Origin of the sequence: Nostoc sp. (assembly GCF_036917975.1) — a bacterium.
GTDB lineage: Bacteria > Cyanobacteriota > Cyanobacteriia > Cyanobacteriales > Nostocaceae > Nostoc.
In genome coordinates this window covers 1-57,671 of sequence record NZ_JBALEJ010000106.1, presented here as the reverse complement: position 1 = coordinate 57,671, position 57,671 = coordinate 1, and the positions used below count along the sequence as shown (strand labels likewise).

Here is a 57,671-nt window from a genome sequence, read left to right as displayed (position 1 = left end):
GGACTAATAGCAGCAAATGCTAGGCAGTGCTAAAATTAGCATTTCGACCTCAGAATTTATCAGCAGAGGAAACTAACCCTCAATTTCTCGGCAACAGCCAGATTTAGGTTACTTCCTTTTAAACAACAGGAGAATGATTCTTCAACCATGATCAAACTGCGCTTGAAACGATTCGGTAAAAAGCGGGAAGCAAGTTACCGCATTGTCGCCATTAACAACCTCGCTCGCCGCGATGGCCGTCCCTTAGAAGAATTGGGTTTTTATAACCCCAGAACTGATGAAGTGCGACTAGACGTTCCCGCCATCGTCAAGCGACTACAACAAGGCGCTCAACCCACTGACACCGTTCGTCGCATTCTAGTAAAAGCTAATGTTTTTGAGCAGGTCAGTGCAACAGCCGCATCATAATTTCGGAACAAAACTCCCAACAGCTAGCCCTAACTATGTTGAGCTAGTTCGCTTTTTGGTGCAGCCGTTTTTGGAATCTCCAGAGACTTTAAGCGTCGATTGTGAAATTTCTCAGTCCCTCAAACGGGTTTGGGTTCGCATCGCCTTTGAAAGCACAGATAAAGGGAAAGTGTTTGGTCGAGGGGGACGCAATATTCAGGCGATTCGTACAGTAATTGCCGCAGCCGCAGCCGCAGCTGGGCAATCAACATACCTGGATATCTATGGCAGCACTACTCCAGGCCGCGAGGGTATGTCTTTTGATGAAGACACAGAAGAGCGATCGCCACCGCCGACTAAGAGAGAACCGCGTACAAATGATGGGCCTAAACCCATTGTTAAACCGCGCCTCCGCTAGGTTGAAACTAGATAGTAAATCTGAGCGGTTGTTGTTACCTCCGCTCAGAATTTTTACAAAGATGGAAAGTAGCAAAAAGATTTTTGGATCTTTTTTTAAACTCTTCACTGAATTTTAGATTTTAAATTTTGGATTTTGGATTAATTCAAAATCCAAAATTGATTCACCAGTAGCATACTAGCTAGATTGTAGGGTCATACAACCGATTAAGTTGTTGCAAAAATTTTTCAAACAAAATGTTAAGTAATCAAAGCATAAATTCGCCTTTAGCGAGAAAATATTAACCTTTGTCAAAAACAGATCCTCACCAATTAAAAAATCCTATGGCAGGTGCCTTAACAATTCAACTGCCGAATATTCCTAGTGCGATCGCTCTTGCGGGAGATGGAGAAGAAAATCTCAAATTCCTATCTCGCCAAACAGGAGCCACTTTAGTGTTACGCGGACAGGAATTAGTGATTTCTGGTACTGAAGGGCAAATTGATCTGGCTTCTCGATTAGTGCGATCGCTTGAAGACCTCTGGATTAAAGGTAATACTATCTCCAGTGCCGATATTTTAACAGCCCGTCAAGCTATAGATAGCGATCGCCAAGGAGAACTGCAAGATTTACAGCGAGATGTCCTCGCCAAAAGTCGCCGGGGTGAAGAAGTCCGTGCCAAAACCTTTCGCCAGCGTCAATATATCGACGCACTCCGTAAACGCGATCTCACTTTCGGCGTTGGCCCTGCCGGTACTGGCAAAACTTATCTCGCTGTTGTTGTCGCCGTGCAAGCACTCCTTGCCAACCAAGTTGAAAAGCTAATTTTAACTCGCCCTGCTGTCGAAGCTGGTGAAAAACTCGGTTTTTTGCCTGGAGACTTACAGCAGAAAGTTAATCCCTATCTTCGCCCACTTTACGATGCTATTTATGAATTCATCGACCCAGAAAAAATACCCAGTTTAATGGAACGCGGTGTGATTGAGGTTGCACCACTCGCCTATATGCGCGGACGTACCCTTAATAACGCCTTTATAATTGTCGATGAAGCGCAAAATACTACACCCGCTCAGATGAAAATGGTTTTGACTCGTTTGGGTTTCCGTTCGCGGATGGTGATTACAGGCGACATGACACAAACTGATTTACCACTTCACCAACAATCAGGTTTAGGGGTGGCTTTACAAATTTTAAAACATGTTGAAGGCATTGCCTTTTGCGAATTTTCTCAAAAAGATGTTGTGCGCCATCCTTTAGTTCAGCGTATTGTGGCTGCTTATGAACAATATGAAAAATAGGAATTGGGGATTGGGGATCGGGGATTGGGTATTAATTAGGACTCATCGTTTAACCAACGACAAATAACAAATGACAAAGGACAAATGACAAATGACCACAACATTGAAAGAATTTTTAGCGGCTTGTGAGACTTTGGGAACTTTGCGTTTAATTGTTACTAGCAGTGCTGCTGTATTAGAAGCACGGGGCAAAATTGAAAAGTTATTTTATGCAGAACTCCCCAAAGGTAAATATGCAAATATGCACACCGAAGGCTTTGAGTTTCACTTGAATATGGATAAAATTATTCAAGTGAAATTTGAAACTGGTGAGGCAAAAAGAGGTAATTTTACTACCTATGCAATTCGCTTTTTAGATGAGAAACAAGAATCTGCTTTGAGCCTATTCTTACAATGGGGTAAACCGGGGGAATATGAACCCGGGCAGGTGGAAGCTTGGCAGACTCTAAAAGAGAAGTATGGTGAAGTTTGGGAACCTTTACCAGCAGAAATTTAATATTGATAGTTGGTAATTGTGGAAAACTAAATTTTCAATTACCAGTTATTTTATTTAACTAAGGCAAGGTCATGAAACTAAAAAATATAGGTTTTATTATATCAAAGTTTTAATTAGGTTAGCAATCTCAGGTTGCATTGATTTCCAAGCTGAAAAAATTCTAATCAATTGAATCACTTGAAGAAGAATAATTAAGCTTACAATAATTCCAACTAATAAACATAGAAAGAAGTACTCATACTTAAAAGAGTAACAGACAACAAGAATCATTGGTAAAATATATCCAACCAATACTGCTGGTAACAATCTAACCACTTTCATCTGAGAAAGGAATAAAGTTGGTGTACAAAGCCAACACCAATCTTGAAAATCATGATTTACGAAGATAACATACGGGCTTGTTTTACTTTTGGTATATGCCCAAACAAGTGATACTCGTTGTCCTTCTCTAACTTTAACATCAGCGCCAGACAACTTTATCTGAGTTTCCCTTCCATTGCCTTCTTTAAGCCAGAATTCTGTAATTATTTCGATTCTAGACGTTACACCATCACCGTCTCCAGAAACATGGGTTGTTGTGTACTTTTGAACTCCTAAAGCAGTTCCATAAATTCGCTCCCAAGAAATATTTTTTCCATTAACTTTTAGCTGGTGTAATGTTTTGTTTAGCATTGTTATTATGTCTGTGATTAAGGTTCAATCTCGACAAAGTTTCTGTCAGATTAAGCTAGATGTATTAATAAGACAATCATTATTTGACTAAATTATACACTCATAATAATTTGGTCAAATAAGCTAAATTGAGAAAAGTCTCTATAATGAAATGTTTCCAAAGCTCGGAGATTTTTAGAATGAAATGGACACTTGACGAAGCCCAAAAACAGCTACCCTCAATAATTCATGCGACTAGTCAAGAACCTCAGCTAATCTATACTGAAGAGAAATTGGTGGCCGCAATTCTAGATCCTGAGCTTTTTCGAGAATTTTTAAACTGGCGACAAAAAGCTACGAAAACATCTCTAGCTCAAGTCTTTAAAGAACTTCAGCAGTTATGTACTGAAGAAGATTATAGCTTAGAGATACCACTACGAAGCGACCGTAACAATCCTTTTATTGAAGACGAGGATGAGTAATCTTTGCGACACTAATATTATCAGTGAGTTGACTCGTCCGATTCCAAATCCAGGGGTGATAACATGGAGCGGCACTGTGACATCTATTAACTTAAGTGTTATTACAATTGAGGAAATTTATTATGGTTTAACAGCGAAGCCTAATTCTAGAATCCAAAACTGGTTTGAAAACTTTCTTACAACTCACTGTCAAATTTTCCCCATCACCTCAGAAATTGCCAAGTGTTCGGGTGAATTGAGAGGCTTTTTGAGGACTCAAGGTAAACCCCGTTCGCAAGCTGATATACTGATTGCAGCAACAGCTAAAATACATTCCATGACTCTTATTACTAGAAATATTAAGGATTTTGAGGGTTGTGATATCTATACATTGAATCCATTTCAGCTATAACAATTGTGACAATAGAATAGTCTTATTGACATTATAAGACCGCCTTGAGGCGCTCTCACTAAAATCAATAAGAGTCGATGCTATAGATTAATTTTTAATCAATAAATAATAAACGTTAAATATAAAATTGCTAATGTTTTTTATCAAAGCGATTTGGAGTTTTTGCTTAATTGCTTTTTTCCTGCTATGGAGTGGAGAAGCTGAAGCCGGAGAGTTATCTGAACGATTAGCAAATTTTCCCCAGTGGGAAAAATTAACCTCTGTGCAGCCAGCATCGGGAGATTTAGTTTACCCTGAATGGATGGCTGGTACTTGGAAAGTTAGAAGTACTTTAGTAGATTTAGCTGCGCCTTTAGCACCAGAGATTGTAACACCAGGGTTTGAAGGTAATCGCCGACAATTAAATCAGCCTGTGAGTTTTGTAGTAAGATTTGTAAAAGAACAACCATCTATTACTGGACTAAAAATATTTCCCCAGATAGATTACAAATCCCCAATTTTAGTAGCAGATAGAGCATTTAATAGCTTGAATTTGGCAAGGGCTTATTTAGGGGATGAAGCAGTGTTATTAGTCAAAGTAGATCCAGATTCACCTAATCGTCAAATTACATTCTTGCGTAGCAGTCGGCAACTAGTTTCTATTGTGACTGCACGAGGCACAGAAAATCCCCCTGATGGCAAATTTATCACCACAGAAGTGTTTCAACAACTATTTAAAGGTGGTTCACGCCCCTATTTAAACTCTGTAGAATCTACTACGGCTTATCATAAGCTGACAACATCTAATCCAATGATTGAAGCAGATCAAGTTACTGGTGTTTATCTTTCACCCCAAGATCCAGATTACTTTAAAGCCGGTTCTCGACCAGTTGCTCTCTATCGCTATCGCCTTGAATTTTTCCCTCAATAACTACCAACTACTCCCAGAGAGTGATTTGTCATCTAGCTATTGACTCATTTGTAATACGCTTGTAGTATATAAATTCCAAGTTTACGATCGCGCTCTTGGACGGTGTGCATCATGGCCAAATTTCAAGATATTGTCAATTACTTTCGCTCTGACTGGAAACTAAGTGTTTTTAGTATCACAGCATCCAGCGTTTACGAAATTATTGATTTGGTTGTTCCTTATGCGATCGGGCAGATTTTAAACATTTTGTCTGCTCAACCATTGGATAAACCACTTCAAAGTGCGATCGCAACTTTTTCTGATATCACCAATTACCCAGCCAATAAAACTCTATCTTTGAGTATATTACTGGGTTTAGTTTTCGTTGTCACTGTACTGAGAGCGCCAACACAACCTTGGCTAACCCATTGGTTTCATTGGGATATAACCTTAAGGTTGCGTCGGCAAAAAGCCCAAACAGCCATCGAAAAAATTCTCACTCTCCCACTAGAATTTTATGATGAAAATAACCCTGGAAGGATTGCGGGAAGAATAGCTAGAGGTATTTCTAACCACACTTTTACGTACCCTGAAATTGCGGGACAATTGATTCCTAAACTAGTTCGGGTGCTGGGAATTTTCGTGTTTATCTTAGTGATTGAGTGGCGAATTGCGATTTTATATCTGATTTCCTTTGCGGTGATTCTTAGCTTTACCTTGAAGGATTTAAAGCAGCTAATTTGGCACGAAACTATTCTGGATAAATATGGAGAGGATACAGAAAGTCGCAATTCCGAACTGATTACCAACATCAAAACGGTGAAGGCATTTGCTACAGAAGCTAACGAACTGAAGCGGCAAAAGCAACGTTTAGATCGTGAACTAATGGTGGTTGAGTATCGTGTTCATAAAGGTTATACGAAACTAGCTACTTGGCAAAGAACTGTAATTCAGTTCTGCGTATTTACTATCCTGGGTTTGACTCTAGCAGCAACAGCAGACGGTAGAATTTCTCTCGGTCACTTTGTGATGACCTTAACTCTTTCTAGCATGGCTTATGCCGAATTAGAACCTATTAGCAATTTGGCAGAACTTTTTGCTCGTCGTTATTCTTCCATGCTGCGGTTTCACGAATTTCTCCAAGAGCCAACTGCACCTGATTCAGCTAGTCTTTTAGAAGAGAGCAACCAGACAGAATCACCTTATAAATTTACTGGAAAAGTTGAGTTATCACACGTCAGTTTTGGATATGATGCCAACCGTCAAGTTTTACAAGATATCAACTTGTTGATTGAGCCATACCAAACAGTGGCGTTAGTAGGGCGTTCCGGTTCTGGTAAGTCTACTTTAGTGAAATTGCTGTTGCGATATTTTGAACCTCAATCAGGTCAAATTCTGATTGATGGTCAAGATATTCGCACTTTGAATGTGGGTAAATATAGACGAAGGTTAGCGATCGTTCACCAAGAAGTAGACGTTTTCAACGGTACTATATTGGATAACCTCACCTATGGTAGGACAAATGCCACCTTGGAGCAGGTTAAGGAAGCCTGTAGAATTGCCAGAGTCGATGAAGTAGTGCAGCACTTACCCCAAGGTTATTACACCGTTGTAGGAGAACGAGGTGTCAGGCTATCTGGAGGACAAAGACAGCGCTTGGGAATTGCGAGGGCGTTGCTAGTGGAACCGGACGTGCTGATTTTTGACGAAGCCACCTCTAGTTTAGATTATGAGTCTGAGCGTTCAATTCAGCTAGCGATGCGATCGATTCAGGGTACTTGCACCACCATTGTGATTGCCCACCGTTTAAGTACAGTACGAGAAGCCGATAAAATTGTAGTTCTGGAGCAAGGAGAGATTGTAGAAGTAGGTAGCCACGATGAACTCTTGCGTCACGAAGGTATTTACCGCCGCTTGCACTCCCTACAAGAAACAGGAGAACTCCTAAGTTAGGGGAGATACACATTTTGGATTTTGGATTTTGGATTTTAGATTGACTCCATGAATCAATCTGCTTGATTAAATCGACTTTATTGTATTGTCAATAAGGTCGATTTTTTCCAATTGTCTTCAACAGTGTTTTGTACAAGACTGGAAATTTTGAGCCAACAGTCATAATGTATACAATATGTGATAATAGATTTCAGATAAAAGTCAATGTCTACTGAACTCTGTCTGCCTAAGTAATGCAAGAAACAAGGCTTGCCATTTCCGTGTGCGTAAGTATATAAGTAAACTACCCACCACCATATTGCTCTTAGGAACGTGGATTAAATAAAATGCAAAACTTCATCCTGTCTCTAGCTTCCCTCTCCTTTATAAGGAGAGGGATTAAGGGTGAGGTAGTTAGGGACATAAATTGTATGTTATTTAATTCTTATTCCTTAGCAATATGGTGGGGGCGATTAATTGCCCAGAGTTTACCCGACAAGCGTGTTGAATCACTACGATTTTAAGGTCATCTCACCTACAAATACGCAGCCAGTTTGTAGCTCTGAGGTCAACGATTAAACTATATTATTTGTGACTATAACTAAAATTACTCCTGGACAAACACTTACTTCCACACAAAAAGTTGGCTTAGATTTAGTTGCTGTTTTGGGTGGGGGACGAGATGTTGTTTTGGCGATTGATTTGACAGAAAGCGTGGGATTAAATGATGAAGGTCGTATCCGCTTACGTCAAATCATTCAAGATAGCCTGAAGCCTGGAGACACTGTATACATTATTCCTTTTGCTCAAGATGTAGTTTTAAGTGAAGTTAAATTGGGTGTAAATCCGTTGGGAACACCCATCTACTTTATTAGTAATAATCAAGAAAATATTGACAAAATTTTAGCAAAAATACCTTCACCAGACCCAAAATACTACGGTACAGATATTCAGCAAGCTGAATTCACTATTTATCAAGGTCTGGCTCAGATTAATCAGAATCGCCTGCAAGAAAGCCAATATATAAAACCACAATCAGTAGTTTGGGTTACAGATGCGCCCCTATTTACCCAAGCAGGAATTCCTTCCCAAATTTGGGTAGAAACGCCTGCTAATAGCCCTTTTCGGATAGCTGAATCTCCAGAAAGTCAACAGCGACAAGCTTGGATTAAAGATTTGCCAATTCAGAAGCGATCGCTATCAATAAAAACGCAGAATAATCAACAATACAAACTCACTGTAGTCGATATTGATCCTACAGTTCAAGAATTTTGTACCCCAGCCCCAGGTAATCAAGAAACTTGTTTAGTCACACCTTATTTAATTAAAAAATTGTGGATACCTGGATTAGTTGTAATATTACTATTAGTAGGGCTAATTTTAGGTGGAGTAAAACTATATCGTCTGCAAAAAAAATGGGAGTTGATAGTTGATTTTGAAGTAACAGCAAAACCAGAAGATCAAAAATGCACTTTACCAAACAATAAACGCATTGCAATTGGTGAATATGACTCTACTTCCGTAGATTCTATTGACTGTCCAGGTGTAGAAGTTAGGGCATATTTAGAGCGCAAAGGTGAGAAGCTTTATTTAGTACCAACTAATTTGACCCCAATTTATTATAATGGTAAAGAAATTACGTCACGTACTCTCATAGATAAATCTAGGTTTCGGCTGAATTGTCCAGATTTTCGCAACCGCGACTACGAGATCATTATTAAGCTAAAAAAGTAGTATCTCTAGGGTGCATAGAATGAGTCAAACAACTACAAATGAACTTCAATATCGGGGAATAAACCGGACAATTTGTATAGGTTTAGGCGGTACTGGGCGCGATGTTTTAATGCGAATTCGGCGGTTAATTGTTGACCGTTATGGAGATTTAAGCAACCTCCCAATTGTGAGTTTTGTTCACATTGATACAGATAAAGCTGCAACACAAGTCACTGGTATTCGGACAGGAAGTACCTATCATGGCGTTGATCTCAGCTTTAAAGAGGCAGAAAAAGTCAGCGCTACAATGTCCTCCAACGAAGTTACCATGTTTGTCGAAGGATTGGAGCGGCGTTCAGAATATACTCGTCATGGCCCATACGACCATATTGCCAGGTGGTTTCCACCGCAACTATTGCGAAATATTAAAGCAGTTGAAGAAGGTGCAAAAGGCATTAGACCTGTAGGTAGGCTAGCTTTTTTCCACAATTACCAAAAGATTAAAACAGCAATTGAAAGCGCAGAAAGGCGCACAAGAGGACATGATTCCTTATTGCTGAAAGCAGGTTTAAGAGTCGAACCAGGACTGAGCATTTTTGTTGTTGGTTCTCTTTGTGGCGGGACTGGTAGCGGGATGTTTTTGGATATTGCTTATAGTCTCAGACAGCTTTATGGCGACCAAAGCGCCAAAATTTTTGGCTATTTAGTGATTAGTCCAGAATTGTATGGCAATGCTCCTAGTATGAGCGCAAATACTTACGCTGCTCTCAAAGAATTAAACTATTACAGCACACCAGGCACAAAATTTGAAGCATTTTATGACCTCCAAAATTTAGTTTTTATCCAAGAACAGCGTCCACCATTTGACTACACCTATTTAGTATCAAGTCAAACAGGAGGGGAATATTCAATTCTTGTTCAAGGTAAGCTATGTAACGTGATTGCTCATAAGATTGCTTTGGATTTTTCCAGTGAATTAGCACCAGCAATTAAAGGCAGTAGAGACAACTTTCTGCAACACATGATCCAATGTGATAAGCACCCGCGCCCCAATAGCCAGCGTTATTTAACATTCGGATTGGCGGCTATCTATTTTCCCCGTGATACTATTGTCCAAATTGCCTTAAACCGCGTTAGTTTAGAGCTAGTGAAATTTTGGCTAAACGGCAAAGGTCAAAGTCCAGATCCCCTAAAATTAATTGAACAATTTCTCATTCAATATCATTGGCACAACGACCCAGAAAATAAAGATAATTTCACTACTAAGCTAGCAGAATCAGTTCAAGAAAATAATAAGAGTTTTCGCAATACTATTAGTATTTGGAGAAATAAATTAGATCGGCAAATTTCCGAGTGTCAGAAACGCGATAATCGTAATGATATTCGCGGACAGTTGCCAAGGGAATTTAGAGAGCAATTCCGTAAAGTTCAGCCTGGTGAAACTGAAAGCACTAGAGGTATTTGGCTGACAAGACTGCTACAAATTTCTCCAAATATTACCAAGGAGCTAAAGACTAATATTGATGATTATCTGAGTCAGTTACTCACGCCAACAGATTCTACTTTTTCCATTAAAAGTGTCCGTGATTGGCTAGATGCTTTGCAACATGAATTGCATAACTATCAACTAAACTTGCAAGAAAAAATCACTGATAACGGTGGAATGAAAATCTTGGAAGATTTGGAAAGAAAATGGCGAGACACTGAACAAACAATCGAGGATATTGAACATAAAGCTGGTATTCCCCTCCTCAATAATAAAAATAGTCAATTTCAAGATGAAGCCAAAAAATCCGTACAGGAAGTCTGCAAAATTATTCAGCATAATTTTGATGTCACTGTCGTTCAAGAGTCGTTAAAAATTGTTAATAATCTGCAAAAGCACGTTCAAGAGAGAACAACTCAAGTTGCTGCCTTTAGTAGCTTAGTAGAAGATTTACAAAGTTTCTATGAAAAGCAAGATAGAGACTTAAGACAATTGAATTTTGATGAAATGAGCGGAGAAGCAATATTTGATAGTGAGGATATTGATCGCTGTTATCAAAATATTTTGCCAGAAGATGATTTACGTCGCCAGTTTGTGCTAGTAAGTTCGACAATTACAGAACAAACTGGTAGAGGACAATCTTTGGTAAGTTTTATAGACAGAGAACGCACTACTCCAGAACAGTTGCAAAAAGAAATTGACCTGAAAGTTGATAAATTATTTGCTTCTCGGAGTATTAATATTGTCAACTCTGTGATTAAGCGTTTTATGCAAAACTACTCTCTAGCAGTACGTTCAACTCGTTTAGCGCAAGTTATACAGGAAGCTGAACCTCTCTTGCGTTTAAATTTAACTGACCCCTATTTCCGGGAAGACCCTGCTAAAAGTAGTAAGCTAGTCGGTTTTAAAGATACAGATGAATTAGAAGTACGACAGTTTAAAACTTTGCTGACACAGGATATAGGAGTAGAAGTAAGTGTCTTAAAAGCAACACAAGCTGAAGACGAAATTTTAATTGTAAATGAGTATGCTGGTTTTCCTCTCAGACTAATTAGTAGTCTAGCAAGAATGAGAAACCCCTACCTGCGTGAACAACATTCTCCAACATCTTTTCTTCATAACGACTATAACGCTTCATTTCCTGACATTATTCCGCCTGATGCTAGAAAAATGGAAGAATTGGAGGATGTTTTTTATCCTTGCCTAGCATTGGGTTTATTAGAAAAAAATCAGGATAATCAACAGTTGGAATTTCAATATCATGATCCATTACGTGATATTTATACCACTGCTTCTTTAAATACAGAGTGGAGTCAAGCTTTGGAGGAACTTGCTAATCGTAAGGACATGACTGAAGCTTTACAACAGCTTTTGAATGATGAAGTTGCTGTCATAGAAGGACAACCTGAACTTTGGGACAATAACTATCTACTTAAAGTCCGGCAATTTGTCAGAGAAGTCGATGATTTACCAGAAGATAGTGCCAATTATCCCTACAAAGCAGCAGTAGTTGGAACTCCTACAAATACAGATCCTATAGCTAAAGAGGGAATTATCAATCGCTTTCGCAGAAAGATGAATGAGCGGTTTAAAAGTTCCCCAACTCTAAGTACAAATCTAGGGAAGCAAAAAGCTATTGTAGGTGAAATAGTTGTTGATTCTCCCGTAAATTCTACTGATAACCGAGCAAAACGACGCTTAGAATTGGAGCGACTAAAACAAGACTTAGCTGACGAATTGATTACTGAAGAAGAGTACGATCGCGAGAAACAAAAAATCTTTGCTAAATACCCCCTTTAATATCTTTTTGAGGTTAGATAATATCCACGTTTTTAGCAACCTTTTCCATTATCAAGGTGTTTTTGATGCCACCAGTACCAGGTTATTTAATATTTATTACTCTTGTACTCGTTGTTCTACCATCTCTAGCTACGATTTTTCTCCGCTTGGCTCTGTATCAACATCTATTATCGTTGGAAGAGAAGGTACGAAGGTTAATTAGTAGACAATCACCTGGACAACAACCAAAAATAATAGAAGAATTAGAACGAAGGTTTAGAGACGCTAGTAGAAACTTAGATCAGGTTAATACAGCAGCGTTAATCGACCAAGTTTATAGCCAAGAAAAAGTTTGGGGATTTACCTGTGAACAAATCGATTACTTTTGTCGGATTCTTCCGAATTTACTCTTAGCTTTTGGTTTACTTGGTACTTTTCTAGGCATCACGCTTAATTTAGCCGCACTCAGTCAAACAATCAATCAAACTAATAGCAGCAATGTTAGCAGTTTAGTCGCTGAATTAAAGAAACCGCTAGAAGGGATGAGTATTGCTTTCACTACCAGTTTAACCGGACTTTTCTGTAGTACTTTTTTAACAATATTTAACTGGTTTAAAAATACTAGTTTTGCCAAGTACAGACTTATTTGTACTCTTGAAGATTATCTAGATAATATTTATCATCCCCAAATACAAGGTGATACTCGCCTCGATAAAATTGTGAAGAAAATGGTATCCCAGCAAGATGAGTTTTTAACTCGCTTTGGTGATACTGTGCGGGATGCAGTGGAGAAATCTATAGGAAGTGTAGCAAAACAAATTGCTGACGCTAATAAAGAAGCTGCTGATTTAGCCAAGCAAGTTTATGAGGGCTTTTATCAAGCTGCTGGTACTATATCTGGTGCTGCTAATGAATTTGAACATGCTATTACTGAATTAAATGCAAAATCTCATATATTTAAACAGTCTGCTGAAATATTTGCTAATAGTCAGTTTCCTGAGAAGTTATCAGCAGCTACAGTCAATTTGACTACTATGCAAGAAAGATTTTCACAATCTGCTGCAAGTTTGGGACAGACAACCAAATTGATTGAAACAGCATTGATAGAAGTTGAACATTGTAGTCAAGAATTAACTAATTTGGCAGTAGATATTAAAAAGTATAATCAAACTTCAATTGAATTTTTAGAGTTACATCAAAATAATCAAAACTCCCTTGGTGAGATTATTCCTCAACTCAAACAAGGAGCTACTAGTTTTTCAAAAGCTATTAATAAACTTGATAAACTAGAGCAAAGAATTGCAAACAAAGCTGATAATTTGACGCAGTTGCTAGAAGTTGTTCAAAGCTATACAGAGCAAGTTAATTTGGCAATCGAGGCTTTAGGCGATCGCTTGATTTTAAACTTATCTCAACAAATTGGTTCTAACAACCAACAAGTTAAGGCTGTCATGGTCAATTTTGAAGAATATGCCAATCAGTTAGGTGTGAAATTTGATATGTCTAAATCAGATTTTATCGATGTTATTCAAAATAATAATGAAAACTTTAATACTGAATATAAAAATGTCAGCGCCATGATTATTAAAGGAATTATTCAGCAGACAGAAACAAATAAACAAGGATTACAAATGTTAATTAATAATATTCAAGACTTCAATAAAGATGTGAACAATATCAAGGATGAAATTTCTCAGATGAGGCAAAAAATGGAAAAGTAAATAGAAAAATTCTAGCTGATTATATTGACATTAATTTGAAATTAAAATATTAAATTATGCCTCGTCGTTCACGACATAATGACTACAAAGAAGATTTAAATATTTGGCCTGCTTTTACAGATTTAATGTCCAATGCCTTCATGATCTTACTACTATTATTATTAATAGCCAGCACTAACTATACGATATCGCAAATATCTAATCCAGGGACACCGCCAATTTTGTTGATAAAAGATGAAAACTCGAGGTTTGATCCAGGTAGCGCAGTAATTCCAACGACAATGTTAGATTTCATCACAAATAAACTCGTACCTGATATAGAAAAAACCACAAAATCTTACAATATTAATACAGTTGAAATCATTGGGCATACTGATGAACAACCGATTGGTATTATCAGTAGTAATCTAGACTCGAATTTAGAGACAGCAGCTAGCCAAGGGGGTTCAGTTAGTACACTTAAAGCAGGTTCTAACGCTGATTTAGGATTGATGCGTTCCCTTGCAGTGGTTAAAGAACTGCTGAAAATCCAGCAACAAAATAAGATGCCAGGAATTCAATTTCGCGCTTATTCTGCGGCACAGTTAATATTACCAAGTGGGGAATTTGCTCCCATTCCACAAGAAAAGCGTCAGCCAGAACCGAAGCGGCGACGCATTGAAATTCGTTTTACGCGCTTGGGTGAAGTACGAGAAGTAAAATAAATAATCTATTCCCCACTGCTGGAATACTAATTAGTAATCTTAGTTTTCTAATAACAAGAAACTAAGATTTGCTCTTATCGGCTTCTTTCTGCGCCGCCTCACTATATTTCTTATATAGTTGAGTACGAATCTTAGCTTCTTGATAACGGGTGTGGGTTTGTGGTACCGTACTCATTAAATCGGAAGCCCGTTGCCATTTAGCAGCGATCTCTAACCACTGAGTTGAGGTTGTAGCTGTTTTCCCAGATGCAGAAGCAAGATTTGCAATTCGCACGGATGTTGTAAATGGATCGTCAGGTTGTTCTGAAAGGCTATTGTTAGGAACAAGAGATGGTGTTTTGACTTTCGTCTTGTTAGTATTTGCTGTAGTTAAAGATTTGGAAGTTTCTAGTTGTATTAGGTTTTTTAGTTTATTTCCTAACTGGGCATAAACAACCCAACTGAGCAACAACAGTGAGCATAAACCAGCCGCCGCTAATATCTTTGTGTTAGGTTTATTTTTGTATTTTTCTTTGTTAATGAGTACTAAAGGACGAGAGACTTGAGTTTTCGGATAATTTGGTTTTCCTAGTTCAGCTTGAGCTTCTGTGAAATCTTTAATTAATTGCTTTATAATATTAGGCTGAATTAGTGTAATTTCCTGTGACCAAAGCAATTGGTTTTCGCGATCGCTATCTATTTCCTTTAACCACAGTAATTGTTGTTCCCGAACAATCCGACTGTTGATATTAACTCGGCGAATGTGACGCGGGGCGATGGACTCAAGAATTTGGTGAATTTGTTCTACGAGGGGAGATTGCTCAAGTTGCTCTACCCTAGCCGCCTCGCACAGGAGTTGTAAGACACCATCAGAAAAAATGGCTCTAGTTCTGACACCACACTTGGCTAGCTTTTCGTTCAATAGCTGAATAATCGCCGCAACGCTCCCTTGATGGGCTTGCCAAGCGATATCGTTGATCCGGTCTACCACGTGAAATTTAGTGATAGGTCTTCCATCATGACTGATTAACGTACTCATTAATTTAAGGACTCTTTTCTACTGACCTTGATCTTGTCTTCGATTTTACGAGTAAAAAGATGAGTTGCCAAATAATATCATAAATGTGGAACAATATAGCGTCTTCTTCTCTGTTTGGCAAGGACGCTCGATCGCGCTCAGTTAATTGAACTACTCTCACGCCTTGAAAGGGTATAATTCCTGGACTGAAATCTAGTCCTTCATGATAACGCCCATGCTCGTGGATGAGCTATCTGTTTGACATAGTACATTATGATATCTTTTCGCGTAGGCGTAGCCCGCCATAGGCATCGCCTTTAGTCAGGTTGAGTTAGGTAAATGCACTCTGCGATGGTGCGAATTACTTACGATATGCGATCGCAAATGCATGACTAGAGAGTATCAGGATCAACGTCAAGCGATCGCAAATGTTCCTTCAACCTTTCCACCTGCAATTCTGCTTGTTTTACTTGCTCTTGGGCTTGTTCCCTCGCCAATCTTTCCTGTTTCAGCGCCTCTGCCAACTCCTCTGGAATCAGCAACTTTTCTCCAGTGTCTTCTCGATAAAAACCAATTAATTGCCCCTCTATTTGCAGACGCAGCTGCAAAGGTTCACATCGACTATCTGTAATTGGCTCATACACCTCACCTCGCAGTCGATACCCTTGCAATTGCTCCTTAATCCACTCTCCCTTCGGATCAAATAACCAGTATTCTAGTACTCCCAACTGCTCATACAGCGTCTTCTTGAAACCCGTGTCCTGGTTTTTGGTACCTTCCGAGGTCATTTCAAAGATTACTACAGGTACTTGTCCCTCTTCCCATATTTTGTAATTATCGCGACCTCCAGGAGCGACATTAAAAATCACCATTACATCTGGAGCCACCCGTAACCTCGGAAAACCCTGAGCATAATAAAGAAACTGGTTACTCAAAACCGTTGCTTGCCGATCAAGCAAATATTGCCTTAATACTTCTAAAGTTGCCAGTAAAGCACATAAATGAGCATAACTTTCTGCCAAAGGTTCACCATCCGAGCTTGGATAAAAAACTTCTGTTGATTGAGAACTGGGTAAGAGGCTAGTCACGTCGCTTCGCTCCGAATTAAAAATTAAAAATTAACAATCCCCATAAATAAATTTAGTTGCTCTGTATCATGAATCTGTTTCGGTGATAATTAGCCACCTGATTGAGAAGATGGGTGGATGATTATATTATCTCAGCGACTTTCCCTGAAATTTCTAGAACTGCCGAGTAAATAAAGGGGACAGATAAGATGAGGGAGAATAACCATACCCAATCCCCAGTCCCCAAGTCCCCAATCCCCAGTCCCCAAACTTATTGTTCAAAGACCAAACAAAATAGCTATATTGGGATACTTTTGTGAATAATTCTCGCTTTTTTTGCCTTTTTACCAGAATGGTAATACTAAATAGCACAGCGATCGTTACATTAGAAGATATATAAATAAAAATCATTATTGATTTTTGCTCGTTCGCAGTTCACACAAAATCATGAGTGCAAGTACCATTATTTCCCATAATCCCTTACTCCAAGGCAATGGTTTACCTCCATTTGCAGAGATTAAACCAGAACGAGTAGTACCAGCCTTCAATCAGTTGTTGGCAGAACTTGACCAGCACCTTACCACCTTAGAAGCTAATGTACAGCCTACTTGGAGTGGTTTAGTAGAACCCTTAGAAAAGCTGACAGAACGGCTTACCTGGAGTTGGGGGACGGTAAATCATTTAATGGGTGTTAAAAATAGCCCGGAACTGCGCGAAGCCCATGAAATTGTACAGCCACTAGTCGTACAATTTATCAACAAGCTCGGTCAAAGCCAACCCATCTACAATGCTTTTAAAGCACTCCGTAGCAGTGATAGTTGGGCAACTTTAGAATTAGCCCAACAGCGGATTGTTGAAGCTGCCATTCGAGATGCAGAGCTTTCTGGTGTTGGCTTACAAGGAGAAGCAAGAGAGCGTTTCAACGCCATTCAGATGGAGTTGGCAGAACTTTCGACCAAATTCTCTAATCATGTACTTGATGCCACAAAAGCCTTTAGCTTAACCCTGACAACAAAAGCGGAAATTGACGGTTTACCACCAAGTTTGGTAAGTTTAGCTGCCCAAGTTGCTCGTGCGGCTGGAGAAGAAAAGGCCACACCAGAAAATGGCCCCTGGCGCATTACTTTAGACTTCCCCAGTTTCGGCCCTTTCATGCAGCACAGCACCCGTCGAGATTTGCGCGAAAAGCTCTACAAAGCTCATATCACCCGCGCTTCTAGTGGCGATTTAGATAATAATCCGTTAATTGTGCGTATTTTGGAGTTACGGCAAGAACTCGCAGATTTACTTGGCTTTAAGAGTTTTGCCCAGTTGAGTCTTGCCAGTAAAATGGCTCCTAATGTTGAAGCAGTGGAAGCACTATTAGAAGAACTACGCCAAGCTAGTTATGATGCTGCTGTCAAAGATTTAAAAGAACTCCAAGCTTTTGCTGCATCTTATGGAGAAGAATATCAAGATTTAAAACACTGGGATATCAGCTTTTGGGCAGAACGTCAACGAGAAGCAAAATTTGCTTTTACGGCTGAAGAATTGCGTCCCTACTTTCCCCTTCCTCAAGTGCTAGATGGCTTGTTTGGACTTGTCAAGCGCTTGTTTGGCGTGACTGTAACCCCAGCTGATGGTCAAGCTCTAGTGTGGCATGAGGATGTCCGTTATTTCCAAATAGCTGATGAAACTGGTTCTCCTATAGCCTACTTCTATTTAGACCCCTACAGCCGTCCAGCAGAAAAGCGTGGTGGTGCTTGGATGGATGTGTGCATCAATCGTGCCAAAATCACTGAAAATGGTGCATCTAGCGTTCGGTTGCCTGTGACTTATTTGATATGTAACCAAACTCCTCCAGTAGATGGTAAGCCGAGTTTGATGACTTTCTATGAAGTAGAAACTTTGTTCCACGAGTTTGGTCATGGATTGCAGCACATGCTCACCAAGGTTGATTATGTTGGAGCCGCAGGCATCAATAATGTGGAATGGGATGCAGTGGAACTACCTAGTCAGTTTATGGAAAACTGGTGTTATGAGCGACCTACTTTGTTTGGCATGGCTAAACATTACGAAACTGGGGAAGCTTTACCGGAACATTATTATCAAAAGCTGCTAGCGGCGCGTAATTATATGAGTGGTACTGCGATGTTGCGGCAAATTCACTTTAGCAGTATTGATTTAGAATTACATTACCGTTATCGTTCTGGTAGCGATGAAACTCCGGCAGATGTGCGTCATCGCATAGCTAAAACGACTACCATTTTACCACCACTTCCAGAAGACTCAATGTTATGTGCTTTCGGGCATATTTTTGAGGGTGGCTATGCAGCCGGCTACTACAGTTATAAGTGGGCTGAGGTACTGAGCGCTGATGCTTTTGCCGCTTTTGAAGAAGCTGGGCTAGAAGATGAGGAAGCTGTAAAAGCGACAGGTGGACGTTATCGAGATACGGTGCTGTCCCTCGGTGGTAGCAAACATCCAATGGAAGTGTTTAAAACTTTCCGGGGTCGTGAACCGAGTACGATCGCTTTGCTGAGGCACAATGGTTTAGTGAGTGCGGCTGCAAACTAAACAACACCTCTGTAGAGACGTTGCATTGCAACGTCTCTACATCAACATTTTGACAAATAATTCTTAGGGAATTGCAAGAAATAGGGCGGGCAAGATGCCCACCCCACAAGAGTTAATTGGAAGTCCCTTAACTGAAAATTTTTTCTGAATTTAAGGTGTCCCTGGAAGAATGGGTTCTGCTGAAACATCATCTAAGTGTATGCTGCCTAACAAATTTAACCATTCTGCTTGTAGTGCCGCATCTTGAGGATTTTTTTGACGCAGTTCCGCTAATGTCGTCAGTGCCTCGTACCATATTCCTTTTTGGGCATAGATTGCATAGCGCTTTCGAGGTTCTGTGGTTTCTAGTTCTTTGACTGTTGCTTCACTCAGGTTAACTCGTTTTATTACCCCTTCAACGTAAGTCGGGGGCGAATTTTTTTCTTTGTCACAGTTAATGGTAAAAAACCAGCGGTATTGTTTGTCTACTGCTAAAGCCGGAGTATTCGTAGGCAAAGAAACGCGGATGACTCCTGGTTTATCTGGTAGAGCGATCGCTTTTCGGTAAATCTCCTTAGAGTCCTTAGAGTCAGGATCTTCTTGCAGTACAAATTCAACTGCATAAGGCAAATCTTTGGTATATGGCACATAGAAAAACCAACTTGGGTGTTCTACTGTTGTTTGTCCCCAGACATTAACTACTGAGTCAGCTTCCTGAGTAAAAGGTACTAAAGCAGTCAGGTCAGGTTTAGTAATTTTACATCCATCCGGCCCGCGTTTCGCTCCACCACGAACCCGACCGCCAGGAGCAGGGCCAGGTGGAATTGGAGGTTGATTCAAGGTTGTGGCTTGAGCCAGGGTTGGGATTGGTTTAGCCAGTACTGGAATCAAGCTAAGTAGTAAACTTGTACAGCTAAAAGCTACTACTAAAAACAGTTTTATTGGTTGTGCATTTGAATTCATAAAAACCTTACCTCATAGGATTTTAGATTTTAGATTTTAGATTTTAAATTGGGCATTAGTTATTCTCCCCACTCCCCATTCCCTATTCCCCACTCCCCTCCTGATCTGTTTTTGAATTATAAATTGACATCAATCCCCCCATAGCTACCAGCGATAAAGCTGACGGGACAAATGGCACCCAAGCACCTGAAATTAACAGACCAAAGCAAACTACATACAAAACGCTAGAAGTAACACCAATTGCCAACGCCAACCAGGGTAATGAAAACCTGCGCCAAGCTAGGACTCCCCCTACTAAAGACCAGCCCCAAATCCAGACCACCTCAACCCAGAATGACCAAGCCCGCAATAACGGCCGCCCATCCTGGACTGCACTGAGGATCTGGCTGACCATGTGAGCTTGTACTAACACTCCTGGCATTTGCTCATCTAAAGGAACGCCATAGGGTGTTGGCCAGGTATCTGGAGAATCCCCCTTTGCCACTACACCAATGAGAACAATCCGGTCTTTAATGGCGCTGGGGTTAATCGGACTAGATAAAAATTGCGTTAGCTTCACCTGTTCGGCTATCTCTTTTGATGAACGATAGTTAAGTAAGATTTGACCACCATTAGCATCAATATTTTGATAGCCGCCAGTATGAGGCTTCAGATTCGGAAAAATAGTTTTACCTAGCTGTAAATTCCCTTTTGGGGTGAACTTTGTTTGAATTCCTAAAGGGTGCAGATAGAGGGAGGCTAGTTGTAAACTGAAGGCATAAGGAGCAGAACACAAGGATGTTGTCTCCTGATTCATAAACAGAAGTTGCCGACGAATCACGCCATCGCGATCGTGAATAAAGTCACTGAATCCCAAATTTTCTGGGGGGATTTCTGGGGGTGGCTTAATGCCTTTGATATTTCCTGTGCTATCACTCCCCTTGCATACACCAATCAAGTTTTGAGTTTGTTGGAGACGAGTAATTAAATCTGGTTCTTTGGCAGGAAAATCACGGTAGATATCTAAGCCGATCGCACGGGGTTGGTATTGATTCAGTTTTGCCAGGAGTTTATTGAGAGATTTTTCAGAAATAGAAGCTCCGATCAAGGATTCGTTATTTTGTCTTTGAATTGCCAGATCGTCATCGTCAATTGTGATTATCAGCAATCGGGAATCGATACCTTCCGCAGGGCGCGATCGCATCATTAAGTCAAAGGTTTGAATCTCTTGATTTTCTAAAAATCCCAACCATCTCATGCCACAAACCAAGACTGTAATTGCCAAACTGGGTAACAAAATTGTCCGAAATCTGCGTTTGGTAGGTAAAGGTAAATTCGGTTTATCTTCTTCAGTTTTTACAGACCTTAATTCATCCCAAGTAGGTGGCATCTGGGCTGGATTTTGGCAAATCACTGGTAGCCAAGTCGCACAAGGAAATCGATCCTCAAGTCCTTGCAAGCGTTCTCGTGCTTGGCGTACCGCTTGATATAAAGACTCACCACCAGCAAAGCCTTCGAGAAAATACTTTAAAAATTCCTTAGCAACCTGGTCTGGTACAGGTTCGCGCATGACGATTATTTGAGGAATTTGCAAATCAGCCAATTCTCGTGCCAAACCCAAGCCATCACAGGAGTTGAATATCGCTAATTGCAAGCCGTTTTCAATGGCCTTCTTGAGAGCATACTTTAACTCGCCAATGGTCAGACTATCAGTTTTATTCAGGTAAATTCGTCCGCTTTCTCCATTTTTATTACTAGAACTGTGTCCAGCAAAGAAGAGAATATCCCAGTTTTTTCCCCAGAGATGGTCAGTTAATTCTTTACGCGGCGGTTCTACCAAAAAACTAACCTCTGCATTACTACACTGTTGCAGTAAAGCTTGATCGGCTTGGGTGTCAATTCCCTTACTGTTGCCCACAATTGCCAAAATGTTGACTGATTGATTGGGAGTGCGTGGCTTGTGAATGCGATCGTAAGATGGTGAAGAAAGGGCAATTTCAGCCTTGGGATAGCGTTCTAACAATTCCCACAGATGCCAGGGTAATAGCTGTAATTGGCTATTTTCAGTTTGCAAAATTACCCGTACTTCGTCCGTAGGCGACAATCTTTCTAACCATTTTTCTCTCAAAGGGCGAAACTCTTCCGCTCGCAGCCAGGTATTAAAGCGTGCCCGCAAAATATGAGAAGTGTTTTCGCAGTCTTGAATCATCGATACATTAGTTACCTGCATTGTGTCAGCATGAAGGCGATAACGATTGCCTATTTGCCGATAACTAGACTGCCAATGACTATAATAGAGCGGCATTTCCGGAAATGAAGGTAGCTTCCCTGTAATTTCTGTTGCAGCACGCTCGTGTTCTTCACCAATTTGGAGAGTGACAGCAAATCCCTGCTCAAAACTACCCTCTCCGAATTTCATCACTACTAACTTACCCATGACCCTCGTTATTTCCCTATGCAAGATCACGCCCTGTTCTAATGTCTCATAACAAGCTCCACAAGCATCTACAGATTTTTCTCAAAATCCCCAAAAGCTAGCTGGAATTTTTAATTTTTAATTAACCAATTACCACTTAAGAAATTACCGACGAAGAGGGAAGATAGCTACACAATTCAAATTCGGAAATGTTCGGTAATGCTAGTATTATCCAAGGCTACCCTAACGCTAAATCGCTCTGTGGGTTCACCACGGAACTGCAACTGAATGTAATTGTCCGATCTTCTAGATTGAGCATCTAGAAATACTGCTCCCGAACTATCTAGAACAGTGAGATGAACTCCTAGTGGCAAATAGATTTGATTGCCAGTGGCGTGCAATTGGAGATGAATACTAGTTTGTTGATCTTTTTCAGAGCTAATTTCCACAATTAACATGACTGGTTGGTTAAGAATTTGGATACCCAAATCAATCAGTTTTGCCCGTTTAGTAGTTGATTCTGGTCGATTAAGGGTCTCTAGTTCTAAAGTTTCAATACTGCGAAAGGCATAAGTTGGTCTCAGTTCTGGTAAGTTCCACAGAGATTCAACAGTTTGCCAGCCGGTTTCAAATACACCAGCAAACCACTGACTCAAATTAACTGGAGATTGACGCAGTTGCCATAGATGATCGATAAACGCCTCCAATGGTTGCAGTTGCGCTAAAGGCAGTGTTTCAGTTGCGACACTAGGGATAAAACCAAGCAGCCTCCCTTCTTGGAGCGATTCATCAAATTGAACTACTAAATAACCTACTCGTTCTTCCCAAGTTTCTGGAGGAATAGAACATATTTGCTGATGTAGATGGACAGGGCGACACTCCAGACGACCAATTGAGGGTACATCTAAGTCAGCAACATTTCCACAAAAGCGCATGATCGGGTTCCAACTGTCACTAGCTTGAAGATCGGTCGGAATATCCATCATCTGCAAGTAGTCATTTACCACCCATACAGCTAGAGTATTCAACCGGACTTGCTCTGCTTTTTCAGGGTTTGGCTGCTGGTTAGCAAATTGCTGGGCAGTTATGCGAGCTCTTTGGGAAATCGGCAATGTCAAAGCGAAATCTTCTAGCTGATAGGTGGAGTTATTCATAAGTCAATCTTGAGTGATCAATGCTGCTATGTTACATATCAGCTGCATTCACTAAATTTATGCCACAAAATTGAATATTTGGGATTGGGGATTGGGGATTGGGGATTGGGGACTGGGGATTGGGGACTGGGGATTGGGGATTGGGGACTGGCGAGAAAATATCCCATAAAATTGAGGGATTGTATTTGTATATTGAGATGATATGGGAGATAGAGGTTTTGAGTCTTTAGACTTCTATCAAGATAGCCTCAAGCTACTAAAAGCGGCTTATCGACTAGCAGATAAGTTGCCAAATTTTGAGCGTTACAATTTGAGCGATCAATTACGAAGATCGGCTTGCAGTGTTTTACTGAACATAGCTGAGGGGTACGGACGTTATCATTATCTAGATAGATTGCGTTTTATGTACATTGCTCGTGGCTCATTAACTGAAACTAAAAGCGCCTTCATTATTGCTGAAAGCCTGGGGTACTGCAATACAGAACAATTACACTGGGTTAGTCAGCTTAAAGACCAGATTGAAAAAGGTCTTAACGGTTACTGTCGTTTCATTCGTTCTCAGCAACAAGGTAAAGAAGAGTACGGCAATCGATTAGGTGATTGGTGATTGGTGATTGGTGATTGGGGACTGGGGATTGGGGATTGGGGATTGGGGATTGGGGATTGGGGATTGGGGATTGGGGATTGGGGATTGGGGATTGGGGATTGGGGATTGGGGATTGGGGATTTGGGATTTGGGATTGGGGACTGGGAAGTTCTAGGCTTGACGCTTTATTTTCTGAAGCTGAAGTTCCGAGTTCTGAGGTTGAAGGTTTGAGTTCTGAAGCTGAAGTTCCGAGTTCTGAGGTTGAAGGTTTGAATTCTGAAGCTGAAGTTCCGAGTTCTGAGGTTGAAGGTTTGAGTTCTGAAGCTGAAGTTCCGAGTTCTGAGGTCGAAGTTCCGAGTTCTGAGGTCGAAGTTCCGAGTTCTGAGGTCGAAGTTCCAAGTTCTGAGGTCGAAGTAATAATCTTTCTTCTCAAATCCCCAATCCCCAGTCCCCAGTCCCCAGTCCCCAGTCCCCAGTCCCCAGTCCCCAATCCCCAGTCCCCAATCCCCAGTCCCCAGTCCCCAGTCCCCAATCCCCAATCCCCAATCCCCAGTCCCCAGTCCCCAATCCCCAAATTACAACCAATTCCCAATCAATACATAAGCAGACCAAAAGCTTGGCGCTCTGTAGTTAGGATGTTTCAGCAGATGTAGCTGGGCACGGTGGACTGCTTCGGCTTTGGTGATTTTGCCACTCTTGAGTTCTCGATAGAAGGCACTCACAAACATGGCTGTTGATTCATCATCAATTTGCCACAGGGAAGCTATGGTACTGCGTGCCCCGGCTCGTACAGCTGCTCCTGCTAGACCAAGTGCTGCACGACTGTCTCCTGCTGCTGTCTGACAAGCACTCAAAACTAATAGTTCTACTATGGTTTTACCCTGACTGCGGAAGAGAGTATCAAAATCTTTGACGTTGATTTGACCATCGAAATCTAAAATAAAAGTGTCTTCAAGGCGGGAACTAAACTGACCGTGGGTTGCCAAATGCACTATGTTGAATGAAGCAGCACTAATTTCACTTTCTAAATTCTTTTTTTTAAAATTTCTATCCATGAGGCTGGTTGTCGCAACTCCGGCTTTAGTAATGCCATCAAACTCAGATTTAATCGCCAGCAATGGTGCAAATTTGGTAAATCCTGGCGGTGGCTGAGTCAGTCCTGCTGTTAGCGCTCTGAGTTGCTGCTTTACTAGCGGTTTTGGGTCTAGGAGTTGCAAACCTACGCTGAGAGCGATCGCATATTTCTCTACTAAGTATTGTTGACCATCGTAGAGTGCTGCCATTGGTAGGTTGCGTAATGGGCCATCTAGGACAAATACTAGGGTATCGACGCCACTTTTTTGCAGTTGTGACTCAATGGGTTTCAGCAGCCAGTTGTAAACTTCTTGCGATTGGGTTTGAACAATCTTAGTCGCAGTGGGATTGACAAGATTTCTTCGCAGTTCTACTAAGAGTTTCTCTACTTCTGCTTGGGAAATCTTGGTGCTGTAGCTTTGCAGAGATTGTTTGGGAATTTTGACAATTACCTGGAGTTCGTCAGGAAGAATAATTGGATAAAGGATGGCAGCCTGGGAATTATTTTGGTCTACCAGTTTATCTAGGGCTACTTTTTGTCCTTGCAGACAAGCTTCTTGGAAGAAGTCGTCTAACTCTGCTAGTTGGAGGGCTTCAATGCGATCGCGTGCTTTCTCTAAGATTTTTTCATTTGGTTTTCCCTGTTGGGATTGTAGCAGTAATTCTACTGACTGGCGGTAGACGGGTTCTACACTGTCCCGGAAGTTGAATTGTATATCCTGGTTCACGACATCTTTATTCACTACTAAATCTCTGCGGAGAGACTGGAGAGTGTCTACAGCCGCATCATAAGCGGCGATCGCCCCATTAATATCTTTGGTTGCCCGCAGCAATCTACCTAACTGCCACTCTAAGCTATAGGTAATTTCTGGTGCATTGCTACTCTGCGCCAAAGCTAATCCTTGCCGGGTCAGGTCTTGTGCCTCTGACCACTGTCTGGTTTCTTCATACAAGCCGCCTAAACTCTTCAAAGCATAAGCCTCTGCCCGTTTATCCCCTAAACTGCGGGATTGTTGGATGGCACTAGCGAGTAACTTGGCTGAGTCTTTGGTGCTGATTCCTGAGTAATAATTATTTCTGGATGCTTGCAATACACCACTCTTGACTTTTGCTAAACTTTGTGAAAAGTTAACATGAGCGTAAATACTCGCACGGCTGAGAGGGAGTTGGTCAAGTTGGGACTCAATCAACGGCAAGAGACTTTGAACCTTTGCCCATTGTTGGTCTTCAATTAGTAGTCCCAGTTGATTTAATTGCGCTTGAATTTTTGTCAGGGGTGAGGGAGATGCTGCAACTGTTTGTTGATAATAGGCGATCGCTTGTTGTTTTTCCTGTTGTTTACGGGCATTATTCCCCAAGCTGAACAGACTAGCCCCAATATCAGCGCCAGATTGCAGATTTTGAGCAATTCTCAAACTTTCTTCTAATGCTTGGCGTGAATTTTTCAAATCACCCAATACCAAAAGGGCATCACCGAGCGATCGCAAACTCACTGTTTTTTCTATAGAATCTGGTTGAGATTTTAATGTCTGACTAACTTGAGCGAGTGTTTTGACGGCGCGGGGGTAAAATCCTTGACTGCGCCACGCCTGTGCTTGATTGATTAGCGATCGCACCACACCACTTTGATTATCTGCTTGCTTGTAAATTTCTTCTGTCTGCTGCCAAGTTGCTAAAGCTGCTTCAGACTGTCCCATTGCTAGTTGTAGACGGCCTTGAATATCTAATGATTGGGCAAATATTTGCAGATTTTGGTTTTTATCCTGTCCTTTCAGCAAATCTAAGCTCTCTGTAATTGCCTGCTGCCCTTGACTCCATGCACCGAGTTGCTGATAAGCTAAGGAAAGATTACTCAGTGTCACTGCTAGTTTGAGATTATCTCCTTGCTGTTTATATGCTTGCACAGCTTCTTGCAATACTTCTACAGCTTTCGCAAAGTTACCAGCACTGTATAAAACTTTGCCCTGTTGTAATAATGAAGCGGGATCGGTGGTGACAGCTAGCGATATCAGCCTATTAATTGACAGTTGCGATGATGAATTGATTGAACTAGGAACTTTTGCTAGTACCGGTGAACCGATAATGCATAGCAAAGCAATCAGGAAGTAAAAAGGCAAAGATAAAAAGTGAGCCAGTGCAGTTTTTTTGGTTTCCAAAATGAGTGATTGGCCAACTCTCAAGGGGTAAAAAATCCTGCAACATAGAGAAAATACGCGATGCCCCAGCCCCTTTTGCCTTTTAGCTTTTACAGAATTAGCGCCAAAAATCCTAGTTGTTTTAGCCATAACCACGACAAGAGCGTACAAGATGAACTATAGGTGCTTGGGCTACCATTCCTGTTTCCATTCGACAATCACCTCCTGGAGTGGAATAGGTCTTTGGCAGCCATTTTTCCTTATATTGAAGCGATCGCAAAACTAGTCAACGTTCGCGCAGCGTCTCGTAGAGAAGTTATGCGGTTTTCAAGGTTCTGGCAGTGGTGTCGATGAACTTCAACACACTTGTATTACAGTAAAATATCTTACTTAAAATTATCAAGCTGTATTTCGTCTTTCCTCGTCTCCAGTTGCCCCCGTTGCTTGCCATACTCTCGCAGCTGCTTCAAAAGTCCTTCTTGGGATGAGTTAGGGATAGACGGAATGGGACTTGGTTGAAGGTTGATATCACTACTTGCAAAATTAGCAGGTGAGGGATTTGTTACGTAGACGGGTAGCGATTTGTCATTAAACATCGCCTGTTGGGTTGGTGCTGGGGTAGGAATTAGATTCTTTGGTTTCCTCACCGCAGCTTTTACCGAATCTAGAGTAGTAGCAACTTGTACTTGTTGCTGCATCTGTTGTGTAGAAGAGACTAAATGACTTAGACCATTCACCAATTGCAGCAGATTTTTGCGGAAAGTAGGATCTCCTGTCAATTCATCTAAATCAGATGTAATTTTTTGGGTATTTTCAAAGGTTACTCGTGCTGAATCTAAAGTTTGTTGCAGCAACACTGTATTTTTGGGATCGTTTAAGGTTTTAGAAGCATCGCGTAAATTAGCTGAGGCTTGGGCTGCATTTGCTGAAAGAGTTTCTAAATTGTTGAGTAATTCTCCTTGAGTCAATCGATTGACAGATGGTGATAAGCTACTGACTGTAACACGCAGTTGGTTACTGGTTTCGGTGATATTGTTCAAAGCACCAACCAGCGTTGAACGATTTGTTGTCAACAGATTATCTAAATTCTTCAACAACTGATTAGCTTGAGTTGCAGTTGCACCAAATTTATTTACTGTTTGATTCGCGGATGTATTAAGTTGGTTTGTCGCCCGTTGTACAGAATTAGCCGTGTCGGAAAAGGTAGTAAGTTGTCGTTGTAAGCTTTTAGTTAAACCTCGGAGATCCTGGCTTAATTCTGTAAAACTGGATGCTGCACCTGTGGTACTTTCTAGAAGCCTATTGACATTTCTATAAAATTTTGGGTTATTGTATGCAGCAGCGAGGTCAGTTGAACTGCGAATTAGTTCATCAACACTGATGCCAACCTGACCTTGTAACCGAGAACCATTACAGACTATGAGGCTATTATCACAACTTTTATCTAGGGGTTTAGCAAGCACAACCCCAATAGGTAAGGTTGATTTTGGTTTGATGTCGATAATACTTTCGCTAATTAATCCGCTTTGATTAGCTTCCACCACTACATTCCGGGGGATAATTAGGTCAGTTTGGGCAATTTCAATCTCTACATCAATGACATTTGGCCCTGGTCGAACCTGAGAAATAGTTCCTACCTTAACACCACGATAGCGGACTACTGCTCCCTTTTGCATTCCGCCAGCGTCGGCAAATTCCACAATAATTTTGTATGAACGACCAGCAGCGGTGAATCTATTTAACCACAGAAAAAGTAATCCAAATACCCCTAGTCCTAGCAAGAGTAATAACCCTACAGAACCTTCTCTAAATGTTCGCATAGAAGCGAAGCGGCTTGTCATAAGACCTCGCATTTTTTTGCCTCCACCAACAACCAACAACTAATTAGGAGTTAAGAGTTAAGAGTTAAGAGTTAGGAGTTAGGAGTTAGGAGTTAGGAGTTGAATTTAACTAACTCCGACGGGTTTAAGTCACTGGCTTCTAACAAGCCGCAAGTATATGTTTGCGGGGTCTAAATACCCGTTACAAAACTGTACATCAGACTTCCGACTTCCGACTTCTTTAACTCCTCACTCCTCACTTATTCATTACTCCTCACTCCTCACTTTTCACTTTCTAACCGGCAACTTTAATCGGGCCTTGAACACTTCCACTGATAAATTGTTTGATCAAAGGATTTTCTGTGTTGTGTATTTCACTAACTGTACCCTGCCACTGCACTCTACCTTCATAGAGAAATATAACTCTATCAGCTGTACGGCGGATAGTGCTGGCTTGGTGGGTAACAACGGCATAGGTACTACAATTTCCATGTGAACTTTGCAAATGGCGGATTAAGTCTTCGATTACTGTTGAGGCAATGGGATCGAGTCCAGCTGTTGGTTCGTCGTACAATAGAACTTCTGGGCCTTCGGTGGGACTATCGGGGTTAGACATAATTGCACGGGCAAAACTTACCCGTTTTCGCATTCCCCCGGAAAGTTCGGCTGGGTAGAGGTGGCCTATTGCTGCCAAACCTACCATCTCTAGTTTTTCTTCTACCAAATTTCGGATGCGCGATCGCGGCAGCTTTGAATTTTGATAAAGTAGAAATCCTATATTCTCCTCCACCGTCAGCGAATCAAATAGCGCCGCCTGCTGAAACACCATACCAATGCCAACCTGCTGGCCACCATCCTCAATCAAACCGTCTCGCCGCACTCCTTGGACATAAATTTCTCCTTCATCGGGACTAAGTAACCCCGCCACTACCCTTAAAATTGTTGATTTCCCAGTCCCCGATGGGCCAATAATCCCCAGTGCTTCTCCTCGGTAAATGCTCAAGTCTACATTATCTAGAACTTTATGGCTACCAAAGGACTTAGAAACACCTTTCAGTTCAATCAATGGTTCACTCATTAAGTTATTAGTCATTGGTCATTGGTCATTGGTCAGTAGAAAATAAACAAATGACTACTGAGAACTAACAAAGGACAAATCTGCCCAATATTGATGTCATAGTTATTGGTAGGGCTTTGTATTTTACATTATAAGTACATGATTAGCATTCTGATTAGCAAACTTTATTTTTTTAGCATAATATTTAGTTATTTTCGATATTTAACGTTCCAAAATACCTCAACACAAGCGTGACGTGTACACCGTAGTAATTAAACATCTCAGTGATATGCAAACAATCTTCCAGTTTTCTATAGACATCAGCAAAGTCATTTAATCGTATCGATATACTAAAACTAATCAGATAAAAGCTACTATAGAAAAACCTAATTAACAGGTTAATGATTCACTAGTATTGTAATAATTGCTTTTAAAAATAATTATGAGTAGCCAATTAGAACAGTTTGCAAGTGATAATTCCTCTGGTATTTGTCCTGAAGCCCTGGAATATATGATTAGGGCAAATCAAGGTAGTGTCCCAGCTTATGGAAATGATGAATGGACTCAAAAAGCATCAGATTATTTTCGGAAACTCTTTGAAATTGATTGTGAAGTATTTTTTACCTTTAACGGTACAGCCGCAAATTCTTTATCTTTAGCTGCTCTTTGTCAGTCATATCACAGCGTCATTTGTCATGAAACATCTCACATAGAAACAGATGAATGTGGCGCACCTGAATTTGCTTCTAATGGCTCTAAACTGCTACTAGCTCAAGGTAAATATGGCAAATTAACATCAGAATCTATAGAGTCAATTGTCACGAGGCGCACTGATATTCATTATCCCAAACCTAAAGTTATTAGCATTACACAAGCCACTGAATTAGGAACTTTATATTCTATTGAAGAACTTTTAAGTATTAAAGAAGTTGCAAACAAATATAACTTAAAGATTCACATGGATGGCGCTCGTTTTGCCAATGCAGTTGCCGCTATGAATACAAGTCCTGCTGAAATTACCTGGAAAGCTGGAGTGGATGTATTGTGTTTTTGTGGTACAAAGAATGGAATGGCATTAGGTGAAGCCATTCTTTTTTTCAACAAAGCGCTAGCAGAGGATTTTGATTATCGATGTAAGCAAGCAGGTCAGTTAGCCTCAAAAATGCGGTTTATTTCTGCTCCCTGGTTGGGTTTATTAGAAACTGGTGCTTGGCTAAAAAATGCTAGACATGCTAATCAATGTGCTGAATATTTAGAAAATCAACTATTAAACATAGAAGGCGTTGATTTAATGTTTCCTAGAGAAGCCAATGCCGTATTTGTGAAATTACCTGAAGAAGTCATTCACAGCTTAAAAGCCAAGAATTGGCAGTTTTATACATTTATTGGTGTGGGAGGAGTACGTTTTATGTGTTCTTGGAACACTACTCAATCAAGAATTGATGAATTGATTGGTGATATTAAAAATGCAACTAAGTAAGTGAGTCAATAAATATAGCGTTCTCCGAACTAGTGAGGTACACCTGTAGGGGCATGACAGTGCCCATTGGTGTCAACTTCAGCTGAAACTCTTTTAAAACCTCGTTTCCAGCCGCAGGCTGGCAAATGCACTTCAATTGCGGCTCTGCCGCCAGCAAGGGAGGCGGAGCCTCTAAGACGGCATTCCCAGTCGGAGACTGGGAACGAGATAATATCTAAAAGTTTGTACTAAGCTAGTTTTCAAGTTAATTAGCAATCTTCAAAGCTTTAAGACACTCTCGTATTTTAAGAGTTTTAACTCCTAATTTCTAGCTCCTAACTTTATTTGTATGTCAGAACAACAGCAGTGGACTATAACAGCAACAGAACAACCTCCAGAGTGGTTTATCGAAGCAGTGAAACAACATACACCTGCATCAAGTGGACTATATGCAGCACAGTTGTTGTGGCAACGGGGTATTAAAGATCGTCAACAATTAACAGCTTTTATCAACTATAAAGCTTATCAGCCAGCAAGTCCCTTTGAGTTTGGGCAAGAAATGCATTTAGCGATCGCACGCTTGCAACAAGCATATAATACGAAAGAAAAAATCGCCATTTGGGGAGACTTCGATGCCGATGGTATTACCGCCACATCGGTACTTTGGGACGGATTGGGGCAATTTTTCGCTCAAAATACCCAGTTAATTTATTACATTCCCAATCGTCTAAAAGAATCCCACGGACTTAATAATCAAGGCATTGATAATTTAGCAAAACAAGGTTGCAAATTAATTGTGACTTGCGATACGGGTAGCACAAACCTTGAGGAAATTATCTATGCCAAACAGCTAGGTATAGATGTAATAGTTACAGATCATCACACCTTACCCACCGAACGCCCACCCGTCGCAGCGATTATCAATCCCCGCTATTTACCCAAGGAACATCAGTTATTTAATCTTTCTGGGGTGGCAGTCGCTTATAAGTTGGTGGAAGCAATATATCAAAGCTTGCCCAATGTTGCCAAATATCCCTTAGAAGATTTATTAGATTTAGTGGCAGTTGGATTAATTGCCGATTTAGTGCAGTTAAGTGGAGATTGCCGCTATTTGGCACAGATGGGAATTCAACGACTGCAAGAAGATTTTAAACAGCCAGCAGCAGCGCGGCGGCGGCCAGGGGTAGGGCGATTATTAGAATTGTGCCAAAAAAGTGGCGATCGCCCCACAGATATTTCTTTTGGTTTGGGCCCAAGAATTAACGCCGTTAGTCGTATCCAAGGTGATGCTAGTTTCTGCGTGGAATTATTAACTAGTCGGGATGTCAAACGTTGTAACGAACTAGCCGAAGTTACAGAACTCGCCAACGCCCGCCGTAAATCTTTACAAAAAGACGTGCAAGCACAAGTAGCGCAAAAACTCACCCAATTAGACTTATCAACCACCAGCGTCATTGTCCTAGAAGATGCCCAATGGCCTGCGGGTGTATTGGGCTTAGTTGCCGGACAGGTAGCACAAGAAACAGGTCGCCCCACAATTTTGTTAAGTACAGAGGGATTGGGAACTGGGGACTTGGGACTGGGTACTGGAGAAGACTCTTCCCAATCCCCAATCCCCGATCCCCAATCCCTTGCCCGTGGTTCTGCCCGTTCGGTGAATTCTGTCGATTTATACCAACTGGTGAAAGACCAAGCACATTTGTTACACCGTTTTGGGGGACATCCCTTTGCAGCAGGTTTAAGTTTGTTGGTGGAGAATATTCCTTTATTTACAGCAGCGATTAATCAGCAGTTGCGCCAATCATTAGGGAGTACAACCCTAACGCCAACTGTGCAAGCAGACTTGACGGTAACAGTCGCAGACTTGGGGAAAGAGTTATTTTTAGAACTGAAACTGCTAGAACCTTGTGGAATGGGTAATCCTGTTCCGAAATTGCTAATTCAAAACTGCTGGTTTGAAAATGCTTGGCATCGCAATCAGCAAGATTGGCAAGGGAAAAAAGTACAGTACATTAAAGCTGAGTTTGATATTCGGGATGATTCTAGCAGAAGTGCTTTTCCTGGCTTATGGTGGGGACACTACAAAGATGAATTGCCCATCGGAAGATGTGATTGCATAGCAGAACTAGACTACAACACCTTCAAAAAACGTTATGAAATCAGATTAATTGCCGTGCGTCCTTCTGCTAACTCAGCACTCAACGCTTCGCGATCGCTAACACCCTTGATCCTAGACTTACGGAATCAGGAACACTCAGCACTTAGCACTCAGCACTCGCTCAACCCTAGCTATTCGCTTATTGAAGATTGTCCCACAAATTGGGATGATTTACGCATCTGGTTGCGGCGATGTTTGGCGACAAGCCGCTCTACGCCTGGATTTGACAATCAGCAACAATTAGCGATCGCTTGGTCTAAACCCAACCACCAACCGCCCAATCAAATTTGGCTGACTCTCGTAGGAATCGCCAAATATCTCAGTCGCACAAATCAACTAGTTACCCGCGTACAACTTTTAAAGAAAATCGGCATCAGCGACCAAACCTTAATTGTCGGCATCAAAGCTTTAAAATATTTCGGCTTCACAGTTAAACGACAAGACCATTATTTGCAAATCACTTGGCATTCAAGCGATAGTGCCGAAAACCTTGCTGATGCGGCAGTTGCCCGATTTTTAGCTGCTGTCCGCGAAGAACAATTTCAGCAACAATATTTTGCAGAAGTGCCTTTATCTACTATTGTTGCGATCGCCAGCTACGAGAATTAAGAAGCTAATCCACATCCAATACTGCGTAGGGTTTGAAAATTTGTAGGTTGGCTTGAAGGTCGTGAGACGCGATAAATCGCCGTCTCTACAGGTAATTTATCCATCAATTATGTATTGACAGGCTACTACTGGTCTGCCCCATTAAATTTGAGGGGCTGCTAGATCCCCGACTTCTTAAAGAAGTCGGGGATCTGAACACCACTAACCTCTCAAAACTTTTGGGATAGACTACTACCCCAGAGTGCTTTTTGAGGCAAAACCTACGCGGTATTGAAATCACATCTATCTATAAATCTTGTGGGGTGGGCATCTTGCCCGCCCAGCTTATGCAGGTTATATCTAAAACAACTCGGAACTCAGCACTCTTCATGGCAGTTCCAACCGGATGAGAAATTATTCTGTAAGACTTAATGTTTGAAAAGCTAATAATTAGTGTATCATGTTAACTGTAATTTGCCGTATACGTTCTTTGTATATATGATACAAATCCTTAAGGTGCTGGCTTTGTCTATGCAATGACATACAGTAGACATCTCCGAAAATAAATGTAGAGACGTAGCACTGCTACGTCTCTACAAGGGTTTTGGATAACGCATATTTAATTTCTGGAGATGTCTAGTAGTTTTCTTTTGTGTGAAATACAAAGCTATAGGTTTGGAAGCAGGAGACAGAACTGAAAATTGCTTCCACAACCTGAGAAGTTTGACACAAGTATCTAAAAGCTTGATGGGATGTCTGTAAAAACCGCTCACAGTAGCAAAGTATAAAGTTGACTGCGCCAAAAAGGAGGACAATTAATTGCTAACAACACATAGCGAAAATGAACTACAGTTGACTGCTGACGTGCTGGTAATTGGTGGTGGCCCTGCCGCCGCATGGGCAGCATGGGCAGCCGCATCCCAGGGTGTCAAAGTAATTATTGTTGATAAAGGTTTTCTCGGTACGAGTGGTGCTGCTGCTGCTAGTGGCAATGGTATCATGGCTCCTTCTCCAGAGAATTGGGATAAAGTTGTATCGGAGCGTTATCGCTCAGGAAAAAACCTAGCTAACTTACGTTGGATTGAGCGTGTTGTTGAAAAAACTTGGCTCAGTTTGCCTCTAGTGGAAGATTGGGGCTATCGTTTCCCTAAAGAGAATGGGGAATCCGTGCGCCAGAGTTATTATGGCCCGGAATATATGCGCGTACTTCGTAAAAATCTCTTGCGTGTTGGTGTTCAGATTTTCGACCAAAGTCCGGCGCTAGAGCTTTTATTGGCTGACGATGGCTCGGTGGCTGGAGCAAGAGGTGTGCAACGGCAACATCATCGTACTTATACCGTTCGCGCTGGTGCAGTAGTCTTGGCCAATGGCGGTTGTGCATTCTTGAGTAAAGCATTAGGTTGCAATACCAATACAGGTGATGGATTGCTAATGGCAGTAGAAGCTGGCGGCGAACTCTCCAGTATGGAAGCTTCTAATCACTATGCCATCTCGACGGCTTTCAATGCCACAGTCACACGGGGGGTTCCCTTTGGTTGGGCTAGCTTTAGTGATGAAGCGGGTAACGATCTTGGTGGTTATGTCAATGGTCGTCGCGATCCATCGTTCCTTCCTAATGCACTCTTAAAAGGGCCCGTTTATGCTCGTTTGGATCGAGCTACGCCTGAAGTCAAGGCAGTGATTGAGAAGTCCCATTTCATCTCTTATCTACCTTATAAAAAAGCTGGGATTGATCCCTATACAGAACGAGTCCCTGTCACATTGGTTTTAGAAGGTACTGTTCGTGGTACGGGTGGAATCCGTCTGACTGATGATAGTTGCGGTACGAAAGTACCCGGACTCTATGCCGCAGGGGATGCAGCCTCACGTGAGTTCTTAGCCGGTTTAGCTTCTGGTGGTGGTGGCCCCAATGCCGCCTGGGCGATTTCTACAGGTCAATGGGCTGGAGTTGGTGCAGCAGCTTTTGCCAAGAGTCTCGGCGCTCATGCAAATGAACGGGTGGCACGTCCGACCGGTCAAGCCGGATTGCGATCGCCCCAGGTGGACAAAACGCCGTCTTCTGCTTCATTCGATAGCGAAGCGATCGTCCGTGGTGTTCAAAATGAGATGTTACCTCTAGAGAAAAATCACTTCCGTTCTGAACAGCAGCTTTTGGATTCTCTTTCTAAATTAGAGAAACTATGGGAGCAGGTACAGGCGAACCCAAAACAAGATACAGTGCGCGATGTGGAATTTTCTCGTCGAGCAGCGTCTCTCACAGCTGTAGCCCGATGGGCATATTTTAGCGGTTTACATCGCACGGAAACGCGTAGCGAACACATTCGCGTAGACTACCCCGAAACCGATCCAAATCAGCGTTATTACCAGGCAACAGGTGGCTTAGAAAGGCTATGGGTGAGGCGTGATTGGATCGCAGATGAAATTGCTACACCCCCAGTGCTAACCACTCAAACCACACCCTCTGTATCAAAATTGTAGTCGGAGCATTATCATGATTGAGCTTGTCAGCCATAAACTCTGTATAAATTGCAATATATGCGTCCAAGTTTGTCCTACCAATGTCTTTGACTCCGTACCTAACCAACCACCTGCGATCGCTAGGCAAGAAGACTGTCAAACTTGTTTTATGTGTGAAGCTTATTGTCCTGCGGATGCGCTCTATGTTGCGCCTGAATCTCATACCAATGTTGCAGTCAATGAGGATGATTTAATTGAACGTGACATCATGGGTGAATATCGTCGCACCTTAGGTTGGGGATATGGCAGAAAAAACAATAGTGAATTGGATACTGCCCATAAACTGCGCCAACTGCCGCGCCCCTATCAAGCGTAGACGCGAGCGATCAAAAAATAAAAATATGTCGGAAAAGCTTTCTTAGTTTCCCTACTCCCCACTCCCTACTCCCTTTCATTTTCTTTGGTCAGTTGTGACTGTTGGGAAATGATTTCGGCTAGCAACGTTTTAATTTGGGATGGTTGTAAAAAATTCACTACAGCATCACCTGCTGTAGCGTTGACAAAGCTGGCGACTGTAACCAAGATTGTGTTAATAATTACTGCTGCTAGTCCTAGTGGTGCCAATACGGTTCGGTTAAGGTTTTTTGATGGAAATTGCAGAGTGCAAAGATCCGAGAAATCATTATAAAGACGCGATAAATCGCCGTCTCTACAAAAGATTGATTATTGTAGAGACGGCGATTCATCGCGTCTTTTGTCTTAACCGAACAGTATTGCTAGTGGTGCAATTAACAGGATAATTAGTGTAATAGCGCCGTTGAGTAAGGCGACACCAAGGTTGCGAACTAATGCTGCACGAGAAGACATATACATAGATGGATGTAATGGTGTTGGTGAATTTGTTCTATGTCTTAAGGTAGAGGCTGATCTGGAATCATGCTAGGGCTTTCATGCGAATGAGGAATTTTTGATATTCTTCTATTTTCTCTGCGGCGGGGTCGGCAAAAGCTGTAAATGCTTATTCTCTCGTTGACCCCGCCGATGTCCTTTCCAGTATGGGTTACAGCGTTTTGATGTCTATGTATTATGGTTGAATTTGGTTGTAGGTATATACCCCGTCGCAAATGGCATCTGGACATCAGGCACAGTCAGGGGTTTAATAAGAGGAGACGCTTCTCTTTGTAGAAGTGGAATTAATGGAAACTTTCCTTGTATCTTGAACTTCAGCATGATTAAAAATAGACGCTTCTTTTTGTAGAAGTGGAATTAATGGAAACGCAAAAGGTCGGAATGTTTATACTCCGACCTTTTGAAAGATTCTGAAAGATATTTGATTATTTGTTGTTATTTATAAACCAATCCGGTTCAGTTAAGGATAATCGTAGGTTGGGTGGAACAAAGTGAAACCCAACAAACCCGCGAAAATGTTGGGTTTCGTTCCTCCACCCAACCTACGCATCTGAGGGGTTTTTGGCGCTAACTGAACCGTATTGATTTATAAACCGCTAAAATAGCTTCACCAATTTCCTTAACCTTAGCTACCAATTCTTCTGGTTGTACGACCTTCACATTCGTAACCCAAATACCATGCTTGGTTACAGAAGACGATTTGCAAGGGAAATGCTAGAAAAAAACCTTCTTCGTCCAGTGTAAACTTGCCCCCACCCGGAAAGCGATTCAATTCGAGTAGTTCTCCCTTAACTATTGCTTCCTCAACTCGCTGTAAGTTCTTAGATAGGGCATCTAACGGTAAAAACTCTGGATCAACCATATTGCGGTTAGCGATCGCCCGCACCGGATATACCTTACTCACGCCCAATTTACTTTGTGCCATCCGCGTAGCAAAAGTTTCATAAATCTCCAACGCTACGGGGTCATTCAGACTTTTAGCTTGAGACTGGAGAACGTCAAACACTTTGATTAACTCGTATGTTGATAAAATTGCTGTCCCCACGAAGTAGCCGTCTCTTAGGGGAAATTCTGGCAATATTTTATAAGGCTTAAGAACCTTTTCAATGTCCTTGCGAACAGTATCTAAGCTATCACCATCAATAATTTCATTTTGCTTAAGTGCAGATACAAGAGTTGGCAAACTTCCTTTACCTTTATCTGCCAAGAATGGATGATGAAGAATAAAACGAATTATTTGTACTAACCTCTGGAATGTGTGCCAGTCAGAATAGCCATGAGTCACAAAGGAAGATGGTGTAACGGAGAGATCAAGTGGTGAGGTAATGGGAGAACACCAAGCAATAGTATTAGCCCCAAGCAGTGAATTTTGCTCTAGCCAGTCTAAATCAGATGCGATCGCCCCAGCATCAGCATAGATTGTGCCGCACAATTTACCTATTAAAGTGGTAACTTCTTCTATGGAACTAGCAAATTGAGGAACATAACCAAAAATGCTTTCTAGCAGACTGGGGTTAGTGATTTGCAAATTTCCCATCCCTGGATAGCGGATGATCAAGGAAATTAGATACATGAGGCGTTCAAAGTCCAGTAGCTTACTGTATGAATGTAGGGTGACGTGGCGATTGCGGTTAGCACGATTGGTAAGGGTGCGCCCAAGCTGTTGAATTTGGTTTTGAATTTGTTGAATATCAAAATTGCAAGAAGTGACATCAATTGCTTTGACTACTGCAAAACCTTCTGCTGCAATTGGGGGAAACTCTTGCAGAGATTTGTGCATATTCTCAATTATTATCTCTGGAACTTGGCGATCGCGCTTTTGATTCCATAACTTGCAAGTTGCAATCGGGGTTTGCAAATACCACCCCATCCACAGCACTGGGGAGGTCAGAGATGAATTGAGCTTTCTTAGCAAATCTATCCGCCACGCACGTTTGGCATTGGTAGCATCATAGATTATGGAGTTACCTTGTGCGATCGCATCAACAATCTCAGAAATTACTTTTTCTTCTATCTGACTCCACTCACCCTGGATACTTGCATCACCGTAGAGTTGTTGGCGAATTGCATCAGTGGAGATGATGCGATAATTCCCCAGTTTTGCTAACTCGACTGCGAAGGTGGTTTTCCCACTACCGGGAATACCGATGAGGAAGTGACAGATCATAAGGAGTTCAAGGTTAAAAGTTTTTCTACTTTAACTTTTAACTGTTATTTGTTTGTTGTCTAGGTTTTTCAAGCGAATGACGACGGTATTAATGAAGGGTTTAATTAATTTTGCTTCTCAAAGAGAGAAGCAAAATAATGGCATTGTTTTCCATTAATTCCGATTTAACCCAATCAGTAGGGTCGAGATTTGAGTGGAAATCCTCAGGCTGGTGAAGCTTGGGAAGTTTCCATTAATTCCGATTTAACCCAATCGGTAGGGGAAAATAGTAGACATTCAACGACTCGAGGGGACAGGTTTCCATTAATTCCGATTTAACCCAATCGGTAGGGTGCAGCAACGTGGGGCATAGCACCACTGCACATTGAGTTTCCATTAATTCCGATTTAACCCAATCGGTAGGGAGTTCGTCTGGGAGCCTTTGCCCCGTAAGGCTTCCAGCCACCAAATCGACACCACTCTAAAAAACATTTTATTACATAATTTACTAGGTGTAGATCAGCAAGAAGTACGTGATTATTTATTAGGATATAATGAGGATTCCATTAAACGTTTTTTAGGTAACTTCGATAAGTTAAAGAAGGATTCTGAACAAATAACTAATGAAGCTTATCAAGCTTATTCTCAAGATGTAAAATTACCTTTTCTCAAAGCTTTAAAACTCTTTGGACTGTGGAGACAAGAAGTAAACCAGAATAAATTAGAGATGAAACTTCAAGAAATAGCTGATTCTCTTATTTAATTGAGAAAGGGAATAGGGAGTAAAGACGCGATCTATCCTCTACATTCATTGCACCAACATGCTATCAATCGCCTTATGGCTTTGCATTTTAGGGTTCCCAAGCAGTAACATTTTCTAACATGACCGATGGGAGATGATTTTTAAGCGTTGCATAATAGAGGGATGAATCAATTCAAAATGACGTGAATGCTCTAAATCTCCTTACTTGCTATACATATCAGGGAACTTGGCTTGAAGTTTAGCCAGTTTCGGCAAGTCATTCACTACCACATAGCGATCGCTCGGATGATGCACTATATAATTCTGATGGTATGCCGCCGCCTGATAAAAACCTTTCAAAGGATCTAATTCCGTCACAATCGGCTTATCGAAGATTCGTGATTTGTTGAGTTGAGCAATATATTCTTGTGCAGCCTGTTTCTGCTCATCGTTAGCAAAAAAGATCGCCGAACGATATTGCTTACCTGAATCGGGGCCTTGTCGATTCAACTCTGTTGGGTCATGGGCTACCAAAAAGTAGACTTTTAGAAGCTGATTATATGATATTTTTGATGGATCGTAGGTAATTTTCACCGATTCAGCATGATTGGTTAATCCAGCACTCACAATCGCGTAGTCTGCGGTTTTTGCATCACCCCCAGAAAAGCCAGAAACAACATCAGAAACACCTTTGAGATGCTCAAAAACTGCTTCCATTCCCCAGTAGCACCCACCAGCGAAAACCGCTACTTGCTTTCCCTTCGGTGCAACAGTCGAAATATCAGTGGCGGGAGCAGGGAGTATCACACGAGATGCACTGTATAGGAGTACAACAGTCAGCGAAAAGATGGAAAAATTGCGTAATAACTGGCGGGAGAGAGTGAAGTTATAAATTGACATGAGGTTGTGAACTCCTTGATTTAATAGACGAAGAACCGAGTTTATTCAGCTATTTTGTCATTTAGATAGCGATCGCTTAAATATGGCCCCCATTTACGCCAATGTGCTATAGAGATATATCTCCAGAAATTAAATATGCGTTACCCAGAAACCTTGTAGAGACGTAGCACTGCTACGTCAAAACAATTCTTTTTCGGAGATGTCTATTTATATTAAGTTACATTTTGTCAAAATAAATTAGATGCGTTTTCCCTGAGTATATTTGCCATTCTTAGGAATGGTATTATTTAACGTAAGTTCAACGGGACGAATTGACTGTGATAGCAGGTTAGGGGTTCAATTCAAAAATAGGCGATCGCGATTAAAACAACAGCTATGAAATTTGCCCAAAATCCCATTCCTCACCAAGGCTTGCTGAAAGCCTTGACTCTAGCTTTCCTCCTATTAGCATCTGTAATGCCACCAACTGTTTTAGCCAACGAGAGCGAAAAAACTACACTCAACAGCACAATCACACTCCAAACCATACTCAACAGCAGTCATCGCTCAGAACAGAATCGCCTCCGAGACAAGTACCGCCACCCAACCCAGACTCTCGAATTCTTCGGTCTGCGCCCAAATATGACCGTAGTTGAATTGTGGCCAGGGAACGGCTGGTATACTGAAATATTAGCCCCATTTCTAGCTCCCAAAGGACAACTCATAGTTACTAACTTGGCTAATAGCGCCAGTAAACCTGCTTTGGCTTTCCAAGAAAAACTAGCAGCTAATCCAGAGATTTTTGGTAAGGTCAAAGTAGCTCAAATCAATCCCCCAAATGAACTTACCCTAGCCCCAGACAACTCTGTAGACATAGTTGTTACCTTCCGCAATATTCACAACTGGGTTAAAGCTGGCTATGCCGAGCAGGTTTACGCGGCGGCTTATAAAGCACTTAAACCAGGGGGCATCTTGGGAGTGGAAGAACACCGCGCCCTTGCGAGAACTTCTTTAGAAGAAAGTATTAAAACTGGCTACATGTCTGAAGATGGGGTAATTGCTGCTGTGGAGAAAGTCGGCTTCAAATTGGTGGGTAAATCAGAGATTAACGCCAACCCAAAAGATACCAAAGACTATCCAGGTGGAGTTTGGACACTACCTCCAACCTTGAGCCAAGGTCAAAAGGATAGACAACGCTTCCTCAACATTGGAGAGAGCGATCGCATGACTCTCAAGTTTATCAAACCCAAATGACAACACTGATATAGCCGGAAGTGCTGTAAGGAACTTCCAAGAAATAAATTATCCAAATAAACGAACCACAGAGACGCAGAGAACACAGAGAGAAGAGAAATAGAGAGGATTTTTGTGTCAGTTTTGGGATATTTTTTTATTTGGAAGTCCCTAATTGCCTTCCTCACCACCATTCCATTAGATCAACGGTTAACAGTACTCATATCAGGGTAGCGCTCACCTGCGGCCACATTTTTTGGTGCAACTGCTTCAAGTCGATTCAAATCTTGTTCTGTCAGAGTAATTTCGGTAGCTGCAATATTCTCCTCCAAGTAAGTACGGCGTTTTGTACCTGGAATTGGTACTATATCTTCGCCTTGAGCCAAAAGCCATGCTAGTGCAAGCTGACTAGAAGTTACTCCTTTTTCGGTGGCGATCGCCTTAACTTGCTCTACTAATTGCAAGTTCTTAGAGAAATTTTCACCTTGAAAGCGGGGTGAATTTCTTCGATAGTCATCAGGTGCAAGATCGTCAGGGCTGGTGATTGCACCTGATAAAAACCCTCTTCCTAATGGGCTATAGGGAACAAACCCAATTCCTAATTCCCGCACAGTAGGTAAAATTTCATCCTCTGGCTCTCGACTCCAAAGAGAGTATTCTGTTTGTAGTGCAGTAATGGGGTGAACTACTTGCGCTCGTCGAATTGTAGCCGGCGCAGCTTCCGAAAGTCCTAAATAGCGCACTTTACCAAGCTTGACTAACTCTGCCATTGCCCCAACAGTATCTTCAATAGGTACAGTTGGATCTACCCGATGTTGATAATAGAGGTCAATAACTTCAACTCCCAGACGTTTTAGTGAGGCATCGCAAGCTTGATGGACATATTCTGGTCTGCCATTAACCCCTTTAAAACCACCATCTTCAGTGCGGACATTGCCAAATTTAGTTGCTAATACTACTTGATCTCGGCGATCTTTAATTGCTTTTCCTACTAATTGCTCGTTGGTAAAGGGCCCATACATATCAGCAGTGTCGAGAAAATTTACCCCAAGTTCCAATGCCCGATGAATTGTAGCGATCGCCTCAATGTCATCACGACCACTATAAAACTCAGACATTCCCATGCAACCAAGTCCAATAGTTGAAACTTCTAACCCTTGTTTGCCTAGTTTCCTGGTTGTCATAAAATAATACCCTAGTCAGTAATAGGTCTGTAGAATATTAGGTCTTTTCTATTCACCAAGTCATCTATTCTTAGAAGTATTTACTGAGAGACTTTATCCAATCTTGTGGGGCGGACAAGATGTCCACCCCACAAGAAGTAATTGAGTATTTTTTTATCGAAGAAAGGCAGAGGGCAGAGGGCAGAAGGCAGAAGGGATTTATCCCAACTCTTCTTGCCCGATAGCGCAGCGTTAGCGACGCAGGAGCGTCACCGTCTGCGCGACTAGAAGGAGCAAGGGTTTAAGACCCCCACCAAATTTTCAATTTGGTGGCTCCTTTTCAGGAGGGGTTTGAATCCCCTTCTGAAAAGAACCTTCTGCCCTCTGCCTTCTGCCTTTTGCCTTCTTCAATTACGCCGTGTTGTACTAGTGTTAGAGTCCTAATCCCCAGTTCCCAGTCCCCAGTCCCTAATCTGTGAGAAATCTGGATATCTCCGCATGTGCCAACACCGCACCAGGTTCGTGCTGGAGAGCGTTGTAATACTTTCTCTCGAAGGTATTGCCCGTTTCTAACGGCACAATCAATGTGCGGACATCAGCAATCAATTTTTGGAAATCGTCTAGCAATATTGGTTCATCTGCTTGGAGCATTTCATCAACTTGCACAACTATCTCAGAAATCTGATGTAGCCAAGCAAATTGTTCATGAGCGATAACTAGCTGAAGGAGTTCTCCGCTTGATACTCGTCCACTAACCTGTTCGTAGGCAATGCGTTCTGTCTCCAGCAAAATCTTGTGAAGATGGAGTAGTTTGTTTCGTAAATCACGCAGATATTGATGTTGATGTATTCTTTGTAGAAGTGTGTTAGAAGTCAATTTTACCCATCCTCTCGTTACAATAGTCTTCAATGGCTTAAATAATTTCTAAGCATTGGGCATTGCTAACTATTCTCCATGCGCCATGCCCTTGGGAGCGGAGTTTTTTACCTATTTGGTTTCCTTGCTAAGAAGCATTATAGTCAACATATCTTTTTATAGCCGTTAGATCTTATATTCGATTAATCATATATTAACATAAAATTATAAGAACTACATAGGTAGAACTGAGCGAGAAAATATCAATTATGGGAAAACCGTCTTCATGTCGCTAGCAAATGTAATTTTAGGTCTTCTTCAGCAGCAAGAAATGACGGGCTACGACCTTAAAACGAGCTGCTTTGATCAATGCATTGCCCATTTGTGGCCAGCAGATCAGGCACAAATTTACAGAACTCTCGATAAGCTAGTTGAGCAAGGCTGGATTACCTGTACCATTGAGATTCAGCACGATCGCCCCAACCGCAAAGTCTACAGTGTAACGGAGCCAGGGAAAGCCGAATTTAGCCGATGGCTGGGGATTCATCAGCCCTTACCGACTGTACGAGAACCAATGCTAGTCCAGTTGCATTTTGCAGATCAGTTATCGAATGAAACCATCATTCATCTACTTGAGCAACAATTGGCGGCTCGAAGCAAAAAACTGGCTGAATGTGAAACCATCGATTTGCCATCACTTGATGATGAATCTGCCAACCGCGAACAGTTGATGCAAAGGCTGGTGCTAGAGTTGGTGATCCGAAGAGAAGAGACTTATATTGATTGGTTGAAAACAGCGATCGCACTTATCAGTCAGCAAAAGCCGTATCAAACCGCTTCGCAAAGTCATTAGACATCTCCAGAAATTAAATATGCGTTACCCAGAACCCTTGTAGAGACGTAGCAGTGCTACGTCTCTACGTTCTTTTTCGGAGATGTCTATTAGTCCTTGAGAACTAAAGTGCTTATTACAAACCCTCAAAATTAGCTTGACAAAGTACTACTTTGTTCTATCTTATTTCAGCAATCTCAGTCCACTGAGGGTAACTAAGACTGTGGAACCTTCATGGCCAATAACGCCGATGGGTAGGTTAATATTTCCTAGAAAGTTGCCGACTAAAAGCAACAGAATGAAACCCAAGGCTACGACTATATTTTGTTTGACTATGAGTTGCGATCGCCTACCCAAATGTATCGCTACAGCAATTTTTTCTAATTTGTCTGCCATCAGTACTATATCTGCGGTTTCCAGCGCCACATCACTACCAGATATTCCCATCGCTATACCTACAGATGCTTGGGCTAAAGCTGGTGCATCATTAATTCCATCGCCCACCATTGCCACAGTTTGATATTGTTGCTGTAGACGGCGGATCACATCGAGCTTATCTTCTGGTAGAAGTTGGGCATATACTTGATCGATTCCGACGGCTTTGGCGACACTTTGAGCAGTTTCCTGATTATCCCCGGTTAACATGACAATTTGTTCAACTCCCAGTTTCTTTAACCGGGTAATGGTTGCGGCTGCTTCGACTCTGACTTGATCTGCGATCGCAATTACACCCATCACCTCTGCCCCCCGTGCTACCCAAACGACGGTTTTAGCTTCTTGCTCCCAAGATTGAACTATTTCTCGCAATTCTTCAGGTAAATTTGTGACATACTGTTGCACAAAAACAGCATTCCCGACAATTATCTGTTGTTCTTGAGCAATTCCGACAATTCCTTGTCCGGGTATGGCTTGCACTTGTATTGCACTAACCCAATTTAAATCACGAGCCGCCTGTACAATTGCCTTACCGATGGGATGTTCAGAAGATGATTCCACACTAGCGGCTGCTTTTAGGACATCAGATTGAGTGTATTCACTAACTGAAACTACCTGAAATAGCTGCACCTGTCCTGTTGTGAGAGTACCAGTTTTATCAAATGCGATCGCTCGGACTTTGCCAATCTTCTCCAACTGCGCCCCATTTTTAAACAAAATCCCCTGTCTTGCACCATTGGCGATTCCCGAAAGCAGGGTGGGCATAATTGCAGCCATCAGCGCGCAGGGAGAAGCTACCACCAGAAAAGTAAGAGCGCGATAAATTGTTGTTTCCCAATCCCAACCCCAAATAAATGGCGGTAAAGTTGCCAGCAATATTCCGGCTACTACAATGATTTTTGCATATCCTTTCTCAAAGCGATCGATAAACTCTTGGGAAGGAGGTGCTTCTGTCTGCGCTTGTTCTACCAAGCGAATTACACGCTGAATCAAACTACTTTGGGCTGGTTTGTGTACTTTAATCTGCAATGCACCATAGCCGTTGAGTGTACCGGCGAATACTTCCGCACCGACTGTTTTTTCTACAGGTAAAGACTCGCCTGTGATTGCAGCTTGATTGAGAGTGCTGTAACCAGATAAAATTATCCCATCAGTAGGAATTAGCTCTCCGGGTTTGACGACAATCTCATCACCCACTTTTAGCTGACTGATCGGAATTTCCTCTTCCCTTCCTTGAAGTAAAACCCTTGCTGTATCTGGTGTTAGGCTCATCAAACTTCTGATACTGCGTTCAGTTCGCGCCATCGCATAGCCTTCTAGTGCGCCACTGATGGCAAAGATCAGAATCAAAATTGCCCCATCAATAATTAGATGATATTCTCCTCGCCATAAGCCGAGGCTAGCAGCACCGATGGCGGCGACAATCATCAGCAAATCTACATCAAGTTCCTTTTCTTTAAAGAGGGTGGTTAATCCTTCCCGCGCACTATCGTAACCACCAATCACATAAGCAGCAGGTAGCAGCAGGAATGCCAATCCTAACCATCCGAGATGCAAGGCGAACCATCCAAGAAATAACAATAAGCCACACAAAAGGGCTGCTACGGTATCTGCGTGTTCTTTGGTGAATTGGGTAAAACGCTGGGGGTAGAGCATGAGAGATGAATTAACAAGGACTCTCTTACGCTAAACCTTGACATTAATGTTAATGTCAAGGTTTATAATGATTTTAAAATGCAGAGGGGCGCTGAGGGAAGCGCTGAGGTACGCAAAGCTAAATCTTTGTCTATATTCTTGGAGCGTTTTTCAAAAGCGGGATGTGGGTAAATGGGACGATTTAACTGTTAACTTTAAAATTGCACTAGGAGGAAAAATCTATGTTAAAGCGAATATATATTGATAACTTTCGCTGTTTGGTTAATTTTGAGCTGAACTTTGACTCGATTAACCTGTTTCTTGGTAGTAATGCAACAGGTAAATCAACTGTTTTTGAAGTTTTGCGAAAAATTCAAACATTTACAAGTGGTGACTCTAAAGTAGAAGGAATTTTTAAATCTATTGACTGTACTCGCTGGCGGCATTTTACAACTCAGCGTTTTGAGTTAGAGATTGCTGGGAATGGTGGCAATTATAAATATGCACTTGCTATTGAACACAATCAAGAAAAGAGCCGTGTTATGCATGAATGTTTGTGGTTTGACAACCAACTTTTGTTGAAATTTGACATGGGCGAAGTTCAACTTTTTCGAGATAATTATTCAGAGGGTCCAAAATATTCATTTGATTGGTCACAGTCCATGCTGCCCTCATTGATGCCAAGACCAGAAAATACGAAGCTGACTTGGTTCAAAAATAGAATGAATCGATTCATTATTGTAAAAATTATTCCTAGTTTGATTATTGATGGTAGTGAACAAGAAGAAATTCAATTATCTTATAGAATGGAGAATTTTGTTTCTTGGTATCGCTACATATCACAGGATCAGGGTAAAGTAGCCGAGCTAATGAATGTTTTGAAAGATATATTAGATGGTTTCGTAAGTTTTAAGTTTGAGCAGTTCAGGGAAAAATATCTAACTTTGAATTTGCGGTTTTTAACCGATACAGATAGGAAAATTATTGATTATAGCTTGAGTGAATTATCTGATGGGCAAAAGGTGCTAGTTGCGCTGTATACACTTATATATTGCACCCAGTCTGAAGACTATACACTCTGCATAGATGAACCAGAGAACTTCTTAGCGCTACCAGAAATTCAGCCTTGGCTCATTCAACTATCTGATTTTTGCAGTGAAGAAAGACTACAAGCTTTGCTGATTTCTCATCATCCTGAATTTATTAATTATCTTTTAACATCACCCATTGGCTATTGGTTTGACCGTCAAAGTAACGCACCCGTTAAAGTCAGAAAAATTAGCAATGAAGAAGCGGAGGATACAGGACTAAAAATTTCACAACTGATTGCACGAGGATGGTTGTAATGAATCGACGGAGGTTACAGATTGTCATTGTGTGTGAGGATAAACAACAAGAAGTGTTTGCCCGTAATTTTTTGCAAAAGCGTGGTTTTATTTTAGATAGAAATTTCCGAATTGAAACTTGTCCGAAAGGTGCAGGTGAGCAGTTCGTTAGAGAAAAGTATGCGGAAGAAGTAAAAGGATATCGTAGTGGTAAAAATAAGCGTTCAGGAATGCTAATTATTGTAATTGATGCAGACAAAAAGAATGTAAATGAAAGGTTGAGGCAATTAAATGATGCACTGTTAGAAAAGTCACAAGAACTTCGTCAGCCTGATGAATCAATAGCAATATTTATCCCCAAAAGAAATATTGAAACTTGGATACATTATTTACAGGGTGAAACTGTTGATGAAGAATCTGAATATACAAAACTCAAAAAACAGTCAGATTGCAAACCATATGTGGAAAACTTGGTAAACCAGTGTTACCAAGGTTTGGATGAAAATGCACCGCCATCTCTTCAGGCAGCTTGTGGAGAATTACAAAGAATTTTGCCGTTATTAAATAACTTATGAATGCTGGTTGCTTAACTATTAAAGAACTCACTGATGCCGTAGGCGGCGGTTTGACTCCGCGGATGGTGCGACATTACCATCAATTGGGGCTGTTACCGCAACCAGTGCGATCGCGCAGCAATTACCGTCTCTACACCCAAAAAGATGTCCTCCGGTTGCAACGGATTGTCGCGCTGAAGCAGCAAGGGTTTCAGCTAAACCATATCCGCAATATTTTGGAAGTGGAACCAGAAGCCGATACAACGGTTAACCTCATGGGACAACTCCAGCAGCAATATCGGGCGGTGATGCAACAAATCTCCCAACTGCGACAAACTGCATCAGCATTAGAAGGATTATTGGGGCGCGATCGCCATTGTCAAATTATCCAGGCGGAAGTTTTGGCACAACTGAAGTTACTCGATGTCGAAACTCAAGCCGGATTGGGGGGATTGGAAAATCTCTGGAGTGGGTTAGATGGCGAAATTCATACCCATTCAGAAGCTTTTACCGAATCGTTACAACGTTTACTACCTGATTTGTCTCAGCGTTCGGAAATTGAACAGCATTTAATTTCTCAGTTGGTTTTGGCTTGTGGCGATGTGAGTTTAGTGTCCTTTATTAAATTGAGTCGAGATGCGATCGCAGCTAGTCGAGAAGCTTTATCTTCAAGCTGTGAAATTGTTGTCGATACCCAAACGGTTGCTGCTGCTTTAGATCAAACCCGATTACTTCACTTGGGATGCCGCACCGAAACCTTAATTGATAACCCCCATATTACCACCGCTACAGAGGCAGAACTCGCCTTTTGGCAACATCAAGAATGGCGAGAAAAATTGCAGCAAGTAAGTAATGGTTGTGTGCTGGTAATTGGTTATGCTCCCTCAGTACTTCTCGAAGCTTGTGAAGCGATCGCTAACCAAAAAATTCAGCCTGCATTAGTAATTGGAATGCCCATTGGCTTTAGCCATTCTCCCGCAGCCAAGCGACAACTGATGCAACAAGGGATACCTTATATTACAGTTGCAGGGACTTTAGGAGGTGGCGCATTAGCTGCAACTGCCCTCAATGCCTTGGTTGAGTCACTAATTGATAAGCCAGATTGTCATTGTTATCTCAAATAAGTATTCATTTAGACATCTCCGAAAAAAAATGTAGAGACGTAGCACTGCTACGTCTCTACAAGGGTTATGGGTAACGCATATTTAATTTCTGGAGATGTCTATTTAAGGCAGTCTCAATGAAACGAGTTTCAAAAGCCTTGCATGGAAATGTTCTATGAACTAGAATTTTTACTCAGCACTCATAACTCAGCACTCATAATTCAGTACTCAGACTCAGCACTACTGAAAATAATATTGTTAAATAATATTGAATTTGTTACACTTTACCAGTTTTAGTAATTCAATAATTCATAACTGTGGCCGTAAGCTACCAACTTGGTATAAGTTGCAATATAACTTAGAAAAATTTATAGTAAACAGACTTTGGCAATTTAGAGTATAAATTATCATGCTATACAATCCACAGCGAAGTATAAATCAGTACGAGTGCTTTGAAGTAATTAGAACTAAAGATAACTCAGATGTATAATTAGCGCGTCTCCTCCATAATTCCTAACAAGATCGCGATTTAGGAATGGCAGGCTTTCTATTTTTTACTTTAATTAAGGGCTTATGTGGCAACAAGAAAAAAAAGATACTTCGATAGTCAGGCTGGTATTATGGGTTGCCTTAGCTACAACCCCGATGGCAGCAACTCTGGTGTTATCAGCGCCAATGCTGGCACAATCTACACCGCAAGCGACCTCTTTTCCACTGCCAACAACAGTGCAGAATGGCTCAAAAGTAAGGATTGACGGTTCTAGTAGCTTGAGTGCAATCAACCAAAGTCTGAAAAAAAGTTTTGAAAAACAGTTTGTCGGCACAAAGGTTGAAGTTGCTGCTAATGGTACTAGTACGGCACTAAAAAAGTTGCTAGATGGCAAAATCGACATAGTAGCAATGGGGCGCGGCTTGACACCAGCCGAAAAAGCCCAAGGACTAGAACAAGTTCGCTTGCGCCGTGAGAAAATTGCGATCGTGGTTGGTGCAGATAATCCTTTCAAAGGCAGCTTGACTAGTAGGCAATTCGCCCGGATTTTCCGGGGACAAATTACCAATTGGTCACAAGTGGGAGGGCCTTCAGAGAAGATTCGGTTAATCGATCACCCGAACACAAGTGAAACTCGCAATACTTTTCGTACTTATCCAGCCTTCAAAACGGGTGAATTTGCGACAGGGGCTAATGCTACCCAACTAACTGAGGATAATACCGCAGAAATCATCAAACAACTGGGCAAAGACGGTATCAGCTATGTGTTAGCTAATCAGGTATCGAAGTTGAAAGGTGTGCGAGTTCTGCAATTACATCAAGCCTTACCAGAAGATGCAAAATATCCCTTCTCGCAACCTTTAGTCTACGTTTACAAAAAAAATCCCAGCTTAACTATAGTTGATTTTCTCGGCTATACTCTGGCTCCCCCAGGACAGCAGGCTATAGAACAAGCTAGAGTTTCTGAAGCAGAGGCGATCGCAGCCAGGGTATCACAACCTACTGCTTTCACAGCTTTACCCAGTGCCCAGACAACACCAGCAGCTACGCCTTCCCCTAGTGCCACTACTTCTGTATTTGCCCAAAAGCCCTTTGTAGTTCCTCCAGCACAAAATAGTCCAATTGTAAACAAAGAAACACCCTTGTGGTTGCTGCTACCTTTGTTTTTTATAATCGCCGCCGGAGGATTATTTTGGTGGGTTTTGGGGAAACGCCCATCCCCTACAGAGAAAACAGACAACTCGCCAGAATCAAATCCTGATTTACCGAACACAGAAAATGGCGAAGCGGCGGTGCTAAATGCCAGCACAACTTCCTCCCTGAACGGAGCGATACTTGAGGAACAGCCAGTGTCGCACTTTCAAGAGCAAGAAAACCCCGATCGCACTCCTTTCAACATCTATGCCCAAACACAATCTGAACTGACCCAGAATGCTACTCAGGGGACATCAAATTTAGTCCAAGAGGCAACTAATGGTACCTCAAACCATTACGAAGGCACACCGGGCAAAACTAATGGATCGGAAAATAACAACTTGGGAGCCGCAGCTTTAGGCGGTGGTACGGCTCTGGCAACAGGTATCGGGGCAGCTACCTGGTCTACCTTTAACAACAGAGACACAGAAGCAGACTCTATCAATGAGACAATTGAAGTAAATAATTATACGGAAACAAATCATCATGAGTCTGATGAAATTGAATGGGACATAGAAGCCCCCGCAGCTGTAGTAAATACTCCATATCCTCACCTGGCTAATATTCCAGAAGATACTTATCATGCGGAACTGCCTTCATCGGAGGTGACAGCCCCACTCCCAGAATTACCAAATCTGCCAGAAATAACATCTGATTTTGGATATTGGGACACAGCAATTGAAGATGGAGGAGATGAGGAACTTCAAGCAGAGTTGAACTGGCTAGAGAGTATCACCTCAAATGAAGAAGATACAGCCCCAGTAGATGAATTGCCCTTACCAGAGTCTAGCGAAGCGACAGCCGATGTCGAACCATCAGCGACACAAACATCTTCACTGTTAAATTTACCAGAAATACCAGAAGAAGATGCCTTTAATGTGGTGGCGGACGCGGCCGAACCTACTGCCGATTTACCAGAAGAAACATCTCCAGCAGAACCGACTGCTGGGGAAAATGTTGCGGAAACCAACTCCACAGATTTTGCTACTGCTGCGGCTTTAGCAGCCGGCGCAGGGATTGGAACCTGGGCTAGCACTTTGGCATCAGATGGCCAAGCCGAAATTGATACTCCGGTTGACAATGAGCCAATTGCCGCCGAAACAGCTATTGTTTTGGTAGATGCAGATGACGAGAGCAGTATTGTGCTAGGCCCATATACTTATACATTGGCTCATGTCTCTTGGGAGATTTCCGAAGCCAAGAAAGCCTCGCTGCAACAACAGGGAGGCTCTCAATTGGTAGTGCGGCTTTACGATGTGACTGGCATTGACCTGAGTTATCAAAGTCCCAACCTTGTCAAGCAGTACGAATCTGAAGAGACAGTACACGAAGGACTGGTAGATATTCCTGTCACCGATCGCGATTACATAGCTGAAATTGGCTATATCGCTTATGGCGAGTACTGGTTATTCATCGCCCGTTCCGCAGTTCTTCGTGTCTTCAATCCGATCCATCCAGATCCCATCGTTGCTGATGTGCCGATTCCTGATGAAACAGATATTGGCTTGGTAGATGTAGAGGTAGATGAAGAAAGCAGTATTGTCCTCACACCCCGCACTCACCAATGGGCTGATGTCTCTTGGGAAATACCCGAAACCAAAAAAGCAGCACTGCAACAACAGGGCGGCTCTCAATTGGTAGTGCGGCTTTATGATGTGACTGGAATAGACCTGAGTTATCAAAATCCTCAGTTTGTCCAGCAGTATGAATGTGAAGAGACAGCACAGGATCGTTTTGTGGAAATTCCCATCAGCGATCGCGATTACATAGCTGAAATTGGCTATGTCGCTGATGGCGATGTCTGGTTATTCATCGCTCGTTCTGCGATCGTTCGTGTTTTCAGTCCTGTCCATCCAGATCCCACAACAGATTCTACAGTTTCTCCAGTTGAAAATGTCGCCTTAACAAGCGAAACAGCTATTGGCTGGGCAAATGTAGAAACGGAGATCCCTGAAACAGAGATCCCTGAAGCAGAGATCCCTAAAGCAGAGATCCCTGAGACAGAGATCCCTAAAGCAGAGATCCCTAAAACAGAGATCCCTGAAGCAGAGATCCCTGAAGCAGAGAGCAGTATTGTCCTCACACCCCGCACTCCCAAATGGGCTTATGTCTCTTGGTACATTTCCAAAACTCAGTCCGAAGCGCTGCAACAACAGGGTGGTTCACAACTGGTAGTGCGACTGTACGATGTAACTGGCATTGACTTGAGTTATCAAAGTCCCCAGTTGATACAGCAGTATGAATCTGAAGAGGTAGCGCACGATCGCTTTGTGGCTATTCCCGTGAGCGATCGCGATTACATGGTTGAAATTGGCTATATTACTGATGGCGATCTTTGGTTACTCATCGCTCGTTCTGCTAATGTTCGGGTTTTCAGTCATCCCCACGGAGATTTCTGGTTTGTGGCCGATGCCGAGTTGATTATTCACGGAGCAACCCAACCAAATACAACCGTCAACATTGGTGGTCATACCATCAAAATCAAACCCGATGGTACTTTCCACTTACGTCTCCCCTTTTCAGATGGTTTAATGGACTATCTCATCACGGTAGCTGCTGATGGAGAATCCACAAGAACTATTCATAAGAAGTTCTCTCAGGAAACTTCCGAAAGCTAATATTACCCTGATTTATCCCCTCTTAACCTACACACTTTCCCCTTTGAGTTAGGTGTGGTGAGAGGGGATTTTATTATATATAGCGGTTTTCAAATGGATAGAATACACTACTTTAATCCCTAATTCCCTAGTCCCTTTCCCAAAGTGTATTTTACACAACCAACAAGCGTTATATTTTAGGTTACGTAATGCGACAATTGTCTCTTTCTTTCGATTTGTCTGCTTCCGAACCAATTAATAGAACTTGGTTTCAAGATATTTTAGCCATTCTTAAAGTCAGACAAGAACCAGCATGGACTGACAATTTTGGTAAATCTCTCCGCCAATGGCTGATACAACAGGGACTTACTCCAATTAAAACACTCAGCTTATTTTCTGGTGGTGGTGGATTAGACATTGCATTTCATGATGCTGGCTTTGAAATCATTCAAATGGTAGAGCTTGAAGCCAAATATGTTCAGACTTTACAAAGGAATTCTTTACCAGAGAAATGGCTAGAAGGCTCTGAAGCTGTCTGCATTGATATTAGAGATTATTTACCTGAATCTCATTTGACAGTAGATTTTATTATTGGAGGCCCCCCTTGTCAAACTTTCTCTGCTGCTGGACGTAGAGCTGCTGGAGTGTCTGGAACAACAGATGCTAGAGGTACACTATTTCAAGAATATGTTCGTATTCTCAATGTGCTTAAACCGAAAGGATTCTTATTTGAAAATGTATATGGAATAACTGGTGCCAATGGAGGAAAAGCTTGGCAAGAAATTCAAAAAGCTTTTAGAGAAGTTGGCTACAATATTTATTTTCGGATTATTGATGCTGCTGATTATGGAGTACCTCAACATCGAGAACGTTTATTTATTGTTGGATTAAAAGAAGGCGAATATTTATTTCCCTATCCTACTCATGGGCCAGATTCTCTGAATCAAAATTCTTATTATTCAGCAGGAGAAGCTGTAGAAGGCGCTGATATTTCAGAAATGGAAACAGGTCTAGGTGGACGTTTCGGATATCTACTCGAACATATTCCACCTGGACTGAACTATAGTTTTTATACAAAAGAGATGGGTTATCCTAACCCAATATTTAGCTGGAGATCAAAATTTTCAGATTTCCTCTACAAAGCAGATCCAACAAATCCAGTACGAACAATTAAAGCACAGGGAGGACAATACACTGGGCCTTTCAGTTGGGAAAATCGGAAATTCTCGATTGCAGAGTTAAAGAGATTACAAACTATTCCTGATGACTATGAAGTTATTGGTAATAGACAGGTTTCTATTGAACAAATTGGAAATTCAGTGCCTCCTCAACTTGGGCGAATATTAGCTCTTAGTATTTTAGAACAAGTAATTAAATTTAAATTACCTTTCCCTATAAGTTACTTACCTGAGAATAAAAAACTAGGTTTTCGCCAGCGTAAAAGAAAGTTAACGGAAATTTATGCTCAAAAAGCTAAATCTGCAATTGCAGATTTACGTCAAGCAGGAAAAATCTTATCTATACCTCGTTTGAAATACGAAGACAAAGGAAAAATGATCGGATTTTTATCTGCTGACTTTTCTTGGAAAACAGAACAAACTTCTGAAGGTGTAAAAATTTATATATCCTACGATTTGAATGATTCATGCTGGTTGTTTACAGCAAGTATCAATGATAATTGCGAAGAAGAAGATCAATTTGTGATAGATATTAATCCGTCTTACGGTCATGATGAATGGGTTTTGGGAACGTCTTCAGTTAAGCTTTGTGCGAAAGCTATTGATACACAGTTATATACATCTCTTTGGAAAGCTTTTGAAGAAAAGTTAACTGAAGCTACAGGAAAAGCGGATTTAGTTCAGTTATCTGGATATTACCAATACAATGCCCGAATTAGTGGAATAATAACTTTTCATCCTCAGTTAAATGTTAAACCACTTTGGCGTGTAATCCAATGTGTGACGAAGTGCATTGGTACTGCGGCTCAACTTTCAGCTACAGAGCTTGCAGAACGATGGGGTGTGAAAGCAGAAGATGTCTTCTCCTATCTTCAGTCTCTACGAGCTATGGGCTATGAAGTTAGAAATCACAACACAAACCCACAAATTCCCAAAGGTGAGTATTTGATTCCTTACGCCTTTCCTACACTAAACCCTAAAAGCGTGCAACTTCGCAAAAGTCTATAAACAGATCATGAATGAACTACACCTGAGAGTCTATACAAACAGAAGTGAGTTGGTCTTACCTGATGGAACAATTCAATACTTTCAAGAAGGAGGAATGAGTCAAGCTGCAAAAATACGGTACAAGAAAATAGCAGTAGAACTATCTACAGGTTACTTGGAAAGACAGATTTTATTTTGCAGAGATTATTCATCGAATCTTGATTTCTTGGCCTTGAGCCAAGCGCATAAATATTTTTTAGATAGACTTGTACAGTCAGTGACTAGCGAAGTTGGTAGAGCATTAGTAGGTTTGTCAATTCTACAGTTGTGCATTAAGGCAATTGAGCCAGAGCAGAGTATTAGGTTACACAAGGGTAGTACGGCGACAAGAGACTTTTCTTGGTGTGATGGTATTTCTATGCGTTCTCTTGATAAGCAATACATTACACCTGTGTTACGAAAATATGAGCTACTGAGATTAAATGCGGATGGTTTCATGATGACACGCAGTTTAGCAGAAAATTATCCGTATTCATCTGTATATAAAGCAGGGTCAGCGCGTCTCAAACCCTATTGACAAGCGGACTTGTCTGATCAGCAATCAAGTTGGAAACAAAGTGGCACTATCCGAGGTAGGGTAAGA

43 protein-coding genes are annotated in these 57,671 nt (G+C 41.6%); 28 read left to right on the top strand and 15 right to left on the bottom strand.

The window, feature by feature from the left end; genetic code table 11:
- Nucleotides 1–147: 147 nt before the first annotated feature.
- The 4 genes from rpsP (at nt 148) to V7K76_RS32420 (ending at nt 2,578) form a co-directional block, all read left to right on the top strand.
- Nucleotides 148–408 carry a 30S ribosomal protein S16 gene (rpsP, locus tag V7K76_RS32435; RefSeq protein ID WP_292783039.1) on the top strand — a complete coding sequence of 87 codons (261 nt, stop codon included), beginning with the start codon at nt 148–150 and terminating at the stop codon, nt 406–408.
- A complete protein-coding gene (locus tag V7K76_RS32430; RefSeq protein WP_334776050.1) occupies nt 371–805 on the top strand; it encodes a KH domain-containing protein in 435 nt (144 codons plus the stop codon). The genes rpsP and V7K76_RS32430 overlap by 38 nt, the downstream gene beginning before the upstream one ends.
- Nucleotides 806–1,128: 323 nt before the next feature.
- Nucleotides 1,129–2,082 (top strand): PhoH family protein, encoded by a 954-nt coding sequence (locus V7K76_RS32425; protein WP_334776049.1) that lies wholly within the window; start codon nt 1,129–1,131, stop codon nt 2,080–2,082.
- Between the two features lie 91 nt (nt 2,083–2,173).
- Complete coding sequence (locus V7K76_RS32420) at nt 2,174–2,578, top strand: ChuX/HutX family heme-like substrate-binding protein (RefSeq protein ID WP_334776048.1); 405 nt, start codon at nt 2,174–2,176, stop codon at nt 2,576–2,578.
- Between the two features lie 96 nt (nt 2,579–2,674).
- Here V7K76_RS32420 and V7K76_RS32415 read toward each other — a convergent pair whose 3' ends face one another.
- Nucleotides 2,675–3,250, bottom strand: a complete 576-nt coding sequence (locus V7K76_RS32415) for a hypothetical protein (protein WP_334776047.1) — start codon at nt 3,248–3,250, stop codon at nt 2,675–2,677.
- Between the two features lie 179 nt (nt 3,251–3,429).
- On the opposite strand from V7K76_RS32415, the gene V7K76_RS32410 reads away from it, so the two are divergent.
- The 8 genes from V7K76_RS32410 (at nt 3,430) to V7K76_RS32375 (ending at nt 14,326) form a co-directional block, all read left to right on the top strand.
- Complete coding sequence (locus V7K76_RS32410; RefSeq protein ID WP_334776046.1) at nt 3,430–3,711, top strand: prevent-host-death protein; 282 nt, start codon at nt 3,430–3,432, stop codon at nt 3,709–3,711.
- Nucleotides 3,704–4,102 (top strand): type II toxin-antitoxin system VapC family toxin, encoded by a 399-nt coding sequence (locus tag V7K76_RS32405; RefSeq protein WP_334776045.1) that lies wholly within the window; start codon nt 3,704–3,706, stop codon nt 4,100–4,102. Before V7K76_RS32410 ends, V7K76_RS32405 begins: the two co-directional genes overlap by 8 nt.
- Nucleotides 4,103–4,235: 133 nt before the next feature.
- Nucleotides 4,236–5,012, top strand: coding sequence for a DUF6816 family protein (locus V7K76_RS32400; protein WP_334776044.1), 777 nt, complete (start codon nt 4,236–4,238; stop codon nt 5,010–5,012).
- Nucleotides 5,013–5,123: 111 nt separating this feature from the next.
- A complete protein-coding gene (locus V7K76_RS32395) occupies nt 5,124–6,944 on the top strand; it encodes an ABC transporter ATP-binding protein (RefSeq protein ID WP_334776043.1) in 1,821 nt (606 codons plus the stop codon).
- Nucleotides 6,945–7,514: 570 nt separating this feature from the next.
- Nucleotides 7,515–8,657 (top strand): VWA domain-containing protein, encoded by a 1,143-nt coding sequence (locus V7K76_RS32390; RefSeq protein WP_334776042.1) that lies wholly within the window; start codon nt 7,515–7,517, stop codon nt 8,655–8,657.
- A 19-nt stretch (nt 8,658–8,676) separates the two neighbouring features.
- Nucleotides 8,677–11,922, top strand: a complete 3,246-nt coding sequence (locus V7K76_RS32385; protein WP_334776041.1) for a tubulin-like doman-containing protein — start codon at nt 8,677–8,679, stop codon at nt 11,920–11,922.
- Nucleotides 11,923–11,987: 65 nt separating this feature from the next.
- On the top strand, nt 11,988–13,622 hold the full coding sequence (locus V7K76_RS32380; protein ID WP_334776040.1) for a hypothetical protein: 1,635 nt from the start codon (nt 11,988–11,990) through the stop codon (nt 13,620–13,622).
- Nucleotides 13,623–13,678: 56 nt separating this feature from the next.
- Nucleotides 13,679–14,326 (top strand): flagellar motor protein, encoded by a 648-nt coding sequence (locus V7K76_RS32375; RefSeq protein WP_334776039.1) that lies wholly within the window; start codon nt 13,679–13,681, stop codon nt 14,324–14,326.
- A 61-nt stretch (nt 14,327–14,387) separates the two neighbouring features.
- On the opposite strand, the gene V7K76_RS32370 is transcribed toward V7K76_RS32375, so the two are convergent.
- The gene (locus V7K76_RS32370) at nt 14,388–15,344 is read right to left on the bottom strand and encodes a hypothetical protein (protein WP_334776038.1); all 957 of its coding nucleotides are present in this window, start codon (nt 15,342–15,344) and stop codon (nt 14,388–14,390) included.
- Between the two features lie 371 nt (nt 15,345–15,715).
- Nucleotides 15,716–16,411, bottom strand: coding sequence for a Uma2 family endonuclease (locus V7K76_RS32365; protein WP_334776037.1), 696 nt, complete (start codon nt 16,409–16,411; stop codon nt 15,716–15,718).
- Between the two features lie 426 nt (nt 16,412–16,837).
- On the opposite strand from V7K76_RS32365, the gene V7K76_RS32360 reads away from it, so the two are divergent.
- Nucleotides 16,838–18,946 carry a M3 family metallopeptidase gene (locus V7K76_RS32360; protein ID WP_334776036.1) on the top strand — a complete coding sequence of 703 codons (2,109 nt, stop codon included), beginning with the start codon at nt 16,838–16,840 and terminating at the stop codon, nt 18,944–18,946.
- A gap of 150 nt (nt 18,947–19,096) precedes the next feature.
- Here V7K76_RS32360 and V7K76_RS32355 read toward each other — a convergent pair whose 3' ends face one another.
- The 3 genes from V7K76_RS32355 to V7K76_RS32345 form a co-directional block, all read right to left on the bottom strand.
- Complete coding sequence (locus V7K76_RS32355) at nt 19,097–19,888, bottom strand: DUF928 domain-containing protein (RefSeq protein WP_334776035.1); 792 nt, start codon at nt 19,886–19,888, stop codon at nt 19,097–19,099.
- Nucleotides 19,889–19,970: 82 nt separating this feature from the next.
- A complete protein-coding gene (locus V7K76_RS32350) occupies nt 19,971–22,304 on the bottom strand; it encodes a CHASE2 domain-containing protein (protein ID WP_334776034.1) in 2,334 nt (777 codons plus the stop codon).
- 176 nt (nt 22,305–22,480) lie between these two features.
- Entirely contained in the window at nt 22,481–23,437 is a 957-nt protein-coding gene (locus tag V7K76_RS32345; protein WP_334776033.1) for a DUF1822 family protein, read from the bottom strand.
- Between the two features lie 202 nt (nt 23,438–23,639).
- On the opposite strand from V7K76_RS32345, the gene V7K76_RS32340 reads away from it, so the two are divergent.
- Together V7K76_RS32340 and V7K76_RS32335 are read left to right on the top strand one after the other, a co-directional pair.
- Nucleotides 23,640–24,044, top strand: a complete 405-nt coding sequence (locus tag V7K76_RS32340; RefSeq protein ID WP_334776032.1) for a four helix bundle protein — start codon at nt 23,640–23,642, stop codon at nt 24,042–24,044.
- A 14-nt stretch (nt 24,045–24,058) separates the two neighbouring features.
- Nucleotides 24,059–24,676 carry a hypothetical protein gene (locus tag V7K76_RS32335; protein ID WP_335030386.1) on the top strand — a complete coding sequence of 206 codons (618 nt, stop codon included), beginning with the start codon at nt 24,059–24,061 and terminating at the stop codon, nt 24,674–24,676.
- On the opposite strand, the gene V7K76_RS32330 is transcribed toward V7K76_RS32335, so the two are convergent.
- From V7K76_RS32330 to V7K76_RS32320, 3 genes are all read right to left on the bottom strand, one after another.
- Complete coding sequence (locus V7K76_RS32330) at nt 24,599–27,253, bottom strand: CHAT domain-containing protein (RefSeq protein ID WP_442936179.1); 2,655 nt, start codon at nt 27,251–27,253, stop codon at nt 24,599–24,601. The genes V7K76_RS32335 and V7K76_RS32330 overlap by 78 nt on opposite strands.
- Before the next feature lie 365 nt (nt 27,254–27,618).
- Entirely contained in the window at nt 27,619–29,085 is a 1,467-nt protein-coding gene (locus tag V7K76_RS32325) for an MlaD family protein (protein ID WP_334776029.1), read from the bottom strand.
- A 262-nt stretch (nt 29,086–29,347) separates the two neighbouring features.
- Nucleotides 29,348–30,130 (bottom strand): ABC transporter ATP-binding protein, encoded by a 783-nt coding sequence (locus V7K76_RS32320; RefSeq protein ID WP_334776115.1) that lies wholly within the window; start codon nt 30,128–30,130, stop codon nt 29,348–29,350.
- A 421-nt stretch (nt 30,131–30,551) separates the two neighbouring features.
- Between V7K76_RS32320 and V7K76_RS32315 the strand changes: the two genes are divergently transcribed.
- The 4 genes from V7K76_RS32315 (at nt 30,552) to V7K76_RS32300 (ending at nt 37,147) form a co-directional block, all read left to right on the top strand.
- Entirely contained in the window at nt 30,552–31,589 is a 1,038-nt protein-coding gene (locus V7K76_RS32315; RefSeq protein WP_334776028.1) for a threonine aldolase family protein, read from the top strand.
- A 328-nt stretch (nt 31,590–31,917) separates the two neighbouring features.
- Nucleotides 31,918–34,335: a single-stranded-DNA-specific exonuclease RecJ gene (locus tag V7K76_RS32310; protein WP_334776027.1), complete on the top strand. Its 2,418-nt coding sequence runs from the start codon at nt 31,918–31,920 to the stop codon at nt 34,333–34,335.
- Between the two features lie 798 nt (nt 34,336–35,133).
- Nucleotides 35,134–36,792, top strand: coding sequence for an FAD-binding protein (locus V7K76_RS32305; RefSeq protein WP_334950966.1), 1,659 nt, complete (start codon nt 35,134–35,136; stop codon nt 36,790–36,792).
- 13 nt (nt 36,793–36,805) lie between these two features.
- Nucleotides 36,806–37,147 carry a 4Fe-4S binding protein gene (locus V7K76_RS32300; RefSeq protein WP_334776025.1) on the top strand — a complete coding sequence of 114 codons (342 nt, stop codon included), beginning with the start codon at nt 36,806–36,808 and terminating at the stop codon, nt 37,145–37,147.
- Between the two features lie 65 nt (nt 37,148–37,212).
- Here V7K76_RS32300 and csx18 read toward each other — a convergent pair whose 3' ends face one another.
- Both csx18 and V7K76_RS32290 read right to left on the bottom strand, forming a co-directional pair.
- A complete protein-coding gene (gene csx18, locus V7K76_RS32295; protein WP_334776024.1) occupies nt 37,213–37,395 on the bottom strand; it encodes a CRISPR-associated protein Csx18 in 183 nt (60 codons plus the stop codon).
- 910 nt (nt 37,396–38,305) lie between these two features.
- Entirely contained in the window at nt 38,306–39,847 is a 1,542-nt protein-coding gene (locus V7K76_RS32290; RefSeq protein WP_334950971.1) for an ATP-binding protein, read from the bottom strand.
- A 421-nt stretch (nt 39,848–40,268) separates the two neighbouring features.
- Between V7K76_RS32290 and V7K76_RS32285 the strand changes: the two genes are divergently transcribed.
- Nucleotides 40,269–40,589: a hypothetical protein gene (locus V7K76_RS32285; protein ID WP_334950973.1), complete on the top strand. Its 321-nt coding sequence runs from the start codon at nt 40,269–40,271 to the stop codon at nt 40,587–40,589.
- Nucleotides 40,590–40,790: 201 nt separating this feature from the next.
- Here the strand turns inward: V7K76_RS32285 and msrA are convergent, their stop codons facing one another.
- Complete coding sequence (gene msrA, locus V7K76_RS32280; RefSeq protein WP_334950975.1) at nt 40,791–41,468, bottom strand: peptide-methionine (S)-S-oxide reductase MsrA; 678 nt, start codon at nt 41,466–41,468, stop codon at nt 40,791–40,793.
- Nucleotides 41,469–41,843: 375 nt separating this feature from the next.
- Between msrA and V7K76_RS32275 the strand changes: the two genes are divergently transcribed.
- Complete coding sequence (locus V7K76_RS32275) at nt 41,844–42,701, top strand: class I SAM-dependent methyltransferase (RefSeq protein WP_334950977.1); 858 nt, start codon at nt 41,844–41,846, stop codon at nt 42,699–42,701.
- 182 nt (nt 42,702–42,883) lie between these two features.
- Here V7K76_RS32275 and V7K76_RS32270 read toward each other — a convergent pair whose 3' ends face one another.
- Both V7K76_RS32270 and V7K76_RS32265 read right to left on the bottom strand, forming a co-directional pair.
- Nucleotides 42,884–43,864, bottom strand: coding sequence for an aldo/keto reductase (locus V7K76_RS32270; protein ID WP_334950979.1), 981 nt, complete (start codon nt 43,862–43,864; stop codon nt 42,884–42,886).
- A 447-nt stretch (nt 43,865–44,311) separates the two neighbouring features.
- On the bottom strand, nt 44,312–44,719 hold the full coding sequence (locus V7K76_RS32265; RefSeq protein ID WP_442936180.1) for a hypothetical protein: 408 nt from the start codon (nt 44,717–44,719) through the stop codon (nt 44,312–44,314).
- A gap of 265 nt (nt 44,720–44,984) precedes the next feature.
- On the opposite strand from V7K76_RS32265, the gene V7K76_RS32260 reads away from it, so the two are divergent.
- A complete protein-coding gene (locus V7K76_RS32260) occupies nt 44,985–45,551 on the top strand; it encodes a PadR family transcriptional regulator (RefSeq protein WP_334776017.1) in 567 nt (188 codons plus the stop codon).
- Between the two features lie 162 nt (nt 45,552–45,713).
- Here the strand turns inward: V7K76_RS32260 and V7K76_RS32255 are convergent, their stop codons facing one another.
- Entirely contained in the window at nt 45,714–47,621 is a 1,908-nt protein-coding gene (locus tag V7K76_RS32255; protein ID WP_334776016.1) for a heavy metal translocating P-type ATPase, read from the bottom strand.
- 221 nt (nt 47,622–47,842) lie between these two features.
- Between V7K76_RS32255 and V7K76_RS32250 the strand changes: the two genes are divergently transcribed.
- The 6 genes from V7K76_RS32250 to V7K76_RS32225 all read left to right on the top strand — a co-directional run bounded on the left by V7K76_RS32250 (nt 47,843) and on the right by V7K76_RS32225 (nt 57,605).
- The gene (locus V7K76_RS32250) at nt 47,843–48,946 is read left to right on the top strand and encodes an AAA family ATPase (protein WP_334776015.1); all 1,104 of its coding nucleotides are present in this window, start codon (nt 47,843–47,845) and stop codon (nt 48,944–48,946) included.
- On the top strand, nt 48,946–49,500 hold the full coding sequence (locus tag V7K76_RS32245) for a hypothetical protein (RefSeq protein WP_334950982.1): 555 nt from the start codon (nt 48,946–48,948) through the stop codon (nt 49,498–49,500). Before V7K76_RS32250 ends, V7K76_RS32245 begins: the two co-directional genes overlap by 1 nt.
- Nucleotides 49,497–50,603: a precorrin-8X methylmutase gene (locus tag V7K76_RS32240; protein WP_334776013.1), complete on the top strand. Its 1,107-nt coding sequence runs from the start codon at nt 49,497–49,499 to the stop codon at nt 50,601–50,603. Before V7K76_RS32245 ends, V7K76_RS32240 begins: the two co-directional genes overlap by 4 nt.
- Nucleotides 50,604–51,155: 552 nt before the next feature.
- Nucleotides 51,156–54,884, top strand: coding sequence for a DUF4912 domain-containing protein (locus V7K76_RS32235; RefSeq protein WP_334950985.1), 3,729 nt, complete (start codon nt 51,156–51,158; stop codon nt 54,882–54,884).
- A gap of 188 nt (nt 54,885–55,072) precedes the next feature.
- Entirely contained in the window at nt 55,073–57,049 is a 1,977-nt protein-coding gene (locus V7K76_RS32230; RefSeq protein ID WP_334776011.1) for a DNA cytosine methyltransferase, read from the top strand.
- Nucleotides 57,050–57,056: 7 nt separating this feature from the next.
- Nucleotides 57,057–57,605, top strand: a complete 549-nt coding sequence (locus V7K76_RS32225; protein ID WP_334776010.1) for a hypothetical protein — start codon at nt 57,057–57,059, stop codon at nt 57,603–57,605.
- Nucleotides 57,606–57,671 lie beyond the last annotated feature (66 nt).

Coding starts and splice junctions, on each gene's coding strand:
- rpsP (WP_292783039.1), top strand. CDS start 148: ATGATCAAACTGCGCTTGAAACGATTCGGTAAAAAGCGGGAAGCAAGT.
- V7K76_RS32430 (WP_334776050.1), top strand. CDS start 371: ATGTTTTTGAGCAGGTCAGTGCAACAGCCGCATCATAATTTCGGAACA.
- V7K76_RS32425 (WP_334776049.1), top strand. CDS start 1,129: ATGGCAGGTGCCTTAACAATTCAACTGCCGAATATTCCTAGTGCGATC.
- V7K76_RS32420 (WP_334776048.1), top strand. CDS start 2,174: ATGACCACAACATTGAAAGAATTTTTAGCGGCTTGTGAGACTTTGGGA.
- V7K76_RS32415 (WP_334776047.1), bottom strand. CDS start 3,250: ATGCTAAACAAAACATTACACCAGCTAAAAGTTAATGGAAAAAATATT.
- V7K76_RS32410 (WP_334776046.1), top strand. CDS start 3,430: ATGAAATGGACACTTGACGAAGCCCAAAAACAGCTACCCTCAATAATT.
- V7K76_RS32405 (WP_334776045.1), top strand. CDS start 3,704: ATGAGTAATCTTTGCGACACTAATATTATCAGTGAGTTGACTCGTCCG.
- V7K76_RS32400 (WP_334776044.1), top strand. CDS start 4,236: ATGTTTTTTATCAAAGCGATTTGGAGTTTTTGCTTAATTGCTTTTTTC.
- V7K76_RS32395 (WP_334776043.1), top strand. CDS start 5,124: ATGGCCAAATTTCAAGATATTGTCAATTACTTTCGCTCTGACTGGAAA.
- V7K76_RS32385 (WP_334776041.1), top strand. CDS start 8,677: ATGAGTCAAACAACTACAAATGAACTTCAATATCGGGGAATAAACCGG.
- V7K76_RS32380 (WP_334776040.1), top strand. CDS start 11,988: ATGCCACCAGTACCAGGTTATTTAATATTTATTACTCTTGTACTCGTT.
- V7K76_RS32375 (WP_334776039.1), top strand. CDS start 13,679: ATGCCTCGTCGTTCACGACATAATGACTACAAAGAAGATTTAAATATT.
- V7K76_RS32370 (WP_334776038.1), bottom strand. CDS start 15,344: ATGAGTACGTTAATCAGTCATGATGGAAGACCTATCACTAAATTTCAC.
- V7K76_RS32360 (WP_334776036.1), top strand. CDS start 16,838: ATGAGTGCAAGTACCATTATTTCCCATAATCCCTTACTCCAAGGCAAT.
- V7K76_RS32355 (WP_334776035.1), bottom strand. CDS start 19,888: ATGAATTCAAATGCACAACCAATAAAACTGTTTTTAGTAGTAGCTTTT.
- V7K76_RS32350 (WP_334776034.1), bottom strand. CDS start 22,304: ATGGGTAAGTTAGTAGTGATGAAATTCGGAGAGGGTAGTTTTGAGCAG.
- V7K76_RS32345 (WP_334776033.1), bottom strand. CDS start 23,437: ATGAATAACTCCACCTATCAGCTAGAAGATTTCGCTTTGACATTGCCG.
- V7K76_RS32340 (WP_334776032.1), top strand. CDS start 23,640: ATGGGAGATAGAGGTTTTGAGTCTTTAGACTTCTATCAAGATAGCCTC.
- V7K76_RS32325 (WP_334776029.1), bottom strand. CDS start 29,085: ATGCGAGGTCTTATGACAAGCCGCTTCGCTTCTATGCGAACATTTAGA.
- V7K76_RS32320 (WP_334776115.1), bottom strand. CDS start 30,130: ATGAGTGAACCATTGATTGAACTGAAAGGTGTTTCTAAGTCCTTTGGT.
- V7K76_RS32315 (WP_334776028.1), top strand. CDS start 30,552: ATGAGTAGCCAATTAGAACAGTTTGCAAGTGATAATTCCTCTGGTATT.
- V7K76_RS32310 (WP_334776027.1), top strand. CDS start 31,918: ATGTCAGAACAACAGCAGTGGACTATAACAGCAACAGAACAACCTCCA.
- V7K76_RS32300 (WP_334776025.1), top strand. CDS start 36,806: ATGATTGAGCTTGTCAGCCATAAACTCTGTATAAATTGCAATATATGC.
- V7K76_RS32290 (WP_334950971.1), bottom strand. CDS start 39,847: ATGATCTGTCACTTCCTCATCGGTATTCCCGGTAGTGGGAAAACCACC.
- msrA (WP_334950975.1), bottom strand. CDS start 41,468: ATGTCAATTTATAACTTCACTCTCTCCCGCCAGTTATTACGCAATTTT.
- V7K76_RS32275 (WP_334950977.1), top strand. CDS start 41,844: ATGAAATTTGCCCAAAATCCCATTCCTCACCAAGGCTTGCTGAAAGCC.
- V7K76_RS32270 (WP_334950979.1), bottom strand. CDS start 43,864: ATGACAACCAGGAAACTAGGCAAACAAGGGTTAGAAGTTTCAACTATT.
- V7K76_RS32260 (WP_334776017.1), top strand. CDS start 44,985: ATGTCGCTAGCAAATGTAATTTTAGGTCTTCTTCAGCAGCAAGAAATG.
- V7K76_RS32255 (WP_334776016.1), bottom strand. CDS start 47,621: ATGCTCTACCCCCAGCGTTTTACCCAATTCACCAAAGAACACGCAGAT.
- V7K76_RS32250 (WP_334776015.1), top strand. CDS start 47,843: ATGTTAAAGCGAATATATATTGATAACTTTCGCTGTTTGGTTAATTTT.
- V7K76_RS32245 (WP_334950982.1), top strand. CDS start 48,946: ATGAATCGACGGAGGTTACAGATTGTCATTGTGTGTGAGGATAAACAA.
- V7K76_RS32240 (WP_334776013.1), top strand. CDS start 49,497: ATGAATGCTGGTTGCTTAACTATTAAAGAACTCACTGATGCCGTAGGC.
- V7K76_RS32235 (WP_334950985.1), top strand. CDS start 51,156: ATGTGGCAACAAGAAAAAAAAGATACTTCGATAGTCAGGCTGGTATTA.
- V7K76_RS32230 (WP_334776011.1), top strand. CDS start 55,073: ATGCGACAATTGTCTCTTTCTTTCGATTTGTCTGCTTCCGAACCAATT.
- V7K76_RS32225 (WP_334776010.1), top strand. CDS start 57,057: ATGAATGAACTACACCTGAGAGTCTATACAAACAGAAGTGAGTTGGTC.